Genomic DNA, 54,172 nt, shown 5'->3' with positions numbered 1-54,172 from the left:
CTCGCCGCGCGCATGCATGTCGGCCAGGCGCGGCAGGCTCACGGGCTTGCGCGACGCGGGCGGGGAGGCCGGAGGCAGGGTGCCGTAGGGCGAGGCCGGCGGTGCTTCCGTCATGGCGGTGGTGGGCGTGGGGTTCGACATGGTTGGGTTTCTCCCTGCGGGCGTCGGTGGCCGGGCATCCTTGAGTGAAGAAAACGAAGCGGGTAGGGCTAGCGGTCGTCCGGCGGCACCAGCACCGTGGGCGCGGTGGGCTCGGCGAGCGAAGGATAGTCGCGGCTGAAATGCAGGCCACGGCTCTCGTGGCGGGCCTGCGCGGAACGAACGATCAGCTCGGCCACCTGTACCAGGTTGCGCAGCTCGAGCAGGTCGCGCGTGACGTGGAAGTTCGCGTAGAACTCCTGGATCTCGGCCTGCAGCAGCGCGATGCGGTGGCTCGCGCGCTCCAGGCGCTTGTTGGTGCGCACGATGCCGACGTAGTCCCACATGAAGCGGCGCAGCTCGTCCCAGTTGTGAGAGATGACCACGGCTTCGTCGGCGTCGGTGACGCGGCTGTCGTCCCAGGCGGGCAGTTCGGCACGTTCGCGCACCGGCGCCGAGGCGATGGCCCCCGCGGCGGCGCGCGCGAACACCATGCACTCGACCAGCGAGTTGCTGGCCAGCCGGTTCGCGCCGTGCAGGCCGGTGCAGGCGGTCTCGCCGATGGCGTAGAGGCCCGGGATGTCGGTGCGCCCGTTCAGGTCGCTGAGCACGCCGCCGCAGGTGTAGTGCGCGGCCGGCACCACGGGAATCGGCTCGCGCGTGATGTCGATGCCCAGCTCCAGGCAGCGCGCCAGGATGTTGGGGAAGTGCTCCTTCAGGAACGCGGCCGGCTGGTGCGAGATGTCGAGGTACACGCAGTCGAGGCCGTGCTTCTTCATCTCGAAGTCGATGGCGCGGGCGACCACGTCGCGCGGCGCGAGTTCGGCGCGTGCGTCGTGCTTCGGCATGAAGCGGGTGCCCCCCGCCGATTCGGGCAACTTCAGCAACCCGCCTTCGCCGCGCACCGCCTCGCTGATCAGGAACGATTTGGCGTGCGGGTGGTACAGGCAGGTCGGGTGAAACTGGATGAACTCCATGTTCGACACCCGGCAGCCCGCGCGCCACGCGGCGGCGATGCCGTCGCCGGTGGCCGTGTCGGGGTTGGTGGTGTACAGGTACACCTTGCCCGCACCGCCCGTGGCCAGGATGGTGTGCGGGGCGCGGAAGGCCAGCACCTCGTCGGTTTCGTCGTCGAGCGCGTAGAGGCCCAGGCAGGCCGGGTCTTCCAGCCCGAGCTTGGGGCCGGTGATCAGGTCGACCAGCGTGTGGTGCTCGAAAAGCGTGATGTTCGGCGTGCGCCGCACGCGCTCGATCAGCACCTGCTGCACGGCTGCGCCGGTGGCGTCGGTCACGTGCACGATGCGGCGCTGGCTGTGGCCGCCTTCGCGCGTCAGGTGGAGGTCGCCATCTTCTTCCGAGAACGGCACGCCCAGCTCGCGCAGCCAGCCGATGGCCTCGGGCGCATGCTCGACCACGAAGCGCGTGGCCTCGGGGTCGCACAGGCCGGCGCCGGCCACCAGCGTGTCTTCGACGTGCGCGTCGAAGCTGTCGCCCGCCGCCAGCACCGCCGCGATGCCGCCCTGCGCCCAGGCGCTGGAGCCGTCGTTCAGCGCGCGCTTGGTCAGTACGGCCACGCGGTGCGTGGGCGCCAGGTGCAGCGCCGCCGAGAGGCCGGCGAGGCCGCTGCCGACGATGAGGACGTCGAAATCGCGCACGGCGGAAGTCACTGGGTATGGGGGCTGGTTAGGGTCAGGCCGGCGAATAGGCCAATCTGACGTAGATGGGAGCGAAGGCTTCAGCCTGCGTGATGTCGATCAGCGTCTCCTTCGCGAGCTCCAGCATCGCGATGAAGGTGACGATCAGCACCGGCACGCCGCGCGACACGTCGAACAGCTTCTCGAACTCGACGAAGCGCTGTCCCTGCAGGTGGCGCAGCACGATGCTCATGTGCTCGCGCACGTTGAGTTCCTCGCGCGAGATCTTGTGATGCTGCACGAGCTTGGCGCGCTTCATGATGTCGGCCCAGGCGTCGCGCAGCTCGATCACGTCCACGTCGGGAAAGCGCGGCTTCAGCGACTGCTCGATGTAGACCTGCGCCTTCCAGAAGTCGCGGCCGTAGGTCGGCATGGCGCTGATGGCTGCCGCCTGCAGCTTGGTCTGCTCGTACTCGAGCAGGCGGCGCACGAGCTCGGCGCGCGGGTCTTCGGCCTCTTCGCCGTCGGCCACCTTCTTGGGCGGCAGCAGCATGCGCGACTTGATCTCGATCAGCATCGCGGCCATCAGCAAATACTCGGCCGCGAGTTCGAGGTTCGTCTGGCGGATCTCGTCGACGTAGCTCAGGTACTGCCGCGTGAGCCCCGCCATCGGGATGTCGAGGATGTTGAAGTTCTGCTTGCGGATCAGGTAGAGCAGCAGGTCCAGCGGGCCCTCGAAGGCCTCCAGGAACACCTGCAGCGCCTCGGGCGGGATGTACAGGTCCTTCGGCATCGCGAACAGCGGCTCGCCATAGAGCCTCGCGAGCGCGACCTGATCGACCACCTCGGGCATGTCGACCACCAGCGTGCCGTTGTCCTCGTCGCTCTTCATTGGGCTGTTGCTATCGTTTCAATAGCGGTCAGCGCAATGCGGACGGGTGCGTGCTGCCAATTCGGCATCAGCGGATTTACTTGGCCTGGGTCTGGTAGACGTACGGCTGCATCGGTACGCGGGCTTCGCTGTACTCCTCGAGCAGGCCGCGGTCGAGGTGCTTGTCCCAGAGGAGGGCGCGGCCGGCGCGCTGTTCGGCCTCCAGCGTCGGCTTCTTTTCCTTCATCTCCTCGATGAAGTTCGTGATCTCGGAGGTGTAGTGGGGGCGGCGGAAGATGGACATAGACTGGACCTTTGTTGGCGCGAATTTTACCGGGGACGACATGAAGCGAATTCAGGGATGGCGGATCGGCATGGCAACGGGGCTCCTGGCGGCGGTGATCGGGCTCGCGGCCTGCGACTCGAAGAACATCTCCGAGCTGGAGGAGGGCGTATCGACGGAGGCCGACGTGCGCGCGCGTTTCGGCCAGCCCGAGAACGTCTGGGACGCGCCGAACGGCGGCCGCGTGTTCGAGTACAACCGCCAGCCCGCGGGCCAGAAGAACTACATGATCACCATCGGCCCCGACGGCAAGATGAGCGCGCTGCGCCAGGTGCTCACCCCCGAGAACTTCGCGAAAGTGCAGCCCGGGATGATGATGGAAGACCTCCGCAAGATGCTGGGCAAGCCCGCCAAGGTCACTCCCTATGCGCTCAAGCGCGAGACCGAATGGGAGTGGCGATGGGTGCAGCCGCCGAACTCGGCCATGGTCTTCACCGCCACGCTCAACGACGACCAGCGCGTGGTGCGCAGCGGCTCTTCGCCCGACCGGGGAACCGAAGCGCCGTAGCTGCCGCTATCGACCCCGAGGACTGGCAGCGTTTCCTTCCGCCGCCTGCTCGTCGAACCGCCGCTGCAGCAGTTCCATGGCCGCGGCCGCCAGCGCCTGCAGTTCGGCCACCTTTTCCGGCGACAGCTGCCGTGGCTTGAAGTCGTAGGCGCACAGGGTGCCCACGGTCTGCCCGTTCAGCACCAGCCGGCTCGCCGCGTAGAAGCGCACGTGCGGCGGCCCTTTCACCAGGGGATGGTCCGCAAAGGCCGGGTGGCGCGTCGTGTCTTCCGCTACCAGGAAGGCGTCGTCCGAGCGAAAGAAAACCTCGCAGAAAGAGGTCTCGGCGGGCGATTCGGACGCCGGAAGGCCCAGGCAGGACAGGAACCAGTCCCGCTTTTCATCGAGCAGATTCACCATCGAAACCGGCACGCCGAAGCTGGTCGACAGGGTTCGGGTGAGGTCGTCGAACACGCGTTGCGGCGATGTGTCCAGGAGTGCGAGGCGGTGCAGCAGGGCCAGCCGCTGGGGGGAATTGCGCATGCCGGAGTATTGACGATCGAGGCTGCGGGAGGCGGGTTGCGGCGGGTGGGATTTGTCCGGATGCAAACTTTCGATCAACTTATCCAAAACAAAGGATGCAGATACATTTTTGACATTAATTGACATTTCGTCACCGACATTACCGGGGCCGTCAGATGCACATCCTGCTTGTCGCAAGCGCGTTCAACAGCCTGACGCAACGGGTCCTGGCCGAACTGCAGGACCGCGGCCACACCGTCGGCGTGGTGCTGGCCCTCGGCAACGACGACGATCTGCGCGAAGCCGTGCGGGCGCATGCGCCCCAGCTCATCGTGGCGCCGATGCTGACCAGCGCGATTCCCGAGGACATCTGGAGCACCAACACCTGCCTGATCGTGCATCCTGGCCCGCCGGGCGACCGGGGGCCCTCGTCGCTCGACTGGACGCTGCAGGGCGGCGTGGAAAGCTGGGGCGTCACCGTGCTCGAGGCCGTGGCCGAGATGGACGCGGGCGCCGTCTGGGCGTGGTCGCCGCTGAAGGTGCCGCCGCTGGCCGGCAAGAGCGATCTCTATCGCGGCGAAGTGGCCGACGCCGCCGTCGATGCGGTGCTGCTCGCGGTGGAGCGTTTCGCCTCGGGCAGGCACAAGCCGCAGAAGCAGAAGCCCGCCGCCCTCGCCGCGGGCTGGCGGCCTTTCATGAAGCAGGCGCAGCGCCGCATCGACTGGGCCACCGACTCGACCGAGTTCGTGCTGCGCCAACTGCGCGCTGCCGATTCGCAGCCCGGCGTGCTCGACGAACTGCTCGGCGCGCAGTGGTACCTGCACGGCGGCCACCCCGAGGACGAGCTGCGCGGCAGCAGACCCGGTGAGCTGATCGCTACCCGCGCCGGTGCCATCTGCCGCGCCACCGTCGATGGCGCGGTGTGGATCCAGCAGCTGCGGCCCTGGCGCGAGCCCGGTTCGCGGCTGCCCAGCTACAAGCTGCCCGCCGTCGAGGCGCTGGGCGAGCTGCTGCCTTTCGAAGTACCGGAGGTGCCCGCACCGCTGCAACTGCCGGCCGGGCGCCGTACCTGGTCCGACATCCGCTACAGCGAGCAGGGCACCGTCGGCGTGCTGAACTTCTCCTTTTCCGGCGGCGCGATGAGCACCGTGCAGTGCCGGCGACTGCTGGAGGCCTACCGCTTCGCCTGCACTCGCCAGACCTCGGTGCTGGTGCTGGGCGGCATGCGCGATTTCTTCTCCAACGGCATCCACCTCAACGTGATCGAGGCGGCGGAAGACCCGGCCGAGGAGTCGTGGGCCAACATCCACGCGATGAACGACCTGGTCGAGGCGGTGCTGACCACCACCGACCGGCTGACCGTGTCGGCGCTCGGCGGCAACGCGGCGGCTGGCGGCGTGATGCTCGCGCTGGCCGCCGACGAGGTGTGGTGCCGCGACGGCGCCGTGCTCAACCCGCACTACACGCTGATGGGCCTCTACGGCTCCGAATACTGGACCTACATCCTGCCGCGCCGCGTGGGCGAGAGCGGGGCGCTGCGGCTCACGCAGTCGGCGCTGCCGGTGAGCGCGAAGCGTGCGGTCGAACTCGGCATGGCGCAGCGCGTGCTGCAGGCCGCGCCGGAAGAGCTGGGCGCCGAAGTGGCTCGGCTCGCCGCGCAACTGGCTGCTTCACCGGATCTCGCCGGGCGTATCGCGCAAAAGAAGGCGATGCGCGAGCAGGACGAGTCGGCGAAGCCGCTGCAGTGCTACCGGGATGAGGAACTGACGCACATGCGCCGCAATTTCTTCGATGCCCGCGAACCGCACGCGGGGCTGAGGTCGGCGTTCGTGCGCAAGGAGAGGGCGTCGCACACGCCGCCGCACGTGGCCCGGCTGGGCCTGGCGGACTGAGACTCCAGCCCCGTTTTCCCGCTGCCTACTTGCTGTCGGGAATCACCGCATCCGCCGCCGCGCCCACGGCCTTGCCGGTGATGCGCGCGGTGCCGATGGCCGCGTCGGCCGCCAGCCCGACCGCACCGGCGCCGATGCTCACGGCCGTGTCCGCGACGGTCACCACGGCGCAGCCGCCGAGCAGGGCCGAGAGCGAGATCAGCACAAGGGCGCGATGCAGCGTGGTCATGAAGTGGTCCTTGCCTGTGCGGTAGGCGGTCAGCGAACCCGCATGCCCGGCGTCGCGCCCGGCCAGGGTTCGAGCACGTGGATGCCGGGGTGTGCCTTCTCGTCGCCGTGGCTCGCCGCCAGCACCATGCCTTCGCTCACGCCGAACTTCATCTTGCGCGGCGCGAGGTTGGCGACCAGCACCGTGAGCTTGCCCACGAGCTGCTCGGGCTGGTAGGCCGAAGCGATGCCGCTGAACACGTTGCGGGTCTTGCCCTCGCCGGCGTCGAGCGTCAGGCGCAGCAGCTTGGTCGAGCCCTCGACCTTCTCGCAGGCCACGATCTTCGCGATGCGCAGGTCGATCTTCGCGAAATCGTCGATGGTGATGACGGGCGCGATGGCTTCGCCGCCCGGCAGCTCCGTGGCTTGCGTCGCCACGGGGGCTGCGGCAGGCTCGGGCGCGTCGAACAGCTTGTCGACCACCTTGGCGTCGGCGCGCTGCATCAGGTGCTTGTATTCGCCGATGGCGTGGCCAGCGGGCAGCGACTGCGCGGCATCGGCCCAGGTCAGCGGCTGGATGTTCAGGAAGGTCTCGACGTTCAGCGCCAGCGCCGGCAGCACCGGCTTCAGGTACAGCGTGAGCAGGCGGAAGGCTTCGATGCACACCGTGCACACGTCGTGCAGGCGCGCCTCGGCGCCTTCCTTCTTGGCCAGCTCCCAGGGCTTGTTCTGGTCGACGTACTCGTTCACCTTGTCGGCCAGCGCCATCACCTCGCGCAGCGCACGGGCGTAGTCGCGGCCGTCGTACAGCGAGTGGATCTGCTGCGCTGCGTCGCGCAGCGTGAACAGCAGCGCGTCGCCATCGGCCGACACTTCGCCCAGCTTGCCGCCGAAGCGCTTGCCGACGAAGCCCGCCGCGCGGCTGGCGATGTTGATGTACTTGCCCACGAGGTCGCTGTTGACGCGAGCGACGAAGTCCTCGGGGTTGAAGTCGATGTCCTCGTTGCGGCCGTTGAGCTTGGCGGCGATGTAGTAGCGCAGCCATTCGGGGTCGAGCCCGATCGACAGGTACTTGAGCGGGTCGATGCCGGTTCCGCGGCTCTTGCTCATCTTCTCGCCGCTCACGGTCAGGTGGCCGTGCACGTACACCGCGTCGGGCGCCTTGCGGCCGCTGAAGTGCAGCATCGCGGGCCAGAACAGCGTGTGGAAGGTGATGATGTCCTTGCCGATGAAGTGCACCTGCTCCAGGTCGGGGTCGGCCATGTACTCGGTGTACGAGATGCCGTCGCCGCCGAGCTCGATGCAGCGCTTGTCGAGCAGGTTCTTCAGCGAGGCCAGGTAGCCCACGGGGGCGTCGAGCCACACGTAGAAGTACTTGCCGGGCGCATCGGGAATCTCGATGCCGAAGTAGGGCGCGTCGCGGCTGATGTCCCAGTCGCCGAGGCCGCCCTTGCCCTCGTCGTCCTTGTAGAGCCATTCGCGGATCTTGTTCTGCACCTCGGGTTGCACGTGGCCGGCGGCGGCGGTCCATTCCTTCAGGTAGGCCTCGCAGCGCGGGTCCGAGAGCTTGAAGAAGAAGTGCTCCGAGCTACGCAGCTCGGGCTTGGCGCCCGAGAGGGCCGAGTAGGGGTTGATCAGCTCGGTGGGCGTGTACACGGCGCCGCACACCTCGCAGTTGTCGCCGTACTGGTCCTTCGAGTGGCAGTTGGGGCACTCGCCCTTGATGAAGCGGTCGGCCAGGAACATGCCCTTTTCGGGGTCGTAGAACTGCTCGACGCTCTTGGTGCTGATGAGGCCGTTGGCGCGCAGGTCGCGGTAGATGTCCTGCGCCAGCTGGTGGTTCTCGGGCGCGTCGGTCGAGTGCCAGTTGTCGAAGGAGATGTAGTAGCCGTCGAGGTACGGCTTGCGCCCCGCGGCGATCTCGGCCACGAAGGCCTGCGGCGTCACGCCGGCCTTGTCGGCGGCGATGGTGATGGCCGCGCCGTGGGCGTCGTCGGCGCACACGAAGTTGACGTCGGCGCCATTCATTCGCTGGTTCCGCACCCAGATGTCGGCCTGGATGTATTCCATCATGTGGCCGATGTGGAACTTGCCGTTGGCATACGGCAGGGCGGTGGTGACGAAGAGCTTGCGCGGGGCGGACATCGGGGAGGGCGCTTTCGGGAGTGGCTGACGGGGAACCGGGCATTTTAGGTTGCGGCGTCCCGGCGCGGGTCCGGTGGCAGCATCGACCCCATGACGCACGCCATCGAACTCGCTGCCTACATCGCCGGATTCGCCGGTTCTCCCCTGGGGCCCTGGGCCGCCTCGCTGCCGTGGGAACTGCCGCCGCGCGCGCCCGAAATCGTGCGCCAGTTGTTGGCGGCGCTGCCGGCCGGTGACTACGCCATCGAGAGCGAAATCGCCATTCACCGCAGCGCCCGGGTCGAACCGGGCGCGGTGCTCAAGGGGCCGCTGATCCTCGGCCCGGACTGTTTCGTGGCCGCCGGCGCCTACCTGCGCGGCGGCAACTGGGTCGACGCCCGCTGCAGCATCGGGCCGGGCGTGGAGCTGAAATCGTCCTTCGTGTTCGGGGGCACGGCGCTCGCGCATTTCAACTTCGTCGGTGATTCGGTGGTGGGTGCGGGCGTCAACATGGAAGCCGGCAGCGTCGTCTGCAATCACCGCAACGAGCGCTCCGACAAGCAGATCTTCGTGCGCAGCGGTCAGGGCGGAGCGCTGCAGGGCACGGGCTGCGAGAAGTTCGGCGCGCTGATCGGCGATGGGGTGCGCATCGGGGCCAATGCGGTCATTGCGCCGGGTGCGCTGTTGCTGCCCGGCAGCGTTATTGGCCGCGCTTCGTTGCTCGATCAGGAGGTGCCCGACGAACCGCGATGAGCTGAAAAATCAGTCAAATCCGCATGGCATGATTTCCGCTCCAAAACACAGGGAGGATTCGATGCATAGCACTAAGTCATTTGGTTTCAAGGCGATTCTGGGCGCGGCCTTCGCGGTCGCGGCGACTACCAGCGCCATCGCCGCCGCTCCATCTTTCGCCGATTGCTTCAAGCTGAAGCCTGGCGTGAGCTACACGCTGAGCGACCGGTCGAAGATCCAGATCGCCAAGGCCCAGTTCGCGGGCAAGGCGGCCATGAGCGTGGTGAGCACCGACGGGGGTGTCAAGACCGCGAGGTTCTTCGATGAAACCGGGCGCCAGCGGCTGGGTTCCGAGCAGTACGGCGTCGCGGCCTTGGGCGGCAACGCCAGCAAGGTCGTCATCAAGGAAGTCTTCTCGGCACCGTTTCCCGAGGTTCCGGTCGATGTCAAGCCGGGCGGCACTTTCAAGCTGACCGGCAAGGGCGTGAAGACGACCAGCGCAGGCAACGAGGCCTTCGATTTCGGCAAGAGGTACCAGTCCGAGCATGTCTTCGTGGGCTTCGAGAACCTGGAGCTGAAGCCGAACTACAACGCTCGCACCTTCGAAAACGTCTGCCATGTGCGCTCCCGCGGCGAGGACAACTCGGTCGACTCCTGGTACGCGCCGGAGTACGGTGTCATCAAGATGCAGGTAAAGACCGCCAAGGGCGAAGCGCTCTTCAGCTACGAGCTCGACGGCCTGGAATAACGTCGAGGCGCGAGGGAGTGCCGGCTGGAAAATCGGCAGCGCGTCCCTGGGGGCATAAGGCTTTGGTTCTGCCGCGCAGGCAGGCCGTGGGATGATCCCGGCGGAGACCGCCCGGCGGGTGCGCGCCACCCCCGCGGCACCTGATGAAGGGCAGCCGGTCTCCGCAAGTTTCTTCGCCAACCGACCTGAGCGCCCAACCCATGACCACCTCCATTCCCGCAACCCTGATCCCCGGCGACGGCATCGGCCCCGAAATCGTCGACGCCACGCTGGCTGCGCTCGACGCGCTGAAGGCGCCTTTCACCTGGGACACGCAGATCGCCGGCCTCGGCGGCGTCAAGGCATCGGGCGATCCGCTGCCCCAAGCCACGCTCGACAGCATCCGCCGCACCCGCCTGGCCCTGAAGGGCCCGCTGGAGACGCCCTCGGGCGGCGGCTATCGCTCGTCGAACGTGCGGCTGCGCGAGGAGTTCCAGCTGTACGCCAACCTGCGCCCCGCGCGCACCATCATCCCGGGCGGGCGCTTCGACAAGATCGACCTGGTGGTCGTGCGCGAGAACCTCGAGGGCCTCTACATCGGCCACGAGCACTACGTGCCCATCGACGGCGACCCGCACGCCGTGGCCATGGCCACCGGCATCAACACCCGCCAAGGCAGCCGCCGCCTGCTCGAATACGCCTTCGAGACCGCGGTGGCCACCGGCCGCAAGAAGGTCACGCTGGTGCACAAGGCCAACATCATGAAGGCCCTCACGGGCATCTTCCTGGAGACCGGCCTCGACCTCTACGAGAAGAAGTACAAGGGCAAGTTCGAGCTCGACACGGTCATCATCGACGCCTGCGCGATGAAGCTGGTGCTGAACCCCTGGCAGTTCGACATGCTGGTCACCACCAACCTGTTCGGCGACATCCTGTCCGACCTCGTGGCCGGGCTGGTCGGCGGGCTGGGCATGGCGCCCGGTGCCAACATCGGCACGGACGCCGCGATCTTCGAGGCGGTGCACGGCTCCGCGCCCGACATCGCCGGCAAGGGCATCGCCAACCCGACCGCGCTGCTGCTGGCCGCCGCGCTGATGCTCGACCACGTGAAGCTCCCCGAACTGGCCACGCGCCTGCGCACCGCCATCGACGAGACGCTGAACATCGACAAGGTGCGCACCGGCGACCTGAGCGGCACGGCGGGCACCGAGGCGTTCACGAAGGCGCTGGTCAGCCGCATCAACGGCGGTTGAACCCGACGGGGCTCGCGGGCGCTGCATGAGAAGACGGCTTCTGCTGCTCCTTGGGGCCCTGCTGTTCGCGGGCTTCGCGGCGGCCGACCCGCGCTTTACCGTCGTGAAGGTCGACCTTCGCACCGAGCGGCTCGAACTGTTCCTGCGCGACGACGCGGGCGTGCCGTTCAAGCGCTTTGATCGACTCGATGCCTGGCTGAAGGAGCGTCATCGCCAGCTGGGCTTCGCGGTGAACGCCGGCATGTACCACGAGGACTTCTCCCCGGTCGGCCTGCTGGTGCGCGACGGCCGCGAAGAGTCGCCGCTCAACCTGGCCGACGGCGCGGGCAACTTCTTCCTCAAGCCCAACGGCGTTTTCCTCGTGTCGGACGCCGGGCCACGCGTGGTCGAGTCGTCGGAGTACCCGGCGCTGGCCAAGGGTGTGCGCCTCGCAACCCAGTCGGGCCCGCTGCTGCTGCGCCGCGGCGTCGTGCATCCTGCCTTCATTCCCCATTCCGATTCGCGCAAGATCCGCAACGGCGTCGGCGTGATCGGCCACACCGCGATCTTCGTCATCAGCGAAGTGCCGGTGAGCTTCCACGAGTTCGCGCTCTACTTCCGCGACGTGCTCCACTGCCGCGACGCGCTGTACCTCGACGGCACGGTCTCGGCGCTGCATTCGACGTCGCTGCACAGAAGCGGCTTCGTGCGGGAGCTGGGGCCTATCCTCGGCGTTGCGTCGCCCTGAGTTTCATCATCGATTTCGAGCCATGTCTTCCACCACCTCGCTGCCCGTCCTGTCCCTTGTCGAAACCCGCGTGCTCGGCGTGCTCGCCGAAAAGCAGCGCACCGTGCCAGACAGCTATCCGCTCACGCTCAACTCGCTGGTGTCGGGCTGCAACCAGAAGACCAGCCGCAACCCCGTGCTCGAACTCACCGAGTCGCAGGTGCAGGCCGCTGTCGACAGTCTCAGGGGCTACAGCCTTGTCGCCGAGACTAGCGGCGGGCGTGCCTTCCGCTACGAGCACAACGTCGACCGCGTGCTGCGCATTCCTTCGCAGTCGGTCATCCTGCTCACCGTGCTGATGCTGCGCGGGCCGCAGACGGCGGGCGAGCTGCGCATCGCCTGCGATCGGATGCACAACTTCGCCGACATCTCGTCGGTCGAGGGCTTTCTCAACGAGCTCGCGGAACGGCCGGCCGGTGCGCTGGTGGTGAAGCTGGCGCGGCTGCCCGGCGCACGCGAGAGCCGCTGGGCGCACCTGCTGAGCGGTGCGCCGGCCGAAGAAGCGGCTGGGCCTGCGGGTGCGTCGTCCGATGCGTCGTACGGGGCGAGCGACGTGTCGCTCGGCGAAGTCGCGGCGCTCAAGGCCAACGTGGCGCGGCTCGAAGCCGAGGTGGCGTCACTGAAGGCGCTGCTGGGACGGGTGTGCACGGAGCTGGGGATTTCCGAGGCGGGCTGATCGCTGGACGACGCCGATGACAATCCCGCTCTCCTTCTTGCTCAAGGCGGTGACGGCGCTGCTCGCATTGGGCTTCATGCTCACGGTGGCGCCGCTGGTCATCGCGGCGGTACTTCCACGCGGCAATCTTGTGGCGGATCGCCTTCGGGTGTTTGCCAGCTGCGTGCCGACCGTCTTGTTGTTCTGCATCGCCCGCTTCGAGATACTTCTGGCCATTGTCATCGTCATCGCGGGGGTGACCATCGCGATACTTCACGCATGAAGTACATCTGCCCACGCTGCAAGGAATCCGGTATCGGCGGCCTGGCCAAGCGCTGGTCCGACAGGGCTACCCCTGCCCAATGCACTGCCTGCGGCGGCCTTTCGCATGTGCTGGCCAGCACCAGCAGCGGCATCTGGGTGGGCAGCATTGCGATCTTCATGGTCTCGCTGATCGGCGGGCTCGGCCTGCATTCAGGGCTTTTCTTCGTGAGCGGGCTGGTGCTCGCGGTGGCCTTCAACGTGTGGGCCTGGAGGCGAGCGAAGATGTATCCGATCTCCAGGGAAAGCGCGGGCAATGCGGCAAAGGCGGGTTGGCTGGTCGCCGGCATCTACGCCGTCGTCGCGCTCTTCCAGTAGGTAGCGGCAGGGCCTGCGCGCCGGCTTCTTTCGTTCACCGCATTTCACACGGGCTTCACGCAGCCCGCACATCCGGTGTCTAACTTCGGTCTCCATTGCGAACACCCCTGGAGCCCCGAATGGACAACGGACACATTGCCGCGTGGCGCGACCACGCCCCCTTCGACGACATCACGCGGCGCATGCTCGCGTGGCTCGCCGCGCTGGCAGGCATCGCCAGCCTGTATGCCTTCTTCTGGTGGGCCGCGTCGGCCACCGGCTTCTTCCTGTTCGACGGCTGGCGCCACACATGGCAAGGCCTGGGCGCGGCGATGGCGTTCCGCGACATGGACACGGTCTACTACCTCTCGAGCTGGGTCTTCTCGGTCTTCGGCGGCCTGTTCGGCTGGGTCTCGCTCGTCGGGTTCGCCGCGACACACCGGCGTGGCTGGGAGGCGGTGGCGCCGTGGATCAAGATCGGCTGCGCCATCGGCGTGGCTGCCGGGCTGGCCTTCGAGCCCGGCCGGCTGCTGGCGCTGATTCCCATCGTCTGTGCGGTGGCGCTGCTGCTGCGCTCGATGCTGATGTCGCCGGCGGAACGGCTCAGCGCCCGGAAACCGGCACGTCCAGACTGAGCTTCACCGGGTCCATCGTGACCAGCGTGCGGAAGCGCTTGACGTTGTTGCTCTGGAAGAAGAGCTGCCGCGTGAGCGCCGTGTACTGCGCCATGTCGCGCACCACGAAGACCAGGATGAAGTCCCATTCGCCGGTCACGTAGTAGCACTGCTGCACCTGCGGGCACTCCCTGAAACTCTTCTTCATCGCGTCGAGCAGCTCGATCTGCTCGCTCTCCGTTTCCACTTCCGCCACGATGGTCAGCGGGTGGCCCAGCGCGGCGGGCGACAGCACCGCGCCGTAGCGCTGGATCACGCCCTCGTCGCGCATGCGCTTGAGCCGGCGGTTCACCGCGGCGGTCGACAGGTGCACGCGCTCGCCCAGTTCGCTCTGGGGCATGCGGCTGTCGGCCTGGATCAGCTCCAGCAGGCGGAGGTCGAGGGCATCGAGTGGTGTCATGAAAGGGTGGGGTCGACGCAAAAACGTTGCGTCGAAGGCGATGATTTTGCGTGCCTGTACCGCCGCATTGTCAATAGCATCTCGCCATGAATCTCAGCGATGCACCCCTGCGCGAAACGCTCTCTGGCTGGCGGCGGCAGCTTCACGCCATTCCCGAAACCGGCTTCGAGGAAGCGAAAACCTCGGCCTTCGTCACCCGGGTTCTGAAGGCGCTGGGCCTCGAGGTGCACACCGGCATCGGCGGCACCGGCCTCGTGGCCAACCTGAAAGTGGGCAGCGGCAAGGGCGTGATCGGCCTGCGCGCGGAGATGGACGCGCTCAACATCACCGAGCTGCCCGCCGACCGCGCCTACGCTTCCGGCACGCCCGGCAAGATGCACGCCTGCGGTCACGACGGCCATATGTCGATCATCCTCGGCGCGGCGCAGCTGCTGCGCGAGCGTCGCGACTTCGACGGCACCGTGCGCTTCATCTTCCAGCCCGCAGAGGAGCATGGCCGCGGCGCGAAGGCGATGATGGACGACGGCCTGTTCCAGCGCTTCCCGGTCGACGAGATCTACGGCCTGCACAACATGCCCGGCATGCGCGCCGGCACCTTCGCCATGCGCGCTGGCGGCCTCATGGCCAGCGAGGACAACTTCGTGATCCACGTGAAGGGCCGGGGCACGCATGCCGCGCGGCCGCACATGGGCATCGACCCCATCGTGATCGGCGCACAGATCGTGCTGGCGCTGCAGAGCATCGTCTCGCGCATGCTCGACCCGGGCGCGCAGGCGGTGGTGTCGTGCACCGAATTCATCACCGATGGCATTCGTAACGCGATTCCGTCGAACGTCGTCATCAAGGGCGACACGCGCAGCTACGACCCTGCCGTGCAGCGCATGCTGGCCACGCGCATGCGCGAGATCAGCGAGGGCATCTGCCGCATGCATGGCGCCGGCTGCGAGTTCAGCTACACGCACGAGTTCGCGCCCACCGTGAACTGGGCCGAATGCGTGCCCACCGCCGTGGCCGCCGCCACGGCCATCGTGGGTGCGGAGAACGTGGATGCCGACGTGGCGCCGATGATGATCTCTGAGGACTTCGGCGCCTTCCTGCAGGTGGTGCCGGGCGCATTCGTCTTCCTCGGCAACGGCGCCGAGGGCGAGCCCGGTGGTACGCCGCTGCACAACGGCAGCTACGACTTCAACGACGAGGTGCTCGCGACGGGCGCCCGCTACTTCGCGGAGATCGTCCGCATGCGCCTGCCCATGACTGCCGGCGACACCCACTGATCGAACGACATGCTTTTCAGAAATCCCCAGGCGCGGAGAAGCGCATACGACGAATCGCTGCGCGAAGTGATGAGCATCGCGCGCGGCAAGCAAAGCCGGCAGTGGCTGTCGGGCTGGAGCCGGCTCCAACCCGTTCCGACGCCGGCATGGTCGCTGCCGGGGCTCGCAAGGCGCCTCGGCATCGGCGGGCTGACCGTGAAGGACGAATCGGCGCGCTCGGCGCTCGGCAGCTTCAAGGTGCTGGGTGCGCCCGTGGCGCTGCTGCGGCTGGTGCTGCGCCGCTGGCCCGACAAGGACTGGACGCCCGCCGACCTCCTTGCGGGCAGGCATGCCGAAGCGCTGCGCGATTTCGTGGTCGTCAGCGCCACGGACGGCAACCATGGCCGCGCGCTTGCTGCGGCTGCGCAAAGCATCGGCTGCCGTTGCGTGATCGTGCTGCATGCGCAGGTCAGCGAGGAGCGCGAAGCGCCCATTGCGGCGCTCGGCGCGGAGATCGTTCGCATCGCCGGCAACTACGACGAGTCCGTCGAGGAAGCTGCGCGCCTTGCCCGCGCCAACGGCTGGGAGGTGGTTTCCGACACCTCCTACGACGGCTACGAAGAGGTGCCGCGCGACGTGATGCAGGGCTACGGCATCCTGGCCGACGAGCTGCTCGAAGAAACCGCCGTCGATGCGCCGTGTCCGTTCACCCACGTCATCCTGCAGGGCGGCGTGGGCGGACTGGCCGCAGGCGTCGTCAGCCATTTCTGGGAGCGCTACGGCACGGCGCGGCCCGCCTTCATCGTGGTGGAGCCCGAACAGGCCGACTGCCTGCTGCAGAGCGCACGCAACGGCCGCCCCAGCCGTGCGACGGGCTCGGTCGATTCGGTGATGGCGGGGCTGGCCTGTGGCGAAACCTCGCCGCTCGCGTGGCGCTTCCTGCAGCCCGCCGTCGACGTGTTCATGACCGTGACCGACGCGCAGGCCGAGCAGGCGATGCGCGTGCTCGCGGGCGGCGAGGCGGGCGATGTGCCGGTGCTCAGCGGCGAATCGGGCGCGGCCGGCCTGGCGGCATTGCAAGCGTTGGCTGCCGACCCCGCTGCCCGCGACGCGGCACAACTGGGCGCCGATGCGCGTGTGCTGCTGATCAGTACCGAAGGCGCGACGGCACCCGGCGTGTACCGGGCGATCACCGGGCGTTCCGGCGAAGAAGTCGTCGAGGCGCAGGCGCGGTGGCTGGCCGGCAGGCGCGCGTGACGCGGTCCTACGCCGCGTTCCAGCCGAAGAAGCGCAGCACCTCGTCGCGCTGCTTCATCGTGTCGGCACGCCCGAGCGCCATCAGGTCGCGCGTGTAGCTCGACTCGAACAGCAGGTAGCTCGCGAGCGCGCCGCCCTTCACGTCGGCCGCCACCTTCGAGCCGCCCAGCAGGTGCCGCACCGCGCCGGGCAGGGCGTCGACGTGGCGCGCCGCGATCACGTCCAGGCGCTCCGACGGCGAGATCACCAGCAGGTCGAGCGGGCGCAGCATGCTCTGCGCGCGCGCTTCATCGGGAATCAGCCCCAGCGTGTGGTTGATGCGGCGCAGGCGTTCGATGTCCACCGCCAGCGCGTCCAGGAAGATGCTCGACAGCGCATGGCCCGCAATCTGCGCCATCGTCGGATAGCCGCTGTGGGTGTTGGGCGCGGTGGCATCGCGCGGCTCGTGCATGCGGCCCGCGCCGATCACCACGATGCGTTGCGCGCCGAGGTGGATGGCCGCCGCGATGGGCGCCGACTGGCGCATCGAGCCGTCGCCGAAGTATTCGGTGTGGCCTTGCATCGGCAGCGCCGTGGCGGGGAACACGAAGGGAATGGCCGACGACGCCAGCAGGTGCGCATGCGTGATGCTGTCGCGCACCGACAGGCGCTGCGAGCGGATCCACGGCTCCATCGGCACAGCCGCCTCGAAGAATGTGACGTGCTCGCCCGAGCTGTAGCTCGAGGCGGTCACGGCCAGCGCCTGCAGGTGGCCTTCCTTCATGAGCTGCGGCAGCCGGTCGAGCAGCACCATGCGCTTCAGCAGTTCGGCCAATGGCGAGTTGTCGAGCAGCGACTTGGGCTTGATGCGCATCCAGTTGGCCGCGAAGCGCCCGAACCCGAGCAGCATGCGCCAGCGCGTGCCGCTGCCTATTACCGAGAGCGAATCGGCGCGGTACACCTGCTCGGCGCGGAACTGGCCCCAGACCTCGGCGATGTGCGCCACCACGTGGTCGAAGTCGTCGCAGCCGCAGGCCAGCGCGGCTGCGTTGATGGCGCCGGCCGAGGTGCCGGTGATGACCTGGAAGGGATTGCCGCTGCCGGTGACCGCCGGCCCCGCAGCGCGGCGGATGTCGGCGATGGCTTCGAGTACGCCGACCTGGTAGGCGGCCCGGGCGCCGCCCCCGGTGAGCAGGAGACCTGTGACGGGGCTTGTCTCGGGCATTTTTGTTCGTTGTCAGGCTATTGGAAGACCGTGCGGTGCGGGCCTGGAGAGCACCTTAGACTACCGGCCATTCAGGAGTTTGATCAATGGCACTCACCCCAGAAGGACTCATGGACGCGCTCAAGGCCGTCCAGGACCCTAACACCGGCAAGGCTTTCGCGGCGACCCGGTCGCTCAAAAACCTCCAGGTCTCGGAGGGCGACGTCTCGTTCGACCTCGAGCTCGGCTACCCGGCGAAGAGCCAGCACGCGGCCATCCGCAAGGCGCTGGTGGCGGCCGCCAAGGCAGTGCCGGGCGTGGAGAACGTGTCGGTCAACATCGTCACCAAGGTCATCAGCCATGCGGTGCAGCGCGGCGTGCAGCTGATGCCCAACGTGAAGAACATCATTGCCGTAGCCTCGGGCAAGGGCGGCGTGGGCAAGAGCACCACGGCGGCCAACCTGGCGCTGGCGCTGGCGTCCGAAGGTGCCACGGTCGGCCTGCTCGACGCCGACATCTATGGCCCGAGCCAGCCCATGATGATGGGCATCGAAGGCCGCCCCGACAGCGCAGACGGCAAGACCATGGAGCCCATGGAGCGCCACGGCGTGCAGGTCATGTCCATCGGCTTCCTGGTCGACCAGGACCAGGCCATGATCTGGCGCGGCCCCATGGCCACGCAGGCGCTCGAACAACTGCTGCGCCAGACCAACTGGAAAGACCTCGACTACCTCATCGTCGACATGCCCCCGGGCACCGGCGACATCCAGCTCACGCTGAGCCAGCGCGTGCCGATGACGGGCGCGGTGATCGTCACCACGCCGCAGGACATCGCGCTGCTCGACGCCAAGAAGGGCATCAAGATGTTCGAGAAGGTCGGCGTGCCGATCCTCGGCATCGTCGAGAACATGGCGGTGCACGTCTGCTCGAACTGCGGCCATGCCGAGCACATCTTCGGCGCCGACGGCGGCAAGAAGATGGCGGCCGAATACCAGATGGAGTACCTCGGCGCGCTGCCGCTGGACATCAACATCCGCCTGCAGGCCGACAGCGGGGCGCCCACCGTGGTGTCCGACCCTGAAGGCGAGGCCGCCGGCATCTACAAGGCCGTTGCCCGCCGCGTGGCCGTGGGCATCGCCGAGAAGGCGAAGGACTTCTCGGCGAAGTTCCCGACGATCTCGATCAGCAAGAACACCTAGGGAACGGCCTTTCGATGAACCTGCTCGCCTCGATGCGCTACCTGGTGGCGCTGAACGAGCACAAGCACTTCGGCCGCGCCGCCCAGGCCTGCCACATCACGCAGCCGGCGTTGTCGAATGCGCTGCGGGCGCTCGAGACCGAATTCGGCGTGGTCATCGTCAAGCGCGCGCGCGTGTACGTTGGCCTCACGCACGAAGGCGAGCGCGTGCTGGCCACGGCGCAGCGCATGCTGCGCGACAACGAGGTGCTGCTGCAGGAACTGCGCAGCGACGTGGACAACCCGCACGGGCGCCTGCGCATGGCGGCCGTGCCCACCGCGATACCGATGCTCTCGCGCTTCGCGGCCATGCTGCAGGAGCGCCATCCCGGCATCGTGCCGGCCGTGCTCTCGATGAGTTCGCAGGACCTGGAGACGGGGCTGGAGAACCTGTCGATCGACCTCGCGCTGGGCTACATCGAGCGCATGCACCTGCCGGGCATCAAGCTCACCGCCTGGCCGCAGAGCGTGGAGCACTACTTCCTGCTGCGCCGCGCGAAGAAGGTTTCGGCCGACCAGATGCACATCGGCGAGCCGATGTCGTGGGCCGAGGCTGGCAAGCTGCCGCTGTGCCTGCTCACCTCCGACATGCACAACCGCGCCATCGTCGACCAGGCGCTGCGCGAGGCGGGCGTGCCGGTGGCGCCGGCCATCGAGACCAATTCGGTGCTCGCGCTCGCGCTGGCGGTGAGCGCGGGCACGGTCAACAGCGTGCTGCCCGGCGGCATGGTGGCGGCCGTGCGCAGCCACCGCGAGCTGGAGGCGCTGCCGCTGGTGGAACCGGACGTGCGCACGCCCATCGGCTTCATGACGCAGGACGGCGTGCGCGCCTCGCGCGCGCTCGAGGCGGCACTGGTTTTCCTGCAGACGCCCGAGTGGCAGGCGCAGGTACAGCAGCACAGCGGCATGCTCGGTGAATGAGCAACGAATGACGGGCTGGCGGTTGCAAACAAACAGCCTCGTCATTTAGTTATTGAATCAGGCCATGCCCTGATCGAATTTGACGGGGCTTAAACCGTTCGCACACACTCCGCGGCCCGGATTAGCAATAACTTACACGTCCGGCGAACTAGGAGAAATATGGCAGGCTCATCTGCGGGCGTTCTCGAGGGAGATCGCATTGGCGGAAGCGGGGTGCAGCAGCAACCCGGCTTCCTGGAAAAAGAACGCATCATCGCGGGCCCTGGCTTCAATCGCTGGCTGGTGCCGCCGGCCGCACTGGCCATCCACTTGTGCATCGGCATGGCCTATGGCTTCTCGGTGTTCTGGCTGCCCTTGTCGAAGGCGCTCGGCACTGCCGGCACCGGCGCGCAGGCCTGCGCCAAGGACATGAGCTTCTTCGCCGAGCTCTTCGCCACCACCTGCGACTGGCGCGTGGCCACGCTCGGCTGGATGTACACCCTGTTCTTCGTCTTCCTCGGCTGCTCCGCGGCCCTGTGGGGCGGCTGGCTCGAACGCGCGGGCCCGCGCAAGGCCGGCGTGGTGTCGGCGCTGTGCTGGTGCGGCGGCATGCTGCTGTCGGCACTGGGCATCCACCTGCACCAGTTCTGGCTGATGATCCTCGGCTCGGGCGTGATCGGCGGTATCGGCCTCGGCCTCGGCTACATCTCGCCGGTGAGCACGCTGATCAAGTGGTTCCCCGACCGTCGCGGCATGGCGACCGGCATGGCCATCATGGGCTTCGGCGGCGGCGCGATGATCGGCTCGCCGCTGGCGGTCGACCTGATGAAGCGCTTCTCCACCGCCACCGACGTGGGCGTGATGCAGACCTTCGTCGTCATGGCGCTGGGCTACTTCGTGTTCATGATGGCCGGCGCGCTGGGCTACCGCGTGCCGCCCTCGGGCTGGAAGCCCGAAGGCTGGACGCCGCCCCCGGCGCAGACCAGCAATACCATGATCACCCAGCGCCACGTGCACGTGAAGAAGGTCTGGGGTATTCCTCAGTTCTGGCTCGTGTGGCTGGTGCTGTGCATGAACGTGAGCGCGGGCATCGGCGTGATCGGCATGGCCTCGCCCATGCTGCAGGAAGTGTTCGGCGGCGCGCTGATCGACCTGCCGGCCAAGTACGGCCAGCTCGACAAGACGCAACTTGCAGCCATCGCCGTGGTGGCGGGCGGCTTCACGGCGCTGCTGTCGCTGTTCAACATCGGTGGACGCTTCGTGTGGGCCAGCCTGTCGGACAAGCTGGGCCGCAAGCTCACCTACACGGTGTTCTTCGTGCTCGGCGCCGTGCTGTACGCGAGCATTCCCTCGTCGGCCGGCGCGGGCAGCAAGCTGCTGTTCGTGGGCGCGTGCTGCGTGATCGTGTCGATGTACGGCGGCGGCTTCGCCACCGTGCCGGCCTACCTGGCCGACCTGTTCGGCACGCAGTTCGTGGGCGCCATCCACGGCCGCCTGCTCACGGCGTGGGCCACGGCCGGCATCCTCGGCCCGGTGGTGGTGAACTACATGCGCGAGTACCAGCTGGGCCTGGGCCTGCCGCGCGAGCAGGTCTACAACCAGACCATGTACATCCTCGTGGGCATGCTGGTGATCGGCTTCATCGCCAACCTGCTGGTGCGCCCGGTGGCCGACAAGCACTTCATGTCCGACGAAGAGTTGGCTGTCGAGAAGAAGCTGGCGCACGAGAAGGCCTCGGCCGCGGAAGTGGGCAGCGGCTCTGGCCGTGCCGACACGGTGAGCCCGGCGGTCGTCGCCCTGGCCTGGCTGGCGGTGGGCATTCCGCTGGCCTGGGGCGTCTACAAGACGCTGGTCAGCGCGGCAAAGTTCTTCGGCTGATCTTCCTTCCGAAGGATCAGCGGCCCGAAGGCTGCGCGGCGAACACTTCGATCGCCGCCAGCCGGGCCACCGAACGGCCCGGCCTCACGTCGCCGGCCATTACCAGCCGAGCCACGCCGTTGCGACCCAGCGGCGCGCCGTTCAGGCTGTAGGCAACCAGCGCAACGCGGTTGCCGGATTCGGGTGCGATCTCCGCGAGCGAGACCACCGCGCGGTAGCCGTCGCTGCCCACCACCACCGCATACATCGAGAGCACCGGGTTGCGTACCGCGGTGTCCGGCTTGAGGCCGACCGACGCATCGTTCAGCAAGGTCCAGAGGCTCACGCCGGTGTAGGTGTTGCTGCCGACCGTCAGCGTCGCGGCGGGCAACGCCTGCAGCGCGGCGAGGTCGAAGCTGGCGCGCTTGCCGACGGCGCCCGATACGGTGAAGGAGGGCGAGGTGCCTTCGCTGGTGGCGGCCGCGGCATGCGGGGCCATGGCATCCGCCTGCGGGGGGCTGCCGGCGCACCCCGCAAGCATCGACAACGCGGTGACGACTGCCGCTGCAGCGGCGGTGCGGCGCGGCCAGTGCACGGACAACAGGAACAGGGCGCGGTCTTTCACTGGAACTCCTCGTTTCCCCCGGGGCGGGTGCGTCGTATTCATTCTTGCATGACGACGAACGGCCCCGGCGGCCCACGGCGGGCGGACAATGGCGGCCCGCATTGGTTTACGCTTGGCGCCCACATGAAATCCAAAGTCCAGTTCCGTCTGCGCGTCTACCGGGACGACGCCATCGCCATCGGCCCCGGCAAGATCGCCGTGCTCGAAGCCGTGGCCGAGACCGGCTCGATCTCGGCGGCCGCCCGGCTGCTGGGCATGTCGTACCGGCGGGCCTGGATGCTGATCGACGAGATGAACCAGTCGCTGGCTTCGCCCGCCGTGAACACCGCCGCCGGCGGCTCGCGCGGCGGCGGCACGGCGCTCACGCCGGTGGGCGAGGAGATCGTCAAGCACTACAGAGCCATCGAGAACGCCGCGCGCCTTGCAGCCGCGGCCGACATTCGCGCGCTGACACGGCTGTTGGCGCCATGAGTTCCGAAGCCGTTGCCGATGTCGTCTGCCGCCCGGTCGGCCTGGTGCGCAGCCGCTTCGCAGAGGTTACCGGCATGCCGATCCAGACCGCCGGCGCGCCCGATGAAATGGGACGCGTCGAGGTGTTCGCCGAGTTCGCGCCGGGCCTGCGCGACATCGAAGGCTTCGACTACCTGATCCTCGTCACCCACCTGCACCAGTGCGCGCACGAGCGGCTGGAGGTGGTGCCGTTCCTGGAGCAGGGCAACGCGTCGCACGGCGTCTTCGCCACGCGCGCGCCCGCTCGGCCGAACCGGCTGGGCCTCTCGATCGTGCGGCTCGTCTCGGTGGAAGGCACGACGCTGCACTTCAGCGGCAACGACATGATGGATGGCACGCCCGTGCTCGACATCAAGCCCTACGTGCCGAAGTTCGACGTGCGCGAGACCGGCCGCGTCGGCTGGTTCGGCGACAGGCTCGATCAGCTGCCGCGCACCCGCTCCGACGGCAGGATGGGTTGATCGGGCGGGGCGTTGTCGTCCCGCGGATCCTGCCAGCCCTGCCAGCATGACCACACGCTCTGCGACAGCACCTCGCGCGCCTGCGGCGGCGCTTCCCGGATGCTGCCCACGCTGATGAAGCCCGCCAGGTATTCGCCCGGCAGCACGCCCACCTGCCGCGCCAGCGTTTCGTCGAAGCAGCGTTCGCCGCTCAGCACGATCGCGCCGTAGCCCAGCTGGTGCGCGGCGCTCAGCAGGTTGCCCAGCGCGGCGCCCGCGCCCAGCCATTGCTCGCGCGCCGGGATCTTGCTGCGTTCGCGCGGCGACACCACGAAGCCCAGCAGCAGCGGCGGTCGCGTGGCATGTTCGCGCGCGCGTCTCAGGTCGGTGGGGCTGGCGAGCGGATCGCGCCGCAGCTTCTCCTGTTCGAAGCACCAGGCCAGCGCCTCGCGGTTCTGCGGGCGAAACTCGATCACGCGCCACGGATGCAGGCCGCCGTGGTCGGGCGCGCGCAGCCCGGCCTGGATGATCGCGTCGAGCTCGTCGGGATTCGGGCCGGGATGTTCCAGGCGCCGGGGCGACACCGAACGCCGCGTCAGCAGGACTTCAAGAATCCGCTCCGCACCTGTCATGTGGCGCCACATGCGCGTCATTGCTCCTTCATTGTTCCCTGTGGCCGGTCGGCCCACACCGCCTGGCGGCGCAGCACCTCGCCGATGTCGTCCGCGTCGGCCGTCGCCACGAAGAACGACTGGCTCGCGCCGTCGGAGCCGGTGATGGACAGCACGAAGCCGTCGGCATCCATGGTTCGCTCGATGCGCCATTCCTGTACCTGCGTCACGTGCTGGCGAAGCTCCGGCTGGCCGGAAATCGAGCGGACAACGGTGTCGTGGGCGGAAGGGTGCATGGGGATGTCTCCTACGCTGTATTCCTCAGTATATGAAGACTCATTGGTTTGCGCACCCCCGTGAGAACCTTAGGGCTCATCGTGTAACAATCTCGCCGTATTTTCATGAACACGACGAATTCACTGATCGCTTCGACCGACTGGTTCCCGCTGGTGCTGTCGCTCAAGGTCGCCGCCGTGGCGACCGTGCTGGCGCTGATCGTCGGCGTGGCGCTGGGCTGGGTGTTCGCGCGCAAGAAGTTCTTCGGCAGCACGGTGCTCGAAGCCGCGTTCATGCTGCCGCTGGTGCTGCCGCCCACGGTGATCGGCTACGCGATCCTCGTGGCGGCCGGGCGCCGCAGCCCGTTGGGCGCGTGGCTGCGCGAGCACCTCGACTACACCATCATCTTCAGCTGGCACGGCGCGGTGGTGGCTTCGGCCGTGGTGGCGCTGCCGCTGGTGCTCAAGTCGGCCAGCGCGGCGTTCTCGGGCGTCGACCGTTCGCTCGAAGCCGCGGCCAGCACGCTGCGGCAGTCGCCGTTCTCGGTTTTCCTGCGCGTCACGCTGCCGCTGGCCTGGCCCGGCATCCTGGCCGGCACGCTGCTCGCGTTCGCGCGCGCCATGGGCGAGTTCGGCGCGTCGCTGATGGTGGCCGGCTCCATCCCCAAGCAGACCCAGACGCTGTCCATGGCCATCTACGACGCCGTGCAGGCGGGGCACGACGACCTCGCGCTGTTGCTGGTCATCGTGACCTCGCTGCTGTCGATCGCCGTGCTGGTGGTGTCGAACCGCTTCTTCTCGCTGAAATGAGCACACCCCCAGTCTTCGCGTACTTCGTGTCGCTACGCCAACCCCCTTGCAGGGGGCAACACCAGCAGCCCGGCAAAGCCGGTTCCGCGGTGTTCCCCGAAGGGGACGTAGTTTCTCTTTAGTTCTCAGCTCTCTATTACTTTCCGGAGATCATCATGCGTCCATTCCGTCTCTTGTCCCTCGTCGTCGCGCTCGCACTGCCGCTGGGCGCCGCGGCCCAGCAGATCACCGTGTCCGCCGCCGCCAGCCTGACCGACGCGTTCAAGGAGATCGGTCCCAAGTTCGAGGCCGCCAAGGCGGGCGCTTCGGTGCGCTTCAACTTCGCCGCCTCGGGCGTGCTGCTGCAGCAGATCGCCCAGGGCGCTCCGGTGGACGTATTCGCCAGCGCCGACCAGGAGACGATGAACCGCGGCGTCGAGCAGAAGGCCATCGATGCCGCCACGCGCAAGGACTTCGTCACCAACAGCCTTGTGCTCATCGAGCCGGCCAAGGAAGGCGTGGGCCTGAAGTCGCTGCAGGACCTGGGCGGCGCGGGCGTCAAGAAGATCGCCGTCGGCAAGGTCGCGACCGTGCCGGTCGGCCGCTACACCAAGCAGGTGCTGGACAACGCCAACCTCTGGACCGCGCTCGAGCCCAAGTTCGTGCAGGCCGACAGCGTGCGCCAGGTGCTCGACTACGTGAGCCGCGGCGAGGCCGAGGCCGGCTTCGTCTACCGCACCGACGCCGCCGTGGCCGGCGACAAGGTGAAGATCGCCTTCACGCCCACCGGCCACACGCCCGTGACCTATCCGATCGCCGTGGTCGCCGAGAGCAAGCAGAAGGCGCTGGCCGGCGACTTCATCGCCTTCCTCTCGACGCCCGCCGCGCAGGAAGTGCTCACGCGCTACGGATTCGGCAAGCCATGATCGATGTCGATCTGAAGCTCACGGTGGCCGACGGCCGCCGGCGCTTCGATCTCGCGGTGCGTTTCGCGACGGACGTACCCTTTGCCGCGCTCTATGGTCCGTCGGGCGCGGGCAAGTCGCTCACCCTGCAGGCCATTGCCGGCCTGCTGCATCCCTCGGCGGGTCACGTGCGGCTCGACGGCCGCACGCTGTACGACTCGGCCCAGGGCATCGACGTGCCCGCGCCGGCGCGGCGCATCGGCTATCTCTTCCAGGACTACGCGCTGTTCCCGCACCTGAGCGTGCGCGAGAACGTGGCCTTCGGGTTGACCGCATGGCATCGCCGCAAGCCCGTTGCGAAGGACGCCGAGCGCGTGCAGGCCCTGCTGGAGAGCTTTGGCCTCGCCGCGCTGGCCGACAGCCGCCCGCAGAACCTTTCAGGCGGCCAGCGGCAGCGCGTGGCGCTCGCGCGGGCCCTGGCCTGCGAGCCGCAGGTGCTGCTGCTCGACGAACCCTTCGCCGCGCTCAACCCCATGCTGCGCGCCGAACTGCGCAACGAACTCGCCCAGGTGCGCAGGCAATGGGGCATTCCGGTGCTGATGATCACGCACGACATCGAGGACGTGCTCGCGCTGGCCGACGTGGCCTTCGTCTACAAGGATGGGCAGGTAGTGCGCGAGATCGACCTGCACAACGCAGAAAGCCGAGACTTCGCGCTGCGCGACATCGCGGGCGTGCAGCACGCGGAAGACACGCCGTTGAGGCGCAAGTTGCGGGGACTGCTGATGCAGGATGTGCGCAACTGACGCCTTGCATCGCATAAGCGATACACTTTGGCGATGAAAACCGCCACCATTCCCTCCGTGCGTGTCGAGCCCGAATTCCGGGACGAGGTCGAACGGGTGCTCGGCGAAGGCGAGACCCTCTCCCAGTTCGTCGAAGCGGCCGTCCGCGCCTGCGTCCTGCAGCGAAAGAGCCAGGCCGAGTTCGTCACCCGCGGCATGAAGTCGTTGGCCAGCGCGCGCCGCAGTGGTGAATACGTCGAGGCGGGCGAGATGATGCAGCGTCTCAGGACCAAGCTCGAATCGGCAGCGAAGAAGCAGCAAGGCGCAGCCCGCCGGTGAGCTACTCGGTCCGGTTCACGCGCCAGGCGGCCGAAGACCTGGAGCGGCTGTACGACTTCGTCCTGGAACGGGAGCTTGCCAGAGGCGGCGATCTCGAACTGGCCGCGCGGGCCCTCGAGGCGATCGAGCACGGCATGGCGACCCTCGGCTTTTCGCCCTTCACCTGCCGGAAAGCCGGCGACAGCCCCTTCATCCGCGAGCTTGTGATCCCGTTCGGCGCCAGCGGCTATGTGGCGCTGTTCGAAATAGAGGCAAGCGACTCGATCGTCGTGGCCGCCGTCAGGCACCAGCGCGAAGACGACTATCACTGAGGAAGCGGCGGCCCGTTCATTTCCTTTTTGAATCGCCGCATGTCCCGATTCAATTTGACGCTCCGCAGCCCTGCGGCGAACACTCGCCCGCATGAGCAGCGAGCAGAAGATCGAGTTTTACAAGGGCCCCGCGGGCGGTTGGGGCGCATTGCGCAGCGTGACGAATGCGCTGCTGCGGCAGGACATTCCCATCAAGGGCGCGAAGACGCTGCTCTCGGCCAACCAGCCCGACGGATTCGACTGCCCCGGCTGCGCCTGGCCTGACCGCAATCACGCCTCCACCTTCGAGTTCTGCGAGAACGGCGTCAAGGCCGTGGCTGCCGAAGCCACCGCGCGCCGTGCCGGCCCCGAGCTGTTCGCGAAGCACACTGTGGCCGAACTGGCCGAGCAAAGCGATTTCTGGCTGGAAGACCAGGGGCGGCTCACCCACCCCATGGCCTACGACGCGGCCAGCGACAAATACGTGCCGATCGAATGGGACGACGCCTTCGCGCGCATCGCCCGGCATCTGAACGCGCTGCCTGACCCCAACCAGGCCATCTTCTACACCTCGGGCCGGGCGAGCAACGAGGCCGCCTTCCTGTACCAGCTGTTCGTGCGCGAGTACGGCACCAACAATTTTCCCGACTGCTCGAACATGTGCCACGAGCCCAGCGGCAGCGGCATGCGCCCGCAGATCGGCGTGGGAAAAGGCACGGTCACGCTCGACGACTTCGAGAAGGCCGACGCGATCTTCATCTTCGGCCAGAACCCAGGCACCAACCATCCGCGCATGCTGGGCGAGTTGCGTGCGGCTTCGAAGCGCGGCGCGCGCATCGTGAGCTTCAACCCGCTGCGCGAGCGCGGCCTGGAGCGCTTTGCCGACCCGCAGGACAAGCTGGAGATGGCGACCCTCGGCTCCACGCCCATCAGCACGCACTACTTCCAGCTGCGCGTGGGTGGCGACTTCTCCGCCATCAAGGGGATGATGAAGCACGTCATCGAGCGCGAGGACGAGGCCGCGGCGCGCGGCGAGCCGTCTGTGCTCGACCATGAATTCATCGCCGGGCACACCACCGGTTTCGAGGTGCTGGCTGCCGACCTTCGCGCCGAGTCGTGGGACATCCTGGCACGCGAATCGGGCCTGAGCGAGGAACAGATCCGCGCCGCGGCCGACGTGTACCTGGGCGCGAAGAGCGTCATCGCCTGCTGGGGCATGGGCATCACGCAGCACCAGCATTCGGTGGCCACCATCCAGATGATCGGCAACCTGCTCATGATGCGCGGCAACATGGGCCGCGAAGGCGCGGGCGCCTGCCCGGTGCGCGGCCACAGCAACGTGCAGGGCGACCGCACCATGGGCGTCTGGGAAAAGCCGCCTGCCGCGCTGCTCGACCGCCTGCAGAAGGTGTTCGGCTTTGAGCCGCCGCGCCAGAACGGCGTCGACACCGTCGAGGCGATCCAGTCGATGCTCGACGGCAAGGGCAAGGTGTTCTTCGCGCTGGGCGGCAACTTCGCGGCCGCCACGCCAGACACCTACCAGACCTGGAAGGCGCTGCGGCAGTGCGAGCTGACGGTGCACGTGACCACCAAGCTCAACCGCAGCCACGTGATCCACGGGCGCGAGGCGCTCATCCTGCCGTGCCTGGGCCGTACCGAGATCGACATGCAGGCCGGCGGCCAGCAGGGCGTGACGGTGGAAGACTCCATGAGCATGGTTCACATCTCGATGGGCATCAATCCGCCCGCGTCGGAGCACTTGCTGTCGGAGCCGGCCATCGTGGCACGGCTTGCCGCCGCCACCATCGGTGCGCGCAGCAAGACGCCGTGGCTGTGGCTCATCGAGGACTACGCGCGCATCCGCGACAAGATCGAAGCCGTGTTCGACGACTTCAAGGACTTCAATACGCGCGTGGCGCACCCCGGCGGCTTCCGCCTGCGCAACACCGCGAGCGAGCGCGTGTGGAACACCGCCTCGAAGAAGGCCGTGTTCTTCGCGCACGCCGTGCCGCTGGACACCCCGTCGCACCGCGCCCGCGCGCGCTTCGCGAAGAAGGGCGACACCGTCGTCTTCACGCTGCTGACCACGCGTTCGCACGACCAGTACAACACCACCATCTACGGCATGGACGACCGCTACCGCGGCGTGTTCGGCCAGCGCCGCGTGGTCTTCATCAACAAGGAAGACATCCGCGCGCTGGGCATGAAGGACGGCGACTGGGTCGACATCCAGACCGTGTGGAACGACGGCCAGGAGCGCCGCGCCGACCGCTTCAAGCTCGTGGCCTACGACATCCCGCGCGGCAACATCGCGGCCTACTACCCCGAGACCAACCCGCTGGTGCCGCTGTCGGCCGTGGCCGAGAACGCGGGTACGCCGACCTCCAAGTCCATTCCCGTGGTGCTGGTGCCGCACGAGCTGCCGATCCAGAAGCTGGCGGAGGACGAAGCCGACGGCATGGTGGCGGCATGAGTGCCCTGCTGCAGGACAGTCTCTCTGTAGCCATCCTGCGCATGCTCGCGCAGGAGCCCGACGGCACCGGAGTTTCTCTGCCGCGCCTGGGCAAGCGGCTCGGCCAGGGCGCCAGCGTGCTGATGCGCCGGCTCACGATGATGGGCGACGCAGCCATCGGCGGCGTGCGCGGCCCCGGCTGGGTGCGCGTGGTGCAGCACGACGACCGCTGGGTCGCGCACCTGCTCGAAGCCGGGCGGGCGCAGGTGGGAACCCTGCCTCCCGAAGACGAAAGCCGCGACTGAGCCGACAATGGCCCGCCTAGCCGGAGCCAACATGCCGCAGCCAGATACCGACGATCCCGAAGACACCCTACCGCCGCTGTCGCAGCATGCCGTGCGCGTGTTCGGCGAGCGTGGCGTCGCGCCCGAAGGCGAGTTGCGCGACGACACTCTGGCGTCCGAGGTGCCGGTGGCGCTGGTGTTCAACGGCGTCTCGCACGCGGTGATGATGGCCACGCCGCAAGACCTGGAAGCCTTCGCGCTTGGCTTCGCGCTGAGCGAAGGCATCCTCGACACCGCAGCCGATTGCCGTGGCATCGACGTGCGCACCATCGATGCCACCGATGCCGGCCTGCCCGAAGGCATGCCCGGCATCGAGGTGCAGCTCGAGATTTCCACGCGCAGCTTCGAGCGCCTGAAGGACCGCCGCCGAAGCCTCGCGGGCCGTACCGGCTGCGGCGTGTGCGGTGTCGAGAGCTTCGCGGGGCTCGATCTTTCACCGCAGCACGTGCCGCCGCGCGACTGGATCGAACGCATCGACCTGCCGACCGTGCTTCGCGCCTTCGCGGCCATGCCGCCGCGCCAGGTGCTCAACGCCGAGGCCGGCGCGATCCACGCCGCTGCATGGGCCACGGTCGATGGTGAACTCACCGACCTGATGGAAGACGTGGGCCGTCACAACGCGCTCGACAAGCTGCTCGGAAAGCTCGCGCTGGCAGGGCGACTCGAAGAACCCGGCTTCGTGCTGATGTCCAGCCGCGGCAGCCACGAGCTCGTGCGCAAGTGCGCGCGCCTCGGCATCGCAGCGATGGCGACCATCTCCGCACCGACCTCGATGGGCGTGCGCATGGCCGAGCTGTGCGGCCTGCGCTTCTGGGGACTGTGCCGTGCGCCGCGCGGCGTGCTCTATGCCGACGGACTCGCGCCCTTGTCGAGCGCCAGCACCGCCTCCGCCACGGCTTCGATTCCCTGATCCGACAGGTCGGCCGCCGCCACTGCCCGGCGCTGCGTCCACGCCTTGAAGTGCAGCTCCTGCGATTTCTGGTAATGCGGGTCGTAGTGCAGCGACATCAGCTCCGCGAACAGGTGCGGCAGGTCGGCCTCGTGTGCCCACTGCTGCCAGCGTGCGACGGTTTCCTTGCCCTGCAGCTCCTTCAGCGCGCCGAGCTTGTCGGCCAGTGCGTCGCGGTCGTCGCCCAGGTAGGCGTAGTCGCGCAGCAGGTAGTCCAGCCGGGTCTCGGGCGTGGCTGACACCTCGATGCACGGCGCCGCGCGCATCCGGGCCACCAGCGGCAGGGGAAGCGAGAGCCGTCCGATGCGGATGCTTTCGCCCTCGACGTACAGCGGGCGCGAAGGATCGATGGCCTCCAGGACCGCCGCGATGCGCGTCTCGAAATGCTTCTGCGAAGGCTGCGGCACGCCCGGCAGCGAACCGAGCAGCGAGCCCTTGTGGCTGGCGAAGTCTTCCAGGTCGAGCACTTGCGCGCCGCGCGCGGCCAGCGCGTGCAGCACGCGCGTCTTCGCGCTGCCGGTGGCGCCGCAGATCACGCGCAGGTCGAGCTTCGGCGTCAGCGAGTCGATCTGCGAGATGACGTGCCGGCGGAAGCTCTTGTAGCCACCGGCGAGCTGCTGCGCGTCCCAGCCCACGAGCCGCAGCCAGGTGACCATCGAGCCGCTGCGCATGCCGCCGCGCCAGCAATACACCAGCGGCTTCCAGTTCTCGGGCCGGTCGGCGAGCGTCTCGCGCAGGTGCCGCGCGATGTTGGCCGCGACCATCGCGCCGCCGATGCGCCGCGCCTCGAAGGCGCCGGTCTGCACGTAGACGGTGCCGACGATGTGGCGCTCCTCGTCGTTCAGCACCGGGCAGTTGATGGCGCCCGGGATATGGTCGAGCGCGAACTCGGCCGGCGAACGGGCGTCGATCAGCGTGTCGAAGGCGTGGCGGTCGGCCACCCGCACGGGCTGGCGATGACTCATGGCAGAAGGGACCTCATGCCCCGATTGTCGGCGAGCGGGAAAAAGGGCGGTCAAGCGTAGGCTGGCCCAAGGCCTTTGCGCAAGCGAGCGCTCGCAAAGTCCACCAGCGTGACCAGCACGAACATCCCGATCAGCACCGTCATCGCCTGCTGCTGCTGGAAGATCGACAGGTGGAAGTACAGCAACTGCCCCAGCCCGCCGCCGCCCACGAAGCCCAGCACGGCGGCCATGCGGATGTTCATCTCCCAGCGGTAGAGCGTGTACGCCACCCACTGCGGCAGCACGATGGGCAGGCTGGCGTAGCTGAAGGCGGTGACGGGGCCCGCGCCAGAGAGCGTCAGTGCGTGCTCGGGCTCGCGCGGGGCGTTTTCCAATGCTTCGGCAAACAGCCGGCCCAGCACGCCCGTGGTGTGCAGCGCCAGCGCCAGCGCGCCCGCGAATGGGCCGATGCCGGCGGCCAGCACCATCAACGCAGCCCAGACCAGCTCGGGCACGCTGCGCAGGAAGTTGAGGGCGAAGCGCGCCACGTGTCGTGGCAGCCAGCCGGCGCGGCCCGAGGCGGGCAATGCGAGCACCGCGCCGGCAACAGCGGCAAGCACGGTGCCGAGCGCGGACACCGCCAGCGTCTGCAGCGCGCCATTGCCGACCTTGGCGAGGAAGTCCGGCGAGACGTCAGGCGGGAAGAATTCCGCGACGAACTTGCCCATGAGCCTGAGCGATTCCGCCGAGCCCAGGGCACGGTAATCGATGCCCAGGTAGATGAAGCTCGCCACGACGGCCGCGCCGATCAGCAGCAGGGCGATGCGGCACCGCCAGCACGGCGGCGGGCGCGGAGGCAGCGTCTTCGTCGTCATGCCAGCAGCCTCCGCAGTGCGCTGCTCAGCAGGTCCGCCAGCAGTACCAGCGCGAGGAACACCAGCAGGATGCTGCTGGCCTCGCCGCCGTTGAGCATCTTCATCGACTGGTCCATCAGCTGCCCCAGCCCACCCGCGCCGACGAAGCCCATCACTACCGACGCGCGCACCGCGCATTCCCAGCGATAGACGGTGTACGAGGCCAGCTCCTGCGCCGTGTTCGGCAGCAGGCCGTAGCACAGCGCCGCGAGCCGGCCGCTGCCGCTTTCGAGCAGCGCGCGGGCAGGGCGGGTGTCGGTCGATTCGAGGATCTCGGCGTAGACCTTGCCCAGCATGCCGCCGTAGGTGATGGCCAGCGCCAGTACGCCAGCGGCGGGGCCGAGCCCGAGTGCGCGCACGAAGAGCAGCGCCCAGACGATCTCCGGAATCGCGCGCAGCACCATCAGCAGCCAGCGCGCGGCCTGCCGCACGATGCCTGCCTGCACGCGGCCAGGCCCCGGCCCGATGCGTGAGATGGAAAGCGCGCGCGTCGTCACGAAGCCCAGCGGCGCGCCGATCAGCAGCGCCAGCGCGGTGCCGGCCGTGGCCATGGCCAGCGTCTCCAGCGTGGCCTTGAGGAGCAGCGCGAGAAAGGCCGGCGAGCCGTCGGGCGGGAAGAAGCCCGCGAGAAAGCCGCCGATGACCGCGAGATTGCCGCCGGTGAACAGCGCCCACGGCTTGAATTCGGACAGCGCCAGCATCGGCCATGCGATGACGAGCGCGGCGGCGCAGGCGGCCAGCCGCCGCGGGGCGTGCGGATCGCGCAGGGCGGCAGCCTTGGCGGCGGCGTTCAAGGGCAGTCCGGCCGGTGGAAGGCCGCCTCCATGGCCGCACCGGCAGGCTGCGGCCTTTGCGTCGCGACACCGCCTTCGCTGGCGTAGAGCGCATCGAGCATCGCGCCCGTTACCTCACCAGCGGGCAGGTCGAACATCAACACGCCGCCGCGCATGCCGACGATGCGCGGGAACCAGCGCAGCGCCAGGTCCACCGCATGCAGCGAGGCCATCAGCGTGGCACCCGTCGATTCGCTCTGCGCGACCAGCTGGCCGATGGCCGCGTCGGCCAGCGTCGGGTCGAGCGCGGACACCGGCTCGTCGGCCAGCAGCAGGGCCGGGCGCTGGTACAGCACGCGTGCGATGCCCACGCGCTGCAGCTGGCCGCCGGAGAGCCGGTCGCAGCGCTCGAACAGGCGGTCTTCCATCGCCAGCCGGGAGAGCGCTTCATGCGCACCGGCGATGTCCGAGGGATGCAGCAGCGAGCCCAGCGCGCGCAGCATCGACCACTCGCCGAGCCGGCCCGCGAGCACGGCGGTGACCACACGCAGCCTCGGTGCGATGGGCGGCGACTGGTGCACGGTGCCGATGCGTGCGCGCAGCTTCTTCAGCGCCGTCGCCGGCAGCTGCCATGGGCTGGCGCCGAGTGCCTGCACATTGCCTTCGGTAGGCCGCAGCGCCGCGCCGAGCACGCGCAGCAGCGTGGTCTTGCCGGCACCCGAAGGCCCGATGACGGCGATGCGTTCGCCATCGCGCGCGGCCAGCGTCACCCCGGCCAGCGCGCGCTGCCCGTTGGGATGAACGACGCCCGCGCCTTCCAGCGAAAAACTCATCCGCGCAGGCTCACTTGATCAAACCCGCCGACTTGCCCGCGGTCTCGATCCCGTCGTAGTTCGACGACTTGGTCGGAATGAACTTGCTCGCGCGCTGCAGCGCCATGATTTCCTTGTGCGCCGGATTGGCCGGGTCGAGCTTCAGGAAGGCGTCGGTCAGCTTCTTCGTGACGGCGGCATCGAGGCCCGGGCGCACCGTCCAGTTGTAGTCGTAGTAGGTCGGCGTGGTGGCCAGCACGCGCACCTTGGCGGCGTTGGGGTTCTTGGCCTCCACCAGCTTGTCCCACACCGAGGCGTTGAGCACGCCGGCTTCCGCGCGCGATGCGGCCACGAAGGCCACGGTGGCGTCGTGCGCGCCCGAGAACGCGACCGTCTTGAAGTCCTTCTCGGGGTTGATGCCCGCCTGCAGCAGGAAGTAGCGCGGCATCAGGCTGCCCGAGGTGGAGGAGGGCGCGCCGAAGGCGAAGGTCTTGCCCTTCAGGTCGGCCAGCGTCTTCGCGGTGCTGTCGACCGGCACGATGAACTTGCTGGTGAACACCTCGTCCTCCGCGCGCTGCACGATCGGCACCGCGCCGCCATTGGTGCGGATGCGCGCCTGCACGAAGGTGAAGCCGCCGAGCCAGGCCAGGTCGATCTTGTTGGTGGCCAGGCCCTCGACCACGGCGGCATAGTCGGTCACGGGCGTGAACTGCACGTCCATGCCGGTTTCCTTCTTCAGATAGTCGCCCAGCGGCGTGAATTTGCGCTGCAGCTCGGTGGGGGCCTCGTCGGGAATGGCAGAGACGCGCAGCACTCCCTGGGCGAAGGCCCCGAGGCTCGCGGCGGAGAAGGTCAGGGCAAGGGCCAGTCGGGTGAGTGTCTTTTTCATGGATGCGCCTCAGGTACGTGCGGGATAGGAAGGGACGGGATTGTAGAAAGCGGGGGCGATTCGATAATCGGCCCATGAACCCAACGCTCATGAACCCGCTCGCGCCCCTGCGCCTCACGAGTTTTTCGCATGGCGGCGGCTGCGGCTGCAAGATCGCGCCGGGCGTGCTGTCGCAGATCCTGAAGAACCAGGCCGGCGGGCTGATCCCGCCCGAACTCATGGTGGGCATCGAGACCGCCGACGACGCGGCGGTCTACAGGCTCAACGACCAGCAGGCGCTGATCGCGACCACCGACTTCTTCATGCCCATCGTGGATGACCCGTACGAGTTCGGCCGCATCGCCGCGACCAACGCGATCAGCGACGTGTACGCGATGGGCGGGCGCCCGATCATGGCGCTGGCGCTCGTCGCCATGCCGATCAACCAGCTGCCGGTGGAAGTCATCGCCGAGATCGTGCGCGGCGGGCAGGACGTGTGCCGCGCCGCGGGCATCCCGATTGCCGGTGGCCACACCATCGATTCGGTCGAGCCGATCTACGGCCTCGTCGCCATGGGCCTCGTGCACCCCGAGCGCGTGCGCCGCAACGCCGACGCGAAGGCGGGCGACGTGCTGGTGCTGGGCAAGCCGCTGGGCGTCGGTGTGCTGTCGGCAGCGCTCAAGAAGGAGCAGCTCTCCGAGACCGGCTACCGGCAGCTGATCGAGAACACGACGAAGCTCAATACCCCCGGCATCGCGCTCTCGGCCCTCGACGGCGTGCACGCGCTGACCGACGTCACCGGCTTCGGCCTGGCCGGCCACGCGCTCGAACTGGCGCGCGGCGCGAAGCTCACGGCCGTGATCGAGTGGTCGAAGGTGCCCTTGCTCGAGAACGTGGTGGTGATGGCCGCCGAAGGCATGGTCACCGGCGCTTCGGGGCGCAACTGGGCCGGCTATGGCGCCGATGTGAACCTGGCCCCCGGCCTGCACGCCACCACGCAGAACCTGCTGAGCGATCCGCAGACCTCGGGGGGCCTGCTCGTGAGTTGCGCGCCCGAAGCGGTCGATGCCGTGCTGAAGGTTTTCCGCGATGAAGGTTTCGCGCGTGCTGCAGTGATCGGCCGCGTGGAAGTCGGCGAGCCTTCGCTCCACGTAGTCCCCTGACAGAGCGGCCCTGCTCCGACTCGTCGAGTGGGCAGTCGCCGTCGCGAGCGGTCCGAGCTTGCGCCGAGAAGCGCAGACGTACATCGGTACGTCGAGCATCGCAGGCGCGAGATCGGATCGCGCAGCAGGCGAATGCCCGCTCGACGGCGGAAGGGGGAAGGAGTCGAACCTTCCCGGCGACGACTGGCGCCACCCACTGGGTTTGAAGCCCAGCCGCCCCACCAGGGACGATCCCCTCCCATGATCGTTTCCGTTGTTCACGGCCTCGCCTCGAACAACGACGTGTCGGGCCGCAGCAGGTGAGCGTCCTTCACGCGCCGCGTGAAGCCTACGCGGTCGAAAAACTCCAGCAACTGGATCGCGCGCTTGCGGCCCAACCCGGTTGCATCGCGAAAACTCGCGGCCTGCAGCCCTTCAGGGCCGTCGAGGCAATCCCGCGCAGTGGTCGCCAGCCGCTCGACTGTCGCCAGCGGATAGTACAAGTCCTTCACCACCTGGAAGACCTCGCCACGTCGCGCCACGCTCGCGAGCGTCTGCCGCACCATCGCTTCGCTCACTGCGCAGTCCTTTGCAAGATCGCGCACCCATGGCGGATCGAAGCCGCCGTCTGCCAGCCTGGGCAGCAGCTTCTGCGCGAGCTTCTGCTCGGCCTCGTCGAGGCGCGCAGCATGGTCGGGCAGATGCAGCCAGGTGCCGCTGCGCACCAGTGCGCCGCGCGCGACCAGGTCGTCGAGCGCATGGCGCCAGAGCGAATCGTCGGTGCGCGGCCCGGCGAGCCGCTTGAGCCGGCGCGCGTCGGGGCCGACTTCATCGGGCGCCGTGCGATGGAAGTCCGCGAGGCGCCCGGTGATCTGCTCTTCGAGCGCGTCCAGATGCGCTTGCCCGATGGCCGTGTGTTCGATGCGCACCGCGTCGCCGGGCAGCGGCAGCGCTGCTTCGTCGGCCAGCGAGAGCGCACGCGCAGTTCGCCCAGTGTCGATTCCGAGCGGCGCGTTGTGCAGCAGCGCGGCTGCGCGAGTGGCTCGGTCGTCGATGGCCCAGGCCGCCAGCGTGCGCAGGCGCTCGGGCGTGCGGCGATAGCGCACCGGCGCGAACGGGTCGAGCATGCGCACGCCGGCCACGGTGCGCGTGGCCGATGCATCGCGCAGCACGCCGCGATCGCCATGCCATGCGCCGACCGCCTCCTTGAGCACCAGCTGGGCAAATGCCGTCTCGCCCGGCGCGAGCGCATCGCGGTCCAGCAGTGCGATCGACGCCATCACGTCGCTCGCGCCGAGGTGCGCATGCACGGTCGCACCCGAGCGCAGCGGCTTGGCCTCGTCGGGCCACAGCGTGAGCAGCACGTCGATGCGGTCGGTGGCGAGCGCGATGCCCGGCGCGCAGACCCAGTCGCCGCGATGCATCTCGTCCTTGGTGACGCCGGCCAGCGCCAGTGCGCAGCGCTGGCCCGCATGTGCCGACTCGGCCTTCTGGTTCTGCGCGTGGATGCCGCGTACGCGCACCGTACGGTCGCCGGGCACCACGCGGAGTTCGTCCCCGATGCGCACCGTGCCGCTGAAGACCGTGCCGGTGACCACCGTGCCGACACCCGACAGCGTGAAGGCGCGGTCGACGGCGAGCCGGAAGGCCAGACCGTCCTCGCGCGCACGCTCGTCGCGCGCCACGCCGAGCAAGCGCTCGCGCAGCGCGTCGATGCCTTCGCCCGTCGTCGCCGACACCGCGAGCACGGGCGCTCCCGCCAGCGGCGTGGGCACCAGCAGCGCGGCGATGTCCGCGCGCACCTCGGCCAGCCGCGCCTCGCGCATGGCCTCGTCGATGCGGTCGATCTTGGTGATGGTCACCGTCGCCTCGCGCACGCCCAGCAGCGCCACCACTGCCAGATGTTCGCGCGTCTGCGGCATCACGCCGTCGTCGGCGGCCACCACCAGCAGCGCATGGTCGATGCCCGTGGCGCCAGCCAGCATGGTGTGCAGCAGCCGCTCGTGGCCCGGCACGTCGACGAATCCCAGCGACACGTCGTCGGGCGCGTGCAGGTACGCATAGCCCAGCTCGATGGAGATGCCGCGCCGCTTCTCCTCCGGCAGCCGGTCGGTGTCGACGCCGGTGAGCGCGCGCACCAGCGTGGTCTTGCCGTGGTCGATGTGGCCGGCGGTGCCGATGATCATTGCAGGCGCTCGCGCAGCAGCGGCAATTGGGCGGTGAAGGGCGCGCCGTCCTCGAGGCAGCGAAGGTCGAGCAGCAGGCGGTCTTCCGCGATGCGGCCGATCACCGGCAGCGGAAGGCCGCGCAGCGCTGTGGCGAGTGCGTCGAGCGCGGTGCCGATGCCTTTCCTCGAGGTGCCGGCCGGCGCGAGCGCGAGGCCGGCCGAGGGCAGTCGTTCGACCGGCAGCGAGCCGGAGCCGATCTGACCGAGCAGCGGCACCACCTCGACGGTGAAGCGCGGCGACACGGCGGCCTGCATCGGTGCCTTCAGCGACTCGGCCATCTCGCGGATCGCGTCGGCGGGCCGCGTGAGCAGCCGCAGCGTCGGCAGGTCCTGCGCGAGGCGCTCGGGCCGCAGGTACAGCGAGAGCGTGGCTTCGAGCGCGGCCAGCGGCAGCTTGCTCATGCGCAGTGCGCGCTTCATCGGGAACTTGCGGATGCGGCCCACGGCCTCCTTGCTGCCCACGATGAGCCCGGCCTGCGGTCCGCCCAGCAGCTTGTCGCCCGAGAAGGTGACCACGTCGCAGCCGGCCGCGAGCATCTCCTGCGGCAGCGGCTCGCGCGGCAGGCCGTAATGCGCGAGGTCGATCAGCGAGCCGCTGCCCAGGTCCGTGGCCAGCGGCACGCCGCGCGCATGCGCGATGCCGGCGAGCGTGGCTTCGTCGACCGCGGCAGTGAAGCCCTGCACCGCGTAGTTGCTGGTATGCACCTTCATCACGAGCGCGGTGCGCTCGTTGATGGCGCGTTCGTAGTCCTGCGGATGCGTGCGGTTGGTGGTGCCGACCTCGACCATGCGCGCGCCCGCGCTGGCCATCACGTCGGGCATGCGGAAGGCGCCGCCGATCTCGACCAGCTCGCCGCGCGAGACGATCACCTCGCGCTCGCGTGCCAATGCCGCGATGGTGAGCAGCACGGCGGCGGCGTTGTTGTTGACCACCGTGGCCGCTTCGGCACCGGTGATGGTGCACAGCAGCTCTTCCACCAGCGAGTCGCGATCGCCGCGGCTGCCGGTGGCAAGGTCGTACTCGAGGTTGTTGGGTGACGTCATCACCGCGAGCAGCCGCTGCAGCGCCGCGTCGGCCAGCAGTGCGCGGCCGAGGTTGGTGTGGATGACGGTGCCGGTGAGGTTCAGCACTGCCTTCATGCGCGGTGCGAGGCGGTCCTGGATGCGTGCGGCAAGTGCGTTGCCGAGTGCCTCGTGTTGCACCTCGGTTGCCATCAGCTTGCCTGCCACCGCCTGCGCGCGAAGCCCTTCGAGCAGCGCGCGCGCCTCCTTCACCACCAGCGTGTGGCCGTGCTCGGCCAGCAACGCGCCCGGCACGGCGAGGCGCAGCAGTTGATCGACAGAAGGCAGATCCTGGGGCCTTGCCGTCGAGCCGTGGACCACGGACTCTTCGGGCGCTGCCATCAGCCGCCTCCGCCGTCGTCGGGTATTTCGGGGTCGCCGAACAGCAGCATCAGGTTGTGGCCGCTGCGCTGGTGGCCGGCTTCGGAAACGAGCAGGTCGAGCGTGACGCTCGCAAGGTCGTCGGCGACGGGCTCCACCTCGGGGTCTTTCTCCATCGCGATCTGCTTGAGGTAGTGGCCGCAGCTGTCGCAGCACTCGGCCTTGACCGCGCCTTCGCGTGCGCCCGTCGCAGGCAGTTCTACGCCGGGCTGCGGCGACAACGATTCGAAATGGATGCCCTTTGTGCTTTCGCAGTGCGTGCACTTGATGCGCACGTAGTGCCACTCGGTGCCGCACAGCGAGCAATGCAGGTAGCGGAAGCCCGCCTCGTCGGCGCCGATGCGCGTGATGCTCGCCGTGGGTGCGCTGCCGCAGCAGGGGCACTCGTTGCCGGGATCGGTACGGCCGTAGATGTTTTCGCCCTCGCGCTCGGCCACCTGCAGCACCAGTTGCGTCCAGTAGGCCTGCAGCCCGGCGGCGATCAACGGCGCGGCTGCGAGATCGAGCCCGAACATGATGCGGCGCGAGAGCCGGTCGGCCTGCTCGTCGATCCACGCGGCATCGGCCGCTACAACGCGGTCGAGCGTGTCGCGCGCGGGGCCTTCGGGCAGCCGGGCGCGGAAGAGGCCGAGCAGGCGGCGAAGCTCCTTCTGCCAGACCGGATCGCGTGTCCAGCCGAAGGCGGGCATCGGTGGCTTCAGTACCTTCGCCGCGGCTTCGAGCGCATCGGATTCGGGCAGCGCGACCGGCGCGTAGTCCTGCAGCACCTGGTGCTGCGCCTGCGCGAGGTCGGCGATGAAGATCAGGTACTCGCGCATCGGATGCGATGCTGCAAGCTGGCGCAGCCGCAATTGCCGGTCGGAGAACACGAGGGAGCGCACCGGCAGGCGCAGGAACGGCATCTGCCGTCCGGCCTGCATCGCGATCTGCTCGGGATCGAGGATGCGCGTGGTCCGGATCGGCGGAGGGCTGCCGGTGGAACTGCTCATTCAGAAGACTCTACAGCGATTCGCGCGATTTGCGATACGTGATTGGCCCCAGACCGTACACGGACGGGGTCGTTCGCGGGATACCGCGGAACCGGCTTTGCCGGGCCGCAGGTATCGCCCCCGGAAGGGGGTTGGCGAAGCGACACGAAGTGCGCGAAGTCTGGGGGAGAGTCTGTTTACTCACCGCGCGTCATTTTGCGATGCCACAAGGGATGGTTGAGCTTGGCCCATCCCTCGGTGACTGTGCCGCGCGTCATCGCGCGCAGCGTGCCCTTGACCCAGATCGCCGCATAGATGTGCGTGATGACCGAGAGGATCAGCACCACGGCCGAGGCCGCGTGCACCACCACCGCGATGCGCCGCACGAGGATCGGGAAGAAGCCGACGAACCACGGGCTCCAGAACATGAAGCCCGTCACCAGCAGCAGGAGCAGGCTGATGCCGAAGGCCCAGAACACCAGCTTCTGCCCGGCGTTGTACTTGCCCACCGGCGGCATGCTCGACTTGTCTCCCTTGAGCATCTTCGGCGCGTTGCCGAGCCATTCGCGATCGCCCTTGTCGAGGATGTTCTCGCGCCACATCGTGAAGAACAGGAACACGAAGCCCAGCACCATCAGCAGGCCCATGAAGGGATGCAGGATGCGCGTCCATGGCCCGCCGCCGAACAACGTGCTCAGGAAGAACAGGCTCGGGTGGAAGAAGGCCAGGCCCGAGAGTGCGGCGGCGAAGAACATGATCGCGACGAACCAGTGGTTCATGCGCGTGGCGTCGCGGTAGCGGCGAAGGTAGTAGCGTGTCATCGCGTTCTTCTCCTCATGCGCGGGGTGCGGTGGACGGCGGCGCAGAAGCCGGAGCCGGGGCCGAGGCCGGCGGCTCCTCGATCACCACCACGTCGTCGGGCTTGCCGTCGCGGTCGGCGTCGGGGTGCTCGTCCTTGGGTTCGATGGGGCCGGTCTTCATGTAGTGGAAGAAGCTGCCTACCACGGCGCCGATCATGGCGACCATCGCGAGCGGCTTGGCAACGCCCTTCCACAGCGACACCAGCGGGCTGATGTGCGGGTCCTTCGGCAGGTCGGCGTACAGCTCCGGCCGGTCGGCATGCTGCAGCACGTACATCACATGCGTGCCGCCCACGCCCGCCGGGTCGTACACGCCGGCGTTGGAGAAGCCGCGCTCCTTCAGGTCGACGATGCGCTCGGCGGCGTAGTCGTGCATGTCTTCCTTGGTGCCGAAGTGCAGCGCGCCGGTGGGGCAGGCCTTCACGCAGGCCGGCTCCAGGCCCACGCCCACGCGGTCGGAGCACAGCGAGCACTTGTAGGCCTTGTTGTCGACCTTGCTGATGCGCGGCACGTCGAAGGGGCAGCCGGTGACGCAGTTGCCGCAGCCCACGCAATGCTCGCTGATGAAGTCGACGATGCCGTTGGCGTACTTGACGATGGCGCCCGGCGAGGGGCACGACTTCAGGCAGCCGGGGTCGTCGCAGTGCATGCAGCCGTCCTTGCGGATCAGCCATTCGAGCTTGCCGGCCTCGGGCTCGACCTCGGAGAACTTCATCACCGTCCAGGAGGCCGGCGTGAGGTCGACCGGGTTGTCGTAGGTGCCGTGCGTGGTGCCGATCTCGTCGCGCAGGTCGTTCCACTGCATGCACGCGACCTGGCAGGCCTTGCAGCCGATGCAGGCCGACACGTCGATCAGCTTCGCGAGCGGCTGAACCTGCGGGCGATGGCGGATCTCCGGCGACGGCGTGGTCGTGGCCGAGCGGGCGGCGATGTCGAGGGTTTGAAGGGACGACATTGCCTTATGCCTTCTCGATGTTGACCGTGAACGACTTGTACTCGGGCGTCTGCGTGTTCGCGTCGCCCACGAAGGGCGTCAGCGTGTTCACCAGATACCCGGGCTTGGCCACGCCCACGAAGCCCCAGTGGTTCGGCAGCCCCACCGTGTGCACGGTGCGGCCGTCGACCTGCAGCCCGACGATGCGCTTGGTCACCACCGCCACGGCCTTGATGAAGCCGCGCTTGCTCGACACCTTCACCATGTCGCCGTGGCCGATGCCCTTCTCCTTCGCGAGCTCCTCGCCGATCTCGACGAACTGCTGCGGCTGGATGATGGCCGAGGTGCGCACGTTCTTGGTCCAGTAGTGGAAGTGCTCCGTGAGCCGGTAGCTGGTTGCCACGTACGGGAAGTCCTTCGGCACGCCGAGGCGCTCGAGGTCGCCCTTGAAGATGCGTGCCGCGGGGTTGGCGCGCGCCTTCTCGTTGTTCGGGTGCATCAGGTTGTTGACCAGCGGCGACTCGAAGGGCTCGTAATGCTCGGGCAGCGGTCCTTCGGCCATGCCGGTGGGGGCGAAGAGCCGCGCCACGCCCTCAGCCGTCATGATGAAGGGGCGTACGGCCTCCGCATCCGTGGGGTTCGCGTCGGGCCGGATGTCGGGCACGTCGGAGCCGGCCCACTTGGCGCCGTCCCATGCGACCAGCCGGCGCTTCGCGATCCACGGCTTGCCGGTGGCCGGATCGGTGGAGGCGCCGTTGTAGAGGATGCGCCGGTTCGCAGGCCACGCCCACGCCCAGTTCTGCACCATGCCGATGCCGTACGGGTCGGCGTTGTCGCGCCGGGCCATCTGGTTGCCGGCCTGCGTCCAGGCGCCGGCGTAGATCCAGCAGCCGCTCGACGTGGTGCCGTCGTCGCGCAGCAGGCCGAAGCCCGAAAGCTGCTCGCCGGCCTTGGCGGTCGGCGGCTTGGTCGGGTCCTTCGGGTCGAGCAGGTCGGTGATGGCGCGGCCGTTGTATTCCATCGCCAGTTCCTGCGCGGAGGGCGAGTGCGGAATCTTGTAGGGCCAGGTGAGGTTGACGATCGGGTCGGGGTACGTGCCGCCGTCCTTCGCGTAGGCCGCGCGGATGCGGTTGAAGATGCCCGCGACGATCTCGATGTCGCCCTTGGCCTCGCCCGGCGGCTCCGCGCCCTTCCAGTGCCACTGCAGCCAGCGGCTGGAGTTGGTGAGCGAGCCGTCTTCCTCGGCGAAGCAGGTCGAGGGCAGGCGGAACACCGTGGTCTGGATGTCGGCGGTCTTGACGTCGTTGAACTCGCCGAAGTTGCGCCAGAACTCGCTGGTCTCCGTCATCAGCGGATCGATGGTGACGAGGAACTTGAGCTTCGAGAGCCCGTCGACGATCTTCTTCTTGTCCGGGAACGAGCCCACCGGGTTGAAGCCCTGGCAGATGTAGCCGTTGAGCTTGCCCTGGTTCATGAGCTCGAAGGCCTGCAGCACGTCGTAGAGCTTGTCGATCTTCGGCAGGTAGTGGAAGGCCCACTCGTTCTCGGCCGTGGCCGCGTTGCCCCACCAAGCCTTCTGCATGCTGACGAAGAACTTCGGGTAGTTCTGCCAGTAGCTCATCTGGTTGGGGCGCAGCGGCTTCAGTGCGCGGGTCTTGTAGTAGACCTCCAGCGACTGCTCGCTGTCACGCGCCAGCGACAAGTAGCCGGGCAGCGAGTTCGACAGCAGCCCCAGGTCGGTCAGGCCCTGGATGTTGCTGTGGCCGCGCAGCGCGTTCATGCCGCCGCCCGGCACGCCGATGTTGCCCAGCAGCAGCTGCACGATGGCGCCTGTGCGGATCATCTGCGAGCCCTGGCTGTGCTGCGTCCAGCCCAGCGCGTACATGATGGTCATGGTGCGCTGGGAGGTGCTGGTGCTCGCGATGTACTCGCAGACCTTGAGGAACTTGTCTTTCGGCGTGCCGGTGATGCGGCTCACCATGTCGGGCGTGTAGCGCGCGTAGTGCCGCTTCATCACCTGCAGCACGCATTGCGGGTCCTGCATGGTCATGTCGACCTTGGCCATGCCCTGCTCGTCGAGCGCGTAGCCCCACGACTTGGGGTCGTAGTTGCGCTTCTCGGCGTTGTAGCCGCTGAACAGGCCGTCCTCGAACTTGTAGTCGGGGCCGACGATGAAGGTCGCGTTGGTGTAGTTGCGGACGTACTCGGTCTGGATCTTGTCGTTGCCCAGCAGGTAGTTGATGACCCCCGCGAGGAACGCGATGTCCGAGCCCGCGCGTATCGGTGCGTAGTAGTCGGCCATGGCGGCCGAGCGCGTGAAACGCGGGTCGACCACGACCAGCCTTGCCTTGTTCTGTTTCTTGGCCTCGATGACCCACTTGAAGCCGCACGGATGCGCCTCCGCGGCGTTGCCGCCCATGATCAGCACGACATCCGCGTTCTGGATGTCCTGCCAGTGGTTGGTCATCGCGCCTCTGCCGAACGTCGGGGCCAGACTGGCCACCGTGGGTCCGTGTCAGACGCGTGCCTGGTTGTCGAACACCAGCATTCCGGTCGAGCGGAATGCCTTGTGCGTGATGTATCCGGTTTCGTTGGACGAGGCCGAGGCGCAGAGCATGCCGGAGCTGGTCCAGCGGTTCACGGTCTTGCCGTCGGCGTTGGTGGTCTGGAAGTTGGCGTCGCGGTCGGCCTTCAGCAGCTTCGCGATGCGGTCGAGCGCCTCGTCCCAGCCGATGCGCTTCCACTCGGTGCTGCCGGCTTCGCGCACCTCGGGGTACTTCAGCCGCATGGGGCTGTGCACGAAGTCGAGCAGGCCCGCGCCCTTGGGGCACAGCGTGCCGCGATTCACGGGGTGGTCGGCATCGCCCTCGATGTGGAGGATGTCGGACACCACGTTCTTCGCCTTGTCGCCCAGGCTGTACATGATGAGCCCGCAGCCCACCGAGCAGTACGGGCAGGTGTTGCGGGTCTCGGTGGTGCGCGCGAGCTTGAAGTTGCGGGCCTCGGCCAGCGCGGCGGTCGGCGAGAAGCCGAGTGCCACGATGCTGGAGCCGACCAGCCCCGCGCTGCTGACGCGGAAGAATTGCCGGCGGTTCATGTCCATGACGGAACCTCCTGCAGCGGTGAAGTGGTGGGGTGTTTCATCGTGGTCTTCTTTTCTTCTTGCGGGATAACTCGAATGAACCTGGCGGGCCGCGCTACTTCGGCGCCGTGCCGTCGCCTCCGCTGGGCGCGGGCGCCGCGCCGCCGGAAGAACCGGTGCCCCCCGGCCCGCTCATGCCGCCCACGGCCGCGCCTCCCTCGGAGGGGCCCTTATGGGACGAGGAGGATTCGACCTTGTCACCCGATTCGGCGGGCGCGATGCCCGTCGGGCTCGCTCCGGTCGTTCCGGCGCCGGCCTTTGGCGCGGGCGGCTTGGGATCGCAGGCACTCGCCAGCAGGCCCGCGGCCAGGCACAGGCCGATGATCTGCAAGCGCTGCTGACTTCGTGGCATCGACACTCCTTGTGGGAAGGACGGGTCCGGCAACGGGCTGTTTTTATGGCCTCGTATTCCGCTTGCCGGGCGTGCCCGGTTTGCGACAAACGGGATGCGTTTGTCGCATCATGCGACAGCATCATGTCGGGATCAAGGCCCGAAAGGGCGCAATAACCCTTGAATCCAGCCGTGCCGCCGGGCGTCGGCTATCGTTCGCGGCATGAACGCCTCCCTCCGTCTGGGTTGGCGCACGCTCTGGCGCGACCTGCGCGCCGGCGAGCTGCGCCTGTTGATCGTCGCCGTGCTGCTGGCCGTGGCCGCGCTCACGGCCGTCGGCTTCTTCGCCGACCGCCTGCAGGGCGGGCTCAAGCGCGATGCGCGCCAGCTGCTGGGTGGTGACGCGGTGATCGTCAGCGACAACCCGACGCCCGAGGCCTTCGTTGCGCAGGCGAAGTCGCTGGGGCTCCAAGGCACCTCCACCTACGGCTTTCCGACCATGGCGCGGGCCGAGGACGCGCAGGGCGGCGCCAGCAAGCTGGTGGCGCTGAAGGCCGTGACCGCCGGCTATCCGCTGCGCGGCAGCCTGCAGACATCGACCACGCTCGACGGCGCCGGCGCTGTCACGCGGGACATTCCTCCGCCGGGCGAGACCTGGGTCGATGCCTCGCTGCTCGACTCGCTGGGCCTGAAGGTCGGCGACACCTTGCTGCTGGGCGACACCGGCTTGCGCGTCGGCCGCGTCATCACGCTGGAGCCCGATCGCGGCGCCGGCTTCATGAGCTTCTCGCCGCGCGTGATGCTCAACCAGGCCGACGTGGCCCGCACCGGGCTCGTGCAGCCCGCCAGCCGCGTGGGCTACCGCTATGCCGTGGCCGGCAGCGACGCTGCGGTCAAGCGCTTTACCGACTGGGCCGACGCCACCATCAAGAAGGGCGAGCTGCGCGGCGTGCGGCTCGATTCCTTCGAGAGCGGTCGTCCCGAGATGCGCCAGACGCTGGACCGCGCCGAGAAATTCCTGAGCCTCGTCGCGCTGCTCGCGGCGCTGCTGTCGGCCGTGGCCGTGGCGCTGGCCGCGCGCGGCTTCGCGGCAAGCCATCTCGACGACTGCGCGATGCTGCGCGTGCTCGGCCAGAGCCAGCGCACCATCGCCATGGCCTATGCCTTCGAGTTCGCGGTGATCGGCATCGTGGCCAGCGCGCTGGGCGTGGCCATCGGCTTCGCGGTGCACTACGTGTTCGTGCTGCTGCTGGCGGGGCTGGTCGAGACCGCGCTGCCGGCGGCCACGCTGTGGCCCGTGGCCTTCGGTCTCGGCATGGGGCTCACGCTTCTGTTTGCCTTCGGCCTGCCGCCGGTGCTGCAACTGGCGCGCGTGCCGCCGCTGCGCGTGATTCGGCGCGATGTGGGCGGGCTCAAGCCTGCCTCGCTCGCGGTGCTCGGTGTGGGCGTGGCGGGCTTCGCGGCGCTCTTGATGGCGGCGAGCAGCGACATCAAGCTGGGCCTGATCGCCGTCGGCGGCTTTGCGGGCGCGGTGGCGGTGTTCGCGCTGCTGAGCTGGCTCGCGGTGAAGGTGCTGCGCCGCAGCGTCAACGAGGCGACCGCGCCGCGCTGGCTGGTGCTGGCGACGCGGCAGATTTCGGCGCGGCCGGCGTACGCGGTGGTGCAGGTCAGCGCGCTCTCGGTCGGCCTGCTGGCATTGGTGCTGCTCGTGCTGCTGCGCACCGACCTCGTCGCGAGCTGGCGCCAGGCCACGCCGCCCGATGCGCCGAACCGCTTCGTCATCAACGTGATGCCCGACCAGAGCGAGGCCTTCCAGAAGTCGCTGCGCGACGCGGGCGTGGGCAAGTTCGACTGGTACCCGATGATCCGCGGCCGCCTCGTGGCCATCAACGACAAGCCGGTGACGCCCGACGACTACGCCGAGGATCGCGCCAAGCGGCTGGTGGACCGCGAGTTCAACCTCAGCAACAGTGTGGACGCGCCCGCGCACAACAGCATCACCACCGGCAAGTGGACGCCTGGCGCCACGGGCGAGGTGAGCGTGGAAGAGGGCCTGGCCGAGACGCTGGGCCTGAAGATGGGCGACATGCTGCGCTTCGACATCGGCGGCATGCAGAACGAGGCGCGCATCACCTCGCTGCGCAAGGTCGACTGGGGCTCGATGCACGCCAACTTCTTCGTGATGTACACGGTGGCCTCGTTGGCCGACGTGCCCACCACCTACATGGGCGCCTTCCGCGCGCCCGAGACGCGAGGCTTCGACAACGCGCTGGTGCGCAGCTACCCGAACGTGACCAATGTCGACATGAGCGCCACCATCAACCAGGTGCAGCGCGTGCTCGAACAGGTGATCCGCGCGGTCGAGTTCCTGTTCGGCTTCACGCTCGCGGCCGGCCTCGTGGTCTTGTTCGCCGCCGTGACGGCCACCCGCGAGGAGCGCGCGCGCGAGTTCGCGGTGATGCGCGCGGTGGGCGCGCGCGCCAGCCTGCTGCGGCAGGTGCAGCGCGCCGAGCTGGCGGGCGTGGGGTTGCTCGCGGGCTTCCTCGCGAGCATCGTGGCTTCGGTGATCGGCTGGGGGCTGGCGCGCTATGTGTTCGAGTTCACCTGGACCGCCTCGCCGGTAGTGCCGGTGGCGGGCGCGCTGGCTGGCGCGGTGCTGGCACTCGGCGCCGGGTGGTGGGGCCTGCGCGAAGTGCTGCGCCGGCCGGTGGTCGACACGCTGCGCCGCGCCGCCGAGTAGAAGCGACCGGAAGCAATTTTTTTCTTCGGCCTCGGGCCGGACGGGGCCGTGGAATGCAATACATTCCCCGGCCCCGTATTCATTTCAGAGAAGAGAAATTCCTGCATGCGCTTGGCGTCATTCCAGATCACCAACTTTCGCTCGATCAACGACAGCGGCCTCATCGACTCCACGCAGATCACGACGATCCTCGGCCGGAATGACAGCGGCAAATCGAACCTGCTGCGTGCGCTCCACAGCCTGAACCCCGCTGAAGGCATTGCCGAACTCAGCCCCATCAAGGACTTTCCGCGCCACCGGCGCCTGGAAGAGTGCACTGGCGAGACCCCGGTCGTCTTCACGCGCTGGAGCCTCGACGAGAGCGAGCAGGCCGAGCTGGTGGAGATCCTGCCGCGCGCGGCGGGCGTGCGCCACGTCACCGCGAGCCGGGGCTATGCCGCCATCCGCTCGGCCGGATTCGAAGGGCTTGGCGCCCTGTCGCTCGACGTGAGCGACACCAAGGCCAAGGTTCGCAAGATCGTACCGGCCGTGAAGGCGGCCGGCGAGAAGGTCGCCGATGAGGCCGCGAAGGCCGCGCTCGAGCAGGAAGCCGACGTCTTCGACGCCGCGATGATCATGAGCCCCGACTACATCAAGTGGTCGGCGGGCGCCATCAAGGCGGCCCAGGCCCTGCGCAAGGCGCTGGCCGTGGCGGGCGCCGAGCTGAGCGACAAGCAGGACCAGATGCTCGCCGAGCTGGAGGAAACCGCGCTTTCCATCGCCAACGATGCACCGGCGCTGGAGCGTGCGCAGGAATGGGTGATCGGCAAGCTGCCGCGTTTCGTCTACGTCGACGAATACCCGGCGCTGCCCGGCCGCCAGAACATCGCCGAGTACCTGGGGCGCGAGGGCTGGGGCCAGCTCACGCCCGAGCAGCAGAGCTTCGGCAGGCTGTGCAAGGTCGCCGGGCTCGACCTGCGGCAACTGCAGGCCCTGCTGGAAAAGAACGACCAGGCCACGCGCAACCAGCTCGTCAATCGCGCCGGCTCGGTGGTGACGGCCGAGATCCGCCGCATCTGGAAAGACCGTGCGCTGAAGGTCCGTTTCAACCTCGACGGCCAGTACCTCGACACGCTGGTGTCGGACCCGAACGCCGCCTACGAGGTCGAGGTGAACCTGGAAGAGCGCAGCCGCGGCTTCCAGTGGTTCTTCTCGTTCTACGTCGCTTTCTTCGCCGACACCCGGGGCGGCAACGCCGAAGACGCCGTGCTGCTGCTGGACGAGCCCGGCCTGCACCTGCACCCCCATTCGCAGGCCGACCTGCTGGCGCACCTGGAGAAGGACTTCGGCAACCAGATCGTCTACACCACGCATTCGCCGTTCATGGTGCCCGTGCACCGGCTCGATGCGGTGCGCACGGCCAGCCTCGATGAAGTCGGCGGCACCATGGTGAGCAATGCGGCGGAGGGCGACGAGCGCACGCTGTTCCCGCTGAAGGCTGCGCTGGCGCTGAGCCGGATGGTGAGCGAGCCGGTGAAGGTGGAGGCCTCGAAGCCGGTTGTGGCGACGCAGGAACCGGTGAAGCCCGCGCCCGCGAAGCCTGCGAAGTCGGCCAAGTCCGCCGAGGCGGCGAAGCCTGAATCGGTCAAGGCCGAACCTGCAAAGTCCCTTGTCGTGGAAAGCGCCAGGCCAATGGAAGCAGCACCCGTCGCAGTGGCCGCGCCGGCACCCGCGATGCCTGAGCCGGCGAAAGCTGCCGCTCCTGCAAAGGCCGAGGCAGTCAAGCCTGAGGCGGTAGAGCCAGTCGTCGTGGAGAGCGCCAAGCCTGCAGAAGCGGCGCCTGTTGCAGTGGCAGCACAGGCCGTCGCGCCTGCGGAAGTGCTGGCACCCGTGGCACCTGCGCCTGCGAAACCGGTGGTTGCCGAAAGCACCAAGCTCGCCGAGCCTGTGGCGCCGGTCGCCGTGGCCGTTGTACCTGTCGAGGCACCGGTGGTGCAACGCGTCGAAGAACAATCGGCCGCTGTGAGCCCACAGGCAGAGCAGCCGGCAGAGGTCGCCTGACGGACGGCGCTCTCAGTGCCAGCCTGAATTCATGCGGCGCCGACCGTGCGCCGCATGAGCAGATTCTTTAGGTTGTACTCCGCGGACTGCGGGAGCACGGCCCTCATTTCGCGTTTTCTTCTCGTTCTGCGGCCTGCCGATCCAGGTCCGCGAATACGTTTTTCACCGAGCGGAACTGGCCCTGCTCGATTGCGTGATTACCAAGTACCAGGATCTTGAGAAGCGCGAGCGTGGCTTCGCGCTCCTCGTAGGAATTGACATCCATCACGACGAGTCTGGCTTCGCCGTTCTGGGTGATGAACAAGGGGGCTCGGGTATCGGACAACGTCTTCACGATGTCCGCGGCATGGTTCTTGAAGTAGCTGATGGGTTTGAAGTGAGTCGAGAAATTCATGGCGCTCCTCCCTGAGGTTGTGATCGCTCGAATTCATTGTGGTCTGAACTCGGTCCGAGCCGACCGGAGGCAAGGCTAGGGCGACATGTCCTCCTCTTTGAACATGTGCTCCCCCGCGAAGTCCACGAACGCCCGCACCTTCGGCGACAGCTGTCGGCTCGACGGCCACAGCGCCGAGAACTGGCCCTGTCGCACGAGGTGCGTGGCCAGCACGCGCTGCAACTCGCCGCGGCACAGCGAATCGCGCGCGAGGAAGTCGGGCATGTAGGCCACGCCGAGGCCGGCCACTGCCGCGCCCAGCATGGCTTCCATGTTGTTGCACAGCAGGCCGGGCGGCAGTTGGGTGGGCAGGCCGGGCAGATCCCAGTCCTCGATGCGGCCACCGGTGACGAACTTGTAGCGCAGGCAGGCGTGTCGCGCGAGGTCGGCCGGGGTCTGTGGCACGCCGTGACGCTCCAGATAGGCCGGAGAGGCCACCAACACGAAGCGGAACGGGCCGAGCCGGCGCGCCACCAGTTGCGAGTCGACCAGTTCGCCGCTGCGGATCGCCACGTCGACGCCCTCGGCGATCACGTCGACCAGCCGGTCGTTGAAGTCGAGGTCGAGCTCGATCTCGGGGTAGCGCTCCCTGAAGGCCGGCAGGATCGGCAGCAAAAAACGGTAGCCGATGGTCGGCAGGCTCACGCGCAGGCGGCCGCGTGGGGCGGCAACGGCGTCCTGCATCATGGCCCGCGCGTCGTCCAGCTCGTCGAGGATGCGGCGGCAGCGCTCGTGGAAGAGCGCGCCTTCCTGCGTCAGCCGCGTGTGGCGGGTGGTGCGGTTGAAGAGCCGCACGCCGAGCTGCTGTTCGAGCCGCGCGACGTTCTTGCCGACGGCCGAGGCCGAGATGCCCAGTTGCCGTCCCGCCTTGGCAAAGCTCAGTTGGTCGGCCGCCCGCACGAAGGATTCGAGTCCGCTGAAGCTGTCCATGGATTGGCAACCTTTGGTTGGGAGTGTGAGGAGCAATGGGGCAATTCTCATCGCATTGATTCCTTTCTATCTTCGGGCCTTCCTTTTCCACCTTCCGCGAAAGCACGCTCCCGATGTCCCCGTCTTCCTCCAGAAACTGGCTTCTGGCCGCCGTCTGCCTGGCGGCGCTGGGCATGCCGCTGAGCTTCACCGGCCCGGCGGTGGTGTTACCGGCGATCCGCGACGCGCTGGGCGGCAGTCCGGTGCAGCTCAACTGGGTGACCAACGCCTTCATGCTGAGCTTCGGCGCCACGCTGATGGCGGCCGGGGCACTGGCCGATGCCTATGGCCGCAAGCGTGTGTTCCTGCTGGGGCTCGCGGTGGTGGCGCTGAGCGCTTCTCTGCTGACCCTGGCGCCGGGCATCGTGGCCTTCGACGTGGCGCGCGCGCTGCAGGGGCTGGGCTCGGCCGCGGCCTTCGCTGCGGGCACGGCGGCGCTGGCGCAGATGTTCGACGGCGCGGCGCGCACACGGGCCTTCAGTCTGATCGGCACTTCGTTCGGCGTGGGGCTGTCGTGCGGCTCCATCCTCTCGGGCTGGCTCGCGGAGAGCTTCGGCTGGCAGTCGGTGATGCTGAGCCCCGGCGCAGTCAGCCTTCTTGCGTTGTGCATCGCTGCGCCGAGCATGGTCGAGTCGCGCAATCCGGACGCCATGGGGCTCGACATGCCGGGCACCGTCACCTTCACTGCCGCATTGAGCCTGCTGACGCTGGGCGTGCTGCAGGCGCCCGACAGCGGCTGGGGCAGCCCGTGGGTGCTCGGCGCGTTGGCAGGCGCGGCGGCGATGGGTGCAGCCTTCGTCGCCATCGAGCGGCGCGTGGCGAACCCGATGCTCGATCTGACGCTGTTCCGCTTCCCGCGCTTCGTGGGCGTGCAGTTGCTGGCCGCCGCGCCGGCCTACGGATTTGTCGTGCTGCTGGTGCTGCTGCCGATCCGCTTCATCGGACTGGAAGGGCGCAGCGCGATCGAGGCGGGGGCTTTCATGTTCGCGCTCTCGGGGCCGATCCTCGTCGTGCCGACGCTGGCGGCGTCGCTGGCGCACCGGTTCTCGGCGGGCGCGATCTCGGCCGTGGGGCTGCTGGTGTGTGCTGTCGGGCTGTTCTGGCTCAGCCGCTGTGCGCCGGGCACGCCGCTCGCCGGGATGGTGTGGCCGCTGCTGCTGATCGGCGCCGGCATCGGGCTGCCTTGGGGCCTGATGGACGGGCTGGCCGTGAGCGTGGTGCCGCGCGAGCGCGCGGGCATGGCATCGGGCATCTTCAACACGGTGCGGGTGGCGGGGGAGGGCATTGCGCTGGCGCTGGTCGGCGCCGGGCTGACTGCGTTGGTAACGGCGCAGCTGGGCAATGTCGCTGCCGCGTCGCAAGCGGCGCAACGCGTGACCACCGGAAACCTCTCGCAAGCGCTGGCCCTGCTGCCCGGCATGGACCGCGCGGGGCTGCTGCATGCCTATGGCGCGGCGTTCGGCACGCTGCTGTACGTGCTGGCCGGCGTGACGGTGCTCACGGCAATCGTCGTGTTCGCTTTCCTGCGCGGCGAGACGCACGCCGAGGCCGGCACCGTGGCGCTGGAGTCGACGGCCTGTTGATTCAG

56 protein-coding genes and 1 tRNA gene (2 of these 57 only partly in view) are annotated in these 54,172 nt (G+C 68.2%); 29 read left to right on the top strand and 28 right to left on the bottom strand.

Annotated elements, in window-relative coordinates; genetic code table 11:
• The 4 genes from panB to EJO71_RS03410 all read right to left on the bottom strand — a co-directional run.
• Positions 1-141, bottom strand: partial view of a 3-methyl-2-oxobutanoate hydroxymethyltransferase gene (gene panB, locus EJO71_RS03425; RefSeq protein ID WP_171022493.1) — the beginning only. Its footprint begins 762 nt before the window's first position; the window shows 141 of its 903 coding nt (coding positions 1-141); its start codon is at positions 139-141; the stop codon falls past the left edge of the window.
• A 68-nt stretch (positions 142-209) separates the two neighbouring features.
• The gene (nadB, locus tag EJO71_RS03420; protein WP_171022497.1) at positions 210-1,793 is read right to left on the bottom strand and encodes an L-aspartate oxidase; all 1,584 of its coding nucleotides are present in this window, start codon (positions 1,791-1,793) and stop codon (positions 210-212) included.
• Between the two features lie 34 nt (positions 1,794-1,827).
• Positions 1,828-2,664: a ScpA family protein gene (locus tag EJO71_RS03415; RefSeq protein ID WP_125946797.1), complete on the bottom strand. Its 837-nt coding sequence runs from the start codon at positions 2,662-2,664 to the stop codon at positions 1,828-1,830.
• Between the two features lie 76 nt (positions 2,665-2,740).
• Entirely contained in the window at positions 2,741-2,947 is a 207-nt protein-coding gene (locus EJO71_RS03410) for a DUF3460 family protein (RefSeq protein ID WP_125946798.1), read from the bottom strand.
• A 70-nt stretch (positions 2,948-3,017) separates the two neighbouring features.
• Here EJO71_RS03410 and EJO71_RS03405 point away from each other — a divergent pair, with 70 nt between their 5' ends.
• On the top strand, positions 3,018-3,494 hold the full coding sequence (locus EJO71_RS03405) for an outer membrane protein assembly factor BamE (protein WP_125946799.1): 477 nt from the start codon (positions 3,018-3,020) through the stop codon (positions 3,492-3,494).
• A 6-nt stretch (positions 3,495-3,500) separates the two neighbouring features.
• Here the strand turns inward: EJO71_RS03405 and EJO71_RS03400 are convergent, their stop codons facing one another.
• A complete protein-coding gene (locus EJO71_RS03400; protein WP_125946800.1) occupies positions 3,501-4,142 on the bottom strand; it encodes a GAF domain-containing protein in 642 nt (213 codons plus the stop codon).
• A gap of 29 nt (positions 4,143-4,171) precedes the next feature.
• On the opposite strand from EJO71_RS03400, the gene EJO71_RS03395 reads away from it, so the two are divergent.
• A complete protein-coding gene (locus EJO71_RS03395) occupies positions 4,172-5,887 on the top strand; it encodes an enoyl-CoA hydratase-related protein (protein WP_125946801.1) in 1,716 nt (571 codons plus the stop codon).
• A gap of 25 nt (positions 5,888-5,912) precedes the next feature.
• Here EJO71_RS03395 and EJO71_RS03390 read toward each other — a convergent pair whose 3' ends face one another.
• Both EJO71_RS03390 and metG read right to left on the bottom strand, forming a co-directional pair.
• Entirely contained in the window at positions 5,913-6,116 is a 204-nt protein-coding gene (locus EJO71_RS03390; RefSeq protein WP_125946802.1) for a hypothetical protein, read from the bottom strand.
• 29 nt (positions 6,117-6,145) lie between these two features.
• Complete coding sequence (gene metG, locus EJO71_RS03385) at positions 6,146-8,239, bottom strand: methionine--tRNA ligase (protein WP_125946803.1); 2,094 nt, start codon at positions 8,237-8,239, stop codon at positions 6,146-6,148.
• 90 nt (positions 8,240-8,329) lie between these two features.
• On the opposite strand from metG, the gene EJO71_RS03380 reads away from it, so the two are divergent.
• The 8 genes from EJO71_RS03380 to EJO71_RS03345 all read left to right on the top strand — a co-directional run bounded on the left by EJO71_RS03380 (position 8,330) and on the right by EJO71_RS03345 (position 13,604).
• On the top strand, positions 8,330-8,971 hold the full coding sequence (locus tag EJO71_RS03380) for an LpxA family transferase (RefSeq protein WP_125946804.1): 642 nt from the start codon (positions 8,330-8,332) through the stop codon (positions 8,969-8,971).
• Between the two features lie 61 nt (positions 8,972-9,032).
• Positions 9,033-9,698: a hypothetical protein gene (locus EJO71_RS03375; protein ID WP_125946805.1), complete on the top strand. Its 666-nt coding sequence runs from the start codon at positions 9,033-9,035 to the stop codon at positions 9,696-9,698.
• 200 nt (positions 9,699-9,898) lie between these two features.
• Complete coding sequence (locus tag EJO71_RS03370; protein ID WP_125946806.1) at positions 9,899-10,930, top strand: isocitrate/isopropylmalate family dehydrogenase; 1,032 nt, start codon at positions 9,899-9,901, stop codon at positions 10,928-10,930.
• Positions 10,931-10,955: 25 nt separating this feature from the next.
• The gene (locus EJO71_RS03365) at positions 10,956-11,657 is read left to right on the top strand and encodes a phosphodiester glycosidase family protein (protein WP_125946807.1); all 702 of its coding nucleotides are present in this window, start codon (positions 10,956-10,958) and stop codon (positions 11,655-11,657) included.
• A gap of 22 nt (positions 11,658-11,679) precedes the next feature.
• On the top strand, positions 11,680-12,372 hold the full coding sequence (locus EJO71_RS03360) for a YceH family protein (protein ID WP_125946808.1): 693 nt from the start codon (positions 11,680-11,682) through the stop codon (positions 12,370-12,372).
• A 16-nt stretch (positions 12,373-12,388) separates the two neighbouring features.
• Positions 12,389-12,634, top strand: a complete 246-nt coding sequence (locus EJO71_RS03355; RefSeq protein WP_125946809.1) for a hypothetical protein — start codon at positions 12,389-12,391, stop codon at positions 12,632-12,634.
• Positions 12,631-12,990 (top strand): hypothetical protein, encoded by a 360-nt coding sequence (locus EJO71_RS03350; RefSeq protein WP_125946810.1) that lies wholly within the window; start codon positions 12,631-12,633, stop codon positions 12,988-12,990. Before EJO71_RS03355 ends, EJO71_RS03350 begins: the two co-directional genes overlap by 4 nt.
• A 119-nt stretch (positions 12,991-13,109) precedes the next feature.
• On the top strand, positions 13,110-13,604 hold the full coding sequence (locus tag EJO71_RS03345; protein ID WP_125946811.1) for a hypothetical protein: 495 nt from the start codon (positions 13,110-13,112) through the stop codon (positions 13,602-13,604).
• Here the strand turns inward: EJO71_RS03345 and EJO71_RS03340 are convergent.
• On the bottom strand, positions 13,573-14,043 hold the full coding sequence (locus EJO71_RS03340; RefSeq protein ID WP_125946812.1) for an Lrp/AsnC family transcriptional regulator: 471 nt from the start codon (positions 14,041-14,043) through the stop codon (positions 13,573-13,575). The two genes, EJO71_RS03345 and EJO71_RS03340, sit on opposite strands and share 32 nt — an antisense overlap.
• 86 nt (positions 14,044-14,129) lie before the next feature.
• On the opposite strand from EJO71_RS03340, the gene EJO71_RS03335 reads away from it, so the two are divergent.
• The gene (locus tag EJO71_RS03335) at positions 14,130-15,317 is read left to right on the top strand and encodes a M20 aminoacylase family protein (RefSeq protein WP_125946813.1); all 1,188 of its coding nucleotides are present in this window, start codon (positions 14,130-14,132) and stop codon (positions 15,315-15,317) included.
• Between the two features lie 9 nt (positions 15,318-15,326).
• Positions 15,327-16,553: a diaminopropionate ammonia-lyase gene (locus EJO71_RS03330; protein ID WP_125946814.1), complete on the top strand. Its 1,227-nt coding sequence runs from the start codon at positions 15,327-15,329 to the stop codon at positions 16,551-16,553.
• A gap of 7 nt (positions 16,554-16,560) precedes the next feature.
• Here EJO71_RS03330 and EJO71_RS03325 read toward each other — a convergent pair whose 3' ends face one another.
• A complete protein-coding gene (locus tag EJO71_RS03325) occupies positions 16,561-17,757 on the bottom strand; it encodes a patatin-like phospholipase family protein (RefSeq protein ID WP_125946815.1) in 1,197 nt (398 codons plus the stop codon).
• An 86-nt stretch (positions 17,758-17,843) separates the two neighbouring features.
• On the opposite strand from EJO71_RS03325, the gene apbC reads away from it, so the two are divergent.
• From apbC to EJO71_RS03310, 3 genes are all read left to right on the top strand, one after another.
• A complete protein-coding gene (apbC, locus tag EJO71_RS03320) occupies positions 17,844-18,935 on the top strand; it encodes an iron-sulfur cluster carrier protein ApbC (RefSeq protein WP_125946816.1) in 1,092 nt (363 codons plus the stop codon).
• Positions 18,936-18,949: 14 nt separating this feature from the next.
• Positions 18,950-19,894, top strand: a complete 945-nt coding sequence (locus EJO71_RS03315) for a LysR family transcriptional regulator (protein ID WP_125946817.1) — start codon at positions 18,950-18,952, stop codon at positions 19,892-19,894.
• 159 nt (positions 19,895-20,053) lie between these two features.
• Positions 20,054-21,751: an OFA family MFS transporter gene (locus EJO71_RS03310; protein ID WP_125946818.1), complete on the top strand. Its 1,698-nt coding sequence runs from the start codon at positions 20,054-20,056 to the stop codon at positions 21,749-21,751.
• A gap of 16 nt (positions 21,752-21,767) precedes the next feature.
• Here the strand turns inward: EJO71_RS03310 and EJO71_RS03305 are convergent, their stop codons facing one another.
• Complete coding sequence (locus EJO71_RS03305) at positions 21,768-22,355, bottom strand: molybdopterin-dependent oxidoreductase (protein ID WP_125946819.1); 588 nt, start codon at positions 22,353-22,355, stop codon at positions 21,768-21,770.
• Positions 22,356-22,478: 123 nt separating this feature from the next.
• On the opposite strand from EJO71_RS03305, the gene EJO71_RS03300 reads away from it, so the two are divergent.
• Entirely contained in the window at positions 22,479-22,826 is a 348-nt protein-coding gene (locus EJO71_RS03300; protein WP_019656631.1) for a winged helix-turn-helix domain-containing protein, read from the top strand.
• Positions 22,823-23,326, top strand: a complete 504-nt coding sequence (gene tsaA, locus EJO71_RS03295) for a tRNA (N6-threonylcarbamoyladenosine(37)-N6)-methyltransferase TrmO (RefSeq protein WP_125946820.1) — start codon at positions 22,823-22,825, stop codon at positions 23,324-23,326. Before EJO71_RS03300 ends, tsaA begins: the two co-directional genes overlap by 4 nt.
• Here the strand turns inward: tsaA and EJO71_RS03290 are convergent.
• Both EJO71_RS03290 and EJO71_RS03285 read right to left on the bottom strand, forming a co-directional pair.
• Entirely contained in the window at positions 23,287-23,958 is a 672-nt protein-coding gene (locus EJO71_RS03290; protein ID WP_125946821.1) for a nitroreductase, read from the bottom strand. The genes tsaA and EJO71_RS03290 overlap by 40 nt on opposite strands.
• Positions 23,955-24,212 (bottom strand): hypothetical protein, encoded by a 258-nt coding sequence (locus EJO71_RS03285; RefSeq protein ID WP_125946822.1) that lies wholly within the window; start codon positions 24,210-24,212, stop codon positions 23,955-23,957. The genes EJO71_RS03290 and EJO71_RS03285 overlap by 4 nt, the downstream gene beginning before the upstream one ends.
• Positions 24,213-24,317: 105 nt before the next feature.
• On the opposite strand from EJO71_RS03285, the gene modB reads away from it, so the two are divergent.
• The 8 genes from modB to fdhD all read left to right on the top strand — a co-directional run bounded on the left by modB (position 24,318) and on the right by fdhD (position 31,005).
• The gene (gene modB / locus EJO71_RS03280) at positions 24,318-25,001 is read left to right on the top strand and encodes a molybdate ABC transporter permease subunit (RefSeq protein ID WP_125946823.1); all 684 of its coding nucleotides are present in this window, start codon (positions 24,318-24,320) and stop codon (positions 24,999-25,001) included.
• 155 nt (positions 25,002-25,156) lie between these two features.
• Positions 25,157-25,906, top strand: a complete 750-nt coding sequence (modA, locus tag EJO71_RS03275) for a molybdate ABC transporter substrate-binding protein (protein WP_125946824.1) — start codon at positions 25,157-25,159, stop codon at positions 25,904-25,906.
• Positions 25,903-26,691, top strand: coding sequence for an ATP-binding cassette domain-containing protein (locus tag EJO71_RS03270; RefSeq protein ID WP_125946825.1), 789 nt, complete (start codon positions 25,903-25,905; stop codon positions 26,689-26,691). Before modA ends, EJO71_RS03270 begins: the two co-directional genes overlap by 4 nt.
• A 33-nt stretch (positions 26,692-26,724) precedes the next feature.
• Positions 26,725-27,009 (top strand): YlcI/YnfO family protein, encoded by a 285-nt coding sequence (locus EJO71_RS03265; protein WP_125946826.1) that lies wholly within the window; start codon positions 26,725-26,727, stop codon positions 27,007-27,009.
• Positions 27,006-27,320 (top strand): type II toxin-antitoxin system RelE/ParE family toxin, encoded by a 315-nt coding sequence (locus tag EJO71_RS03260; RefSeq protein WP_125946827.1) that lies wholly within the window; start codon positions 27,006-27,008, stop codon positions 27,318-27,320. Before EJO71_RS03265 ends, EJO71_RS03260 begins: the two co-directional genes overlap by 4 nt.
• A gap of 91 nt (positions 27,321-27,411) precedes the next feature.
• The gene (locus EJO71_RS03255; RefSeq protein WP_125946828.1) at positions 27,412-29,772 is read left to right on the top strand and encodes an FdhF/YdeP family oxidoreductase; all 2,361 of its coding nucleotides are present in this window, start codon (positions 27,412-27,414) and stop codon (positions 29,770-29,772) included.
• Positions 29,769-30,056: a hypothetical protein gene (locus EJO71_RS03250; protein WP_093198085.1), complete on the top strand. Its 288-nt coding sequence runs from the start codon at positions 29,769-29,771 to the stop codon at positions 30,054-30,056. The genes EJO71_RS03255 and EJO71_RS03250 overlap by 4 nt, the downstream gene beginning before the upstream one ends.
• A gap of 31 nt (positions 30,057-30,087) precedes the next feature.
• Entirely contained in the window at positions 30,088-31,005 is a 918-nt protein-coding gene (gene fdhD, locus EJO71_RS03245) for a formate dehydrogenase accessory sulfurtransferase FdhD (protein WP_125946829.1), read from the top strand.
• On the opposite strand, the gene mnmH is transcribed toward fdhD, so the two are convergent.
• From mnmH to EJO71_RS03220, 5 genes are read right to left on the bottom strand one after another with little or no spacing between them, the layout of a single operon-like run.
• A complete protein-coding gene (mnmH, locus tag EJO71_RS03240; protein WP_125946830.1) occupies positions 30,939-32,009 on the bottom strand; it encodes a tRNA 2-selenouridine(34) synthase MnmH in 1,071 nt (356 codons plus the stop codon). The two genes, fdhD and mnmH, sit on opposite strands and share 67 nt — an antisense overlap.
• Before the next feature lie 50 nt (positions 32,010-32,059).
• Positions 32,060-32,863, bottom strand: a complete 804-nt coding sequence (gene phnE, locus EJO71_RS03235) for a phosphonate ABC transporter, permease protein PhnE (RefSeq protein ID WP_125946831.1) — start codon at positions 32,861-32,863, stop codon at positions 32,060-32,062.
• Positions 32,860-33,696, bottom strand: a complete 837-nt coding sequence (locus tag EJO71_RS03230; protein ID WP_125946832.1) for an ABC transporter permease — start codon at positions 33,694-33,696, stop codon at positions 32,860-32,862. The genes phnE and EJO71_RS03230 overlap by 4 nt, the downstream gene beginning before the upstream one ends.
• A complete protein-coding gene (locus EJO71_RS03225) occupies positions 33,693-34,508 on the bottom strand; it encodes an ATP-binding cassette domain-containing protein (protein WP_125946833.1) in 816 nt (271 codons plus the stop codon). Before EJO71_RS03225 ends, EJO71_RS03230 begins: the two co-directional genes overlap by 4 nt.
• A 10-nt stretch (positions 34,509-34,518) precedes the next feature.
• Positions 34,519-35,376: a putative selenate ABC transporter substrate-binding protein gene (locus tag EJO71_RS03220; protein ID WP_125946834.1), complete on the bottom strand. Its 858-nt coding sequence runs from the start codon at positions 35,374-35,376 to the stop codon at positions 34,519-34,521.
• 74 nt (positions 35,377-35,450) lie between these two features.
• Between EJO71_RS03220 and selD the strand changes: the two genes are divergently transcribed.
• A complete protein-coding gene (gene selD, locus EJO71_RS03215) occupies positions 35,451-36,518 on the top strand; it encodes a selenide, water dikinase SelD (RefSeq protein WP_240651237.1) in 1,068 nt (355 codons plus the stop codon).
• Positions 36,519-36,665: 147 nt separating this feature from the next.
• Here the strand turns inward: selD and EJO71_RS03210 are convergent.
• From EJO71_RS03210 to EJO71_RS03170, 8 genes are all read right to left on the bottom strand, one after another.
• Positions 36,666-36,758 (bottom strand) — tRNA-Sec (locus EJO71_RS03210).
• A gap of 17 nt (positions 36,759-36,775) precedes the next feature.
• Positions 36,776-38,683, bottom strand: a complete 1,908-nt coding sequence (gene selB, locus EJO71_RS03205) for a selenocysteine-specific translation elongation factor (protein WP_125946835.1) — start codon at positions 38,681-38,683, stop codon at positions 36,776-36,778.
• A complete protein-coding gene (gene selA, locus EJO71_RS03200) occupies positions 38,680-40,128 on the bottom strand; it encodes an L-seryl-tRNA(Sec) selenium transferase (protein ID WP_125946836.1) in 1,449 nt (482 codons plus the stop codon). The genes selB and selA overlap by 4 nt, the downstream gene beginning before the upstream one ends.
• Positions 40,128-41,156: a formate dehydrogenase accessory protein FdhE gene (gene fdhE, locus EJO71_RS03195; protein ID WP_125946837.1), complete on the bottom strand. Its 1,029-nt coding sequence runs from the start codon at positions 41,154-41,156 to the stop codon at positions 40,128-40,130. Before fdhE ends, selA begins: the two co-directional genes overlap by 1 nt.
• A 176-nt stretch (positions 41,157-41,332) precedes the next feature.
• On the bottom strand, positions 41,333-41,956 hold the full coding sequence (locus EJO71_RS03190) for a formate dehydrogenase subunit gamma (protein ID WP_125946838.1): 624 nt from the start codon (positions 41,954-41,956) through the stop codon (positions 41,333-41,335).
• A gap of 13 nt (positions 41,957-41,969) precedes the next feature.
• Positions 41,970-42,950 (bottom strand): formate dehydrogenase subunit beta, encoded by a 981-nt coding sequence (gene fdxH, locus EJO71_RS03185; RefSeq protein WP_125946839.1) that lies wholly within the window; start codon positions 42,948-42,950, stop codon positions 41,970-41,972.
• 4 nt (positions 42,951-42,954) lie between these two features.
• Entirely contained in the window at positions 42,955-46,032 is a 3,078-nt protein-coding gene (gene fdnG / locus EJO71_RS03180) for a formate dehydrogenase-N subunit alpha (RefSeq protein ID WP_137860721.1), read from the bottom strand.
• A gap of 94 nt (positions 46,033-46,126) precedes the next feature.
• On the bottom strand, positions 46,127-46,423 hold the full coding sequence (locus tag EJO71_RS03170; RefSeq protein ID WP_125946842.1) for a hypothetical protein: 297 nt from the start codon (positions 46,421-46,423) through the stop codon (positions 46,127-46,129).
• 202 nt (positions 46,424-46,625) lie between these two features.
• Between EJO71_RS03170 and EJO71_RS03165 the strand changes: the two genes are divergently transcribed.
• Both EJO71_RS03165 and EJO71_RS03160 read left to right on the top strand, forming a co-directional pair.
• Positions 46,626-49,142 (top strand): FtsX-like permease family protein, encoded by a 2,517-nt coding sequence (locus tag EJO71_RS03165; protein WP_125946843.1) that lies wholly within the window; start codon positions 46,626-46,628, stop codon positions 49,140-49,142.
• A gap of 105 nt (positions 49,143-49,247) precedes the next feature.
• Positions 49,248-51,182 carry an AAA family ATPase gene (locus tag EJO71_RS03160; RefSeq protein ID WP_240651238.1) on the top strand — a complete coding sequence of 645 codons (1,935 nt, stop codon included), beginning with the start codon at positions 49,248-49,250 and terminating at the stop codon, positions 51,180-51,182.
• 103 nt (positions 51,183-51,285) lie between these two features.
• Here the strand turns inward: EJO71_RS03160 and EJO71_RS03155 are convergent, their stop codons facing one another.
• Both EJO71_RS03155 and EJO71_RS03150 read right to left on the bottom strand, forming a co-directional pair.
• Positions 51,286-51,576 carry a type II toxin-antitoxin system Phd/YefM family antitoxin gene (locus EJO71_RS03155; protein ID WP_125946844.1) on the bottom strand — a complete coding sequence of 97 codons (291 nt, stop codon included), beginning with the start codon at positions 51,574-51,576 and terminating at the stop codon, positions 51,286-51,288.
• A gap of 75 nt (positions 51,577-51,651) precedes the next feature.
• A complete protein-coding gene (locus EJO71_RS03150) occupies positions 51,652-52,545 on the bottom strand; it encodes a LysR family transcriptional regulator (RefSeq protein ID WP_125946845.1) in 894 nt (297 codons plus the stop codon).
• A 113-nt stretch (positions 52,546-52,658) separates the two neighbouring features.
• Between EJO71_RS03150 and EJO71_RS03145 the strand changes: the two genes are divergently transcribed.
• Positions 52,659-54,167: an MFS transporter gene (locus EJO71_RS03145; RefSeq protein WP_125946846.1), complete on the top strand. Its 1,509-nt coding sequence runs from the start codon at positions 52,659-52,661 to the stop codon at positions 54,165-54,167.
• 1 nt (position 54,168) lies between these two features.
• On the opposite strand, the gene EJO71_RS03140 is transcribed toward EJO71_RS03145, so the two are convergent.
• Positions 54,169-54,172: the final stretch of a LysR family transcriptional regulator gene (locus EJO71_RS03140; RefSeq protein ID WP_125946847.1), read on the bottom strand. It continues 893 nt past the right edge of the window; 4 of the gene's 897 nt are visible here — the last part of the coding sequence; its start codon lies beyond the right edge, outside the window; it ends in the stop codon at positions 54,169-54,171.

The organism is Variovorax sp. 679, from assembly GCF_003952185.1.
Classification (GTDB): domain Bacteria; phylum Pseudomonadota; class Gammaproteobacteria; order Burkholderiales; family Burkholderiaceae_C; genus Variovorax.
The sequence above is the reverse complement of the archived record's forward strand: the minus strand, read 5'-3'. Positions and strand labels throughout refer to the sequence as shown.

Excerpts from the sequence above, each read along its gene's own strand:
- EJO71_RS03265 (WP_125946826.1), top strand. The coding sequence starts at position 26,725 with ATGAAAACCGCCACCATTCCCTCCGTGCGTGTCGAGCCCGAATTCCGG.
- EJO71_RS03255 (WP_125946828.1), top strand. The coding sequence starts at position 27,412 with ATGAGCAGCGAGCAGAAGATCGAGTTTTACAAGGGCCCCGCGGGCGGT.
- EJO71_RS03335 (WP_125946813.1), top strand. The coding sequence starts at position 14,130 with ATGAATCTCAGCGATGCACCCCTGCGCGAAACGCTCTCTGGCTGGCGG.
- EJO71_RS03165 (WP_125946843.1), top strand. The coding sequence starts at position 46,626 with ATGAACGCCTCCCTCCGTCTGGGTTGGCGCACGCTCTGGCGCGACCTG.
- EJO71_RS03370 (WP_125946806.1), top strand. The coding sequence starts at position 9,899 with ATGACCACCTCCATTCCCGCAACCCTGATCCCCGGCGACGGCATCGGC.
- phnE (WP_125946831.1), bottom strand. The coding sequence starts at position 32,863 with ATGACGACGAAGACGCTGCCTCCGCGCCCGCCGCCGTGCTGGCGGTGC.
- EJO71_RS03285 (WP_125946822.1), bottom strand. The coding sequence starts at position 24,212 with ATGCACCCTTCCGCCCACGACACCGTTGTCCGCTCGATTTCCGGCCAG.
- modB (WP_125946823.1), top strand. The coding sequence starts at position 24,318 with ATGAACACGACGAATTCACTGATCGCTTCGACCGACTGGTTCCCGCTG.
- tsaA (WP_125946820.1), top strand. The coding sequence starts at position 22,823 with ATGAGTTCCGAAGCCGTTGCCGATGTCGTCTGCCGCCCGGTCGGCCTG.
- EJO71_RS03345 (WP_125946811.1), top strand. The coding sequence starts at position 13,110 with ATGGACAACGGACACATTGCCGCGTGGCGCGACCACGCCCCCTTCGAC.
- EJO71_RS03380 (WP_125946804.1), top strand. The coding sequence starts at position 8,330 with ATGACGCACGCCATCGAACTCGCTGCCTACATCGCCGGATTCGCCGGT.
- EJO71_RS03355 (WP_125946809.1), top strand. The coding sequence starts at position 12,389 with ATGACAATCCCGCTCTCCTTCTTGCTCAAGGCGGTGACGGCGCTGCTC.
- metG (WP_125946803.1), bottom strand. The coding sequence starts at position 8,239 with ATGTCCGCCCCGCGCAAGCTCTTCGTCACCACCGCCCTGCCGTATGCC.
- EJO71_RS03395 (WP_125946801.1), top strand. The coding sequence starts at position 4,172 with ATGCACATCCTGCTTGTCGCAAGCGCGTTCAACAGCCTGACGCAACGG.
- EJO71_RS03360 (WP_125946808.1), top strand. The coding sequence starts at position 11,680 with ATGTCTTCCACCACCTCGCTGCCCGTCCTGTCCCTTGTCGAAACCCGC.
- EJO71_RS03170 (WP_125946842.1), bottom strand. The coding sequence starts at position 46,423 with ATGCCACGAAGTCAGCAGCGCTTGCAGATCATCGGCCTGTGCCTGGCC.
- fdhE (WP_125946837.1), bottom strand. The coding sequence starts at position 41,156 with ATGAGCAGTTCCACCGGCAGCCCTCCGCCGATCCGGACCACGCGCATC.
- EJO71_RS03315 (WP_125946817.1), top strand. The coding sequence starts at position 18,950 with ATGAACCTGCTCGCCTCGATGCGCTACCTGGTGGCGCTGAACGAGCAC.
- selB (WP_125946835.1), bottom strand. The coding sequence starts at position 38,683 with ATGATCATCGGCACCGCCGGCCACATCGACCACGGCAAGACCACGCTG.
- EJO71_RS03250 (WP_093198085.1), top strand. The coding sequence starts at position 29,769 with ATGAGTGCCCTGCTGCAGGACAGTCTCTCTGTAGCCATCCTGCGCATG.
- EJO71_RS03290 (WP_125946821.1), bottom strand. The coding sequence starts at position 23,958 with ATGACGCGCATGTGGCGCCACATGACAGGTGCGGAGCGGATTCTTGAA.
- EJO71_RS03145 (WP_125946846.1), top strand. The coding sequence starts at position 52,659 with ATGTCCCCGTCTTCCTCCAGAAACTGGCTTCTGGCCGCCGTCTGCCTG.
- EJO71_RS03325 (WP_125946815.1), bottom strand. The coding sequence starts at position 17,757 with ATGCCCGAGACAAGCCCCGTCACAGGTCTCCTGCTCACCGGGGGCGGC.
- EJO71_RS03190 (WP_125946838.1), bottom strand. The coding sequence starts at position 41,956 with ATGACACGCTACTACCTTCGCCGCTACCGCGACGCCACGCGCATGAAC.
- EJO71_RS03415 (WP_125946797.1), bottom strand. The coding sequence starts at position 2,664 with ATGAAGAGCGACGAGGACAACGGCACGCTGGTGGTCGACATGCCCGAG.
- EJO71_RS03400 (WP_125946800.1), bottom strand. The coding sequence starts at position 4,142 with ATGTCAATTAATGTCAAAAATGTATCTGCATCCTTTGTTTTGGATAAG.
- modA (WP_125946824.1), top strand. The coding sequence starts at position 25,157 with ATGCGTCCATTCCGTCTCTTGTCCCTCGTCGTCGCGCTCGCACTGCCG.
- EJO71_RS03340 (WP_125946812.1), bottom strand. The coding sequence starts at position 14,043 with ATGACACCACTCGATGCCCTCGACCTCCGCCTGCTGGAGCTGATCCAG.
- selD (WP_240651237.1), top strand. The coding sequence starts at position 35,451 with ATGAACCCAACGCTCATGAACCCGCTCGCGCCCCTGCGCCTCACGAGT.
- EJO71_RS03310 (WP_125946818.1), top strand. The coding sequence starts at position 20,054 with ATGGCAGGCTCATCTGCGGGCGTTCTCGAGGGAGATCGCATTGGCGGA.
- EJO71_RS03270 (WP_125946825.1), top strand. The coding sequence starts at position 25,903 with ATGATCGATGTCGATCTGAAGCTCACGGTGGCCGACGGCCGCCGGCGC.
- EJO71_RS03330 (WP_125946814.1), top strand. The coding sequence starts at position 15,327 with ATGCTTTTCAGAAATCCCCAGGCGCGGAGAAGCGCATACGACGAATCG.
- EJO71_RS03150 (WP_125946845.1), bottom strand. The coding sequence starts at position 52,545 with ATGGACAGCTTCAGCGGACTCGAATCCTTCGTGCGGGCGGCCGACCAA.
- EJO71_RS03375 (WP_125946805.1), top strand. The coding sequence starts at position 9,033 with ATGCATAGCACTAAGTCATTTGGTTTCAAGGCGATTCTGGGCGCGGCC.
- EJO71_RS03410 (WP_125946798.1), bottom strand. The coding sequence starts at position 2,947 with ATGTCCATCTTCCGCCGCCCCCACTACACCTCCGAGATCACGAACTTC.
- EJO71_RS03155 (WP_125946844.1), bottom strand. The coding sequence starts at position 51,576 with ATGAATTTCTCGACTCACTTCAAACCCATCAGCTACTTCAAGAACCAT.
- EJO71_RS03220 (WP_125946834.1), bottom strand. The coding sequence starts at position 35,376 with ATGAAAAAGACACTCACCCGACTGGCCCTTGCCCTGACCTTCTCCGCC.
- EJO71_RS03405 (WP_125946799.1), top strand. The coding sequence starts at position 3,018 with ATGGCAACGGGGCTCCTGGCGGCGGTGATCGGGCTCGCGGCCTGCGAC.
- apbC (WP_125946816.1), top strand. The coding sequence starts at position 17,844 with ATGGCACTCACCCCAGAAGGACTCATGGACGCGCTCAAGGCCGTCCAG.
- EJO71_RS03365 (WP_125946807.1), top strand. The coding sequence starts at position 10,956 with ATGAGAAGACGGCTTCTGCTGCTCCTTGGGGCCCTGCTGTTCGCGGGC.
- selA (WP_125946836.1), bottom strand. The coding sequence starts at position 40,128 with ATGGCAGCGCCCGAAGAGTCCGTGGTCCACGGCTCGACGGCAAGGCCC.
- fdxH (WP_125946839.1), bottom strand. The coding sequence starts at position 42,950 with ATGTCGTCCCTTCAAACCCTCGACATCGCCGCCCGCTCGGCCACGACC.
- EJO71_RS03300 (WP_019656631.1), top strand. The coding sequence starts at position 22,479 with ATGAAATCCAAAGTCCAGTTCCGTCTGCGCGTCTACCGGGACGACGCC.
- EJO71_RS03390 (WP_125946802.1), bottom strand. The coding sequence starts at position 6,116 with ATGACCACGCTGCATCGCGCCCTTGTGCTGATCTCGCTCTCGGCCCTG.
- EJO71_RS03350 (WP_125946810.1), top strand. The coding sequence starts at position 12,631 with ATGAAGTACATCTGCCCACGCTGCAAGGAATCCGGTATCGGCGGCCTG.
- EJO71_RS03225 (WP_125946833.1), bottom strand. The coding sequence starts at position 34,508 with ATGAGTTTTTCGCTGGAAGGCGCGGGCGTCGTTCATCCCAACGGGCAG.
- mnmH (WP_125946830.1), bottom strand. The coding sequence starts at position 32,009 with ATGAGTCATCGCCAGCCCGTGCGGGTGGCCGACCGCCACGCCTTCGAC.
- EJO71_RS03160 (WP_240651238.1), top strand. The coding sequence starts at position 49,248 with ATGCGCTTGGCGTCATTCCAGATCACCAACTTTCGCTCGATCAACGAC.
- fdhD (WP_125946829.1), top strand. The coding sequence starts at position 30,088 with ATGCCGCAGCCAGATACCGACGATCCCGAAGACACCCTACCGCCGCTG.